This is a genomic window from Cellulosimicrobium sp. SL-1, assembly GCF_011033075.1.
GTDB classification, from domain to species: Bacteria; Actinomycetota; Actinomycetes; order Actinomycetales; family Cellulomonadaceae; genus Cellulosimicrobium; species Cellulosimicrobium funkei.
Map to the genome: position 1 here is coordinate 110616 of NZ_JAACJC010000012.1, position 52470 is coordinate 163085.

Genomic DNA, 52470 nt, shown 5'->3' on the forward strand with positions numbered 1-52470 from the left:
CCTCGCGCAACGCGGCGACCGTCTCGGGCCAGAAGCTCTGCGCCACGACCCGGTCGGCGATGCCCGCGAAGCGGATCGGCCCGGTGACGCGCCGCACCTGCTCGACCGTCCACGACCCCTTGAGCTCGAGCAGCAGGTCGGTGCCCGGCCGCCGCACGAGGAGGTCGACGACCTCGGCGAACGTCGGCACGCGCTGGCCGCCGAACGCCGGGGAGAACCACGACCCGGCGTCGAGCGCCCGGATCGCCGCGCGGTCGAGCCGCGCGACCGTGCCGCTGCCGGACGTCGTCGCGTCCACGGTGTCGTCGTGGATGACGACGGGCTCGCCGTCGGCCGTGAGCTGCACATCGATCTCGATGCTGTGCGCGCCGGCCCGCCACGCCGCCTCGAACGCGGCGAGCGTGTTCTGCGGCGCGACGGAGCTGTTGCCGCGGTGCGCGATCACGCGCGGGCGCGCGGCCCGGTCCGGCACCGAGCCCGTCGGCGCGAGGGCCGTCGCCGTCACAGGTACGGCTCCACGTTCTCGCTGTACGCCGTCTCGATGCGCGGCGCGACGGACTCGAACGCGGCCGCCGGGTCCGCGCCCTCGATGACGATCTGCTCGATCGCCTCGTTGAGCAGCGCGTCGGCGCCCGGGATGAAGACGCGCGCGTCGTCCTGCGGGCGCGCCTTGTCGGCGAGCTGGTCGACGGCCGTGCGGAACTGCGGCGTCGCCTCGTAGATGGCCTTCATGGTGTCGGACTCGACGGCCGACGTGCGCACCGGCATGTAGCCCGTGTTCTGCGAGAAGTACGCGGTGTTCTCGGTGTCCGTGAGGAACGCGAGGAACATCGCCGCGGCGAGCTGCTGCTCGGGCGACTTCGACGACGGGATGGCGAGACCGGTCCCCCCGGTCGGGGTGCCGCCGCCGTCGGGGCCGTCGGGCAGGTACGCCGTTCCGACCTCGAACGACGCCGCGTCGAGCGCGCCCTTGAGCGAGCCCGTCGAGCCGATGGTCGAGGCGATGAGACCCGACGAGAAGTCGACCATCGCGTCGTCCGCGGAGAGCGTCGCGACGCCCTTCTCGTGGAAGAGGTCGTGCAGGAACTGGCCGCCCGCGACCGACTCCTCCGAGTCGAGCGTGAGGTCGAACCCGTCGGAGTACGCGCCGCCCTGGCCCCAGATCATGTTCTCGAACCACCACGCGCCCCACGACGGCCCGGTGGAGAGGCCGAGCGTCGAGCCGCCCGACGGGACGAGCGGCTTGAGCGACGCGTCCCACTCCTCGAGCTCCGCCCACGTCTCCGGCCCGCGGTCGGGCAGGCCGGCCGCCGTCCACAGGTCCTTGTTGTAGTAGAAGAGCGGCGTCGAGCGCGCGTAGGGCACGGCCCAGTGCTGGTCGTCGTACTCGTAGTCCGCGTAGAGCGCGGGCTGGAAGTCGTCCGCGTCGGCGTCGACGAACTCGAGCACGTCGTCGAGCGGCAGGATCTGGTCGTTGAGGTGGTAGCGGAACCACCACACGTCGGACGCGATGACGACGTCCGGCAGCTCGTCGGTCTGCGAGGCGGCCTGGAAGCGCTGCGCGACCTCGTCGTAGTTGGCGCCCGCGGTCACGAGGTTGACCGTGATGCCGGACTCCTCCTCGAACCGGTCGATGAGCTCCTGCTCGATCTCCTGCGACGTGCCGGGGTGGTTGCTCCACCACGTGATCTCGGACGCGGGCTCGACGGCCGACCAGTCGACGGCCTCGGCCGCCGCGTCGTCGCCCGCGGTACCGGCGCCGTCGGCCCCGGCCACGCTCGGGCCGGCGCACGCGGTGAGCGCGAGGGCGGTGACCGCCGTGAGGGCGGTGGCGGCGGCGCGGGCCCGACGGCGGCGCGCGGGCCGGCCGGGTGCGGTGCGGTGGGACACAGGTGCTCCTTCAGGTCGTGCACCGGGTGTCGGTGCGCTTCGGGGAACCCGGACCGCTGCGGGCGGGCCGGGGAGTCCGGTGGTCGAACGGGTGCGCGTCAGCCGGTGACGGCGCCCGCGGTGAGGCCCGCGACGAGTCGACGCTGCAGGACGAGGAAGACGACGAGGATCGGCAGCGTCACGACCACGGTCGCGGCGAGCAGCACGCCCCAGTTCGTCATGCCGTCGGTGTTCTGCAGCAGCGTGAGGCCGACGGGGAGGGTCATCTTGTCCGGGCGGTCGATGACGAGGAACGGCCACAGGTAGTCGTTCCACTCCGTCACGACGGACACGAGCGCGACCGCCGCGAGCGTCGGCGTGCTCATCGGCACGACGAACCGCCAGAGCTTGCGCCAGTGCCCCGCGCCGTCGAGCTCGGCGGCCTCGAGGATCGAGCGCGGCAGCGTGAGGAAGTGCTGCCGGAACAGGAACGTCCCGAACGCGCTCGCCAGGCCCGGCACGAGGATGCCCTGGTAGGTGTTGAGCCACCCGAGGCTCGCGACGAGCGTGTAGTTGGGGATGATCGTGATCTGCGGCGGGATCATGAGCGTCGCGATGACGAGCCCGAACACGACCTTCTTGAACGGGAAGTCGAGGAACACCAGCGCGTACGCGCACGTGAGGCCCAGCGCGACCTTGAGGCCCGCGCCCACGACCGTGATCCCGACGCTGTTGAGCAGCAGGCGCCCCAGCGGGATCGAGTCCGCGGCCTGCGCGTAGTTGTCGAGGTTCACGCTGCCCGGGAGCCACTGCAGCGGGACCGTGTACAGCTCGGCGGGCGTCTTCATGCTCGCGAGCACCATCCACACCAGCGGCGCGCCGAGCACGACGGTCGCGAGGACCAGGGCGAGGTACCCGCCCGGCTGGAGGGCCCGGCGTCGGGCACGGGGTGCGCCCGACGGGCGGGGCGCGAGGACGGCCGGCGTGGCGGGCGCCGTCTCGGGACGGGCGGGCGCGACGGCGCTCATGCGTAGTGGACCTTCCGCTGGACGAACCGCATCTGCACCGCGGTCACCGCGAGCAGCACGAGGAACAGGACCGTGGCGACCGCCGACGCGTACCCGGCGCGCCCGTTGACGAAGCTCTCCTCGTAGATCGAGTACATGAGCGTCGTCGTCGAGCCGAGCGGGCCGCCCTGCGTCATCGCCTTGATGATGTCGAAGGACTGGAGCGACGCGAGGAGCATCGTCACCACGAGGAAGAACGTCGTCGGGGTGAGGATCGGCAGGACGATCGAGCGCAGCGTCCGGGCCGACGACGCGCCGTCGAGCGCGGCCGCGTCCTTCAGGTCCTGCGGCACCGACTGGAGGCCCGCCAGGTAGATGAGGGCCACGTACCCGAGGTTCTTCCACAGGTAGACGACGACGATCATCACGAGCGGCCACGGGCGCTGCGTGTACCACTGCGGCGACGCGACGCCGACCCAGCCGAGGAGCTCCTGGACCAGCCCGTAGCGCGGGTCGAACATGAACAGCCACAGGATCCCGACCGCGAAGCCCGACAGCACGTAGGGCGCGAACGCGACGGTCCGGGCGACGCCGCGGCCCCTGAGGCGGCGGTTGAGCAGCAGCGCCAGGCCGAGGCCGAGGACCATCGCGCCGCCGACGGTCGCGAGCGTGAAGACGAGCGTCGTCGTGACGATGCGGCCCGTCGTCGGGGCGGTGAACCACTCGACGTAGTTGCCCAGCCCGACCGGCCGCGCGACCGGCGACCCGAGGTTCCACTGGAGCGTCGAGAGGTAGAAGCTCTGGAGCAGCGGCCGGTAGACGAACACCAGCAGCAGCAGGACGTTCGGGCCCGCGAGCAGGAGCGCCCACAGCAGGTTCCGCCGACGGCGGCGCGCGCCCAGACGGCTGCGGTGCAGCGTCTGGGCCTCGCGGTCGGTGCCCGACGACGTCGGGCCGGCAGGCGATCCCGGCGCGCCGGGACGGGTCGCGCCCGGGCGGGTCGCGTCCGGGCCCGAGGCCGGGGTGGTGGCGCCCGGCGAGGCGCCGCGGGGCGCGCCCGGGGAGCCCGGGAACTCCGGGGTGAGAACGGTGGTCACAGCACAGGTCCGCTCGTCCGAGGGTGCAGGTCACGGCCGGCGCGGCACCCGTCCTGCGGGTGGGCGGCCACTCGGAGCATAGGAAGCGAAGGCGCCGGTTTTGTCCGGGAATGGGCAGGTACGGGGACGGGCGTCGGGCAACGTTCACCGAGCCGTGCCCGCCGCGCCACCCGCACCTGTGGAGCGGTCACGTGGTGGACACCTCGTGACGCGTCGTCCACAGGGCGGGACGGGCGGTTCCGCGTCGCACGGCGTTTCGCTAGGTTCGTGGCGTTCGCGCGGTGCCGCCCGGTCCGGGCCGCGCCGCCCGGTTCGCGGGCAGGGGGTCTGGTGAGTCGTACGCGTCATGCGCCGGTCGAGGAACGACCGGCAGGAACGGTGAGCGCCCGAGCGCTCCGGTCGAGAAGCAGTGCCCGACGGCGAGCGCTCGCCCTGGGCGTCGTCGTGACGGCCGGGTGCCTGGTCGCCGGGTGCACGGGCGGGGGTGAACCCGCACCGTCACCTCCGGTCGAGACGTCGGCCGAGCCGTCTGAGACGGAGACACCCGAACCCGAGCCGACCACGACCGGGCCGCCGAAGCCCGAACGACCCGCGGCCATGGATCGCGACGGCGCCGAAGGTGCTGCTGCGGCGGCGGAGTACTTCTTGTCGCTCTACGGTTACGTACTCGCCACGGGCGACACCGCCGAGTGGGATTCGCTATCCCACTCGGAGTGCGGATTCTGCGCAGACACCTCCGCTCAGGCCTCGTGGCTGCGCGAGAATGACGGGAAGCACTCGGGCGGCGAAATGTCTTTGCAGATCAAAGACGCAGGTAAATATGCACGCGACGCAGCAACCGGCATATGGCCGCTGGATGGAGCTGCAACCCAATCAGCGTTTTCTGTCACCGATGCGAGCGGTGAAGAGATCGCAAGTGGACCAGCGACGTCTCGGTCTGTCCGCGCCGAAGTTGGCCGCAACGAAAACGAATGGGTGATTGTCGAGATCGCTCCGTCACCGGAAGGATGAGGGCGATGCTCGGAGCAGCACTCAGCCTCACACTCGCACTGGGGACCGCTCCTCATTTCTTCCACCAGATCGCGTTGAGGCCCGAGACAGTCACTCACAAGAACTCCAGCCAAGCCCCACACGGTGACTGGAGCGGGTTCGGCAAGATTGACAACCAGGAGGTGCGCGTCGAAGCTGAGCTTGCGACGCGGGGTGGTCAATCACATGAGGTGAGCGGCGCGAAGGGCGGCCCGGCTACTGAGCGGTACTACCGGTCTTCGCAGACAACCTGCGCGGTGTTCAACGGCCTCGACGACCCCACGTCCGATCTGTCTGGCCGCTGCGCCGAGTGGGAGCGGCTCGTCACCGAAGGGCTCGAGTGTGACGCGAACTCCTACTACCTAGGCGCGTTGTACCGGCAGACCCGTGAGATCGCCGCAGACGGCACGCCTGGCGAGTGGTCGACAGCGGGCGCACCCGTGGCCGACCAGTCGTGCGTGACGCCAGCTGACCTCGCGGACGAGGCATCGCGAGCCCTCGCCACCCTGACGCTCGCGCCGTCGCCCGTCGTCGTGCAGCCGCCGGACGGCTGGACCGTGGTCAACGTGCCGACGATCACCTACACGGAGCCCGAGGAGCAGGTGCTCGACACGACGCTGCTCGGCATCCCGGTCCAGATCCGGGCGACCCCCCGGTCGTTCACCTGGGACTACGGCGACGGGAGCGGCCCGGTGACGACGACCGACCCGGGCGCCGCGTACCCGCACCACACCGTCGCGCACACGTACGGCCAGCCGGCGGACTGGGTGACGATCACGCTGACCACGACGTGGTCCGGGCAGTTCCGGATCACCGGCACGCCGAGCTGGACCGACGTCACGGGCACCGCGACCACGACGAGCGCAGCCGACCCGCTCCAGGTCTACGAGGCCAGGTCACGCCTGGTCACCGACGACCTCCCGGGCGGTTGACGCCCACCGCCGCGCACTCCTGCTCCCGGCGTCCGGGTAGGGTGCGCGGCGGTGCAGCGAGCGCGGGATCGTGTCCGTCCGTGACTCCGGCACGTCGCGACGGCCCGGGAGGCGCGCCTTGCGCTCAGCCGAGCGACACCTCGACCCCACCGGAGAAGAAGGAGTCGTGGAGCGTCACGCTCGCGGGGACAGCGTCGGCGGGGACGTCGAACACCACGGTGCCCTCGACGCTGTTGCCCGGGTTGATGTCGGTGAGGAACGAGTTCGCGTCGCCGAGGTAGATCGCCGCGCTGGTGTCGGCGGAGTGCTCGCGCCCGGCGGTGTCGACGAGCTTCTGGCTGCTGCCGTCGAACATCTGCGCCTGGTCACCGATGTTCGTCACCGTCACGTGCACGAGCACGAACTGGCCCTGCGCCTGCGCGTTGAGGAACTCGTCCCCGACGGTGGGGACCCCTGTCTCCACGGACGTCACGGTGAACTCGAACTTGCCGTCGCGCACCGGCGTGCCGACCACGGCCGCCGCGGGTTCCGGAGCGGGCTCCTCGGCAGGCTCGTCCGGCGCCTCGGGGGCGGGCTCGGCGGGATCCTGGGGAGCGCTCGACCCCGCGACCGGTGCCGGCGCCTCGGGCTCGTCCCCTCCCCCGCCGCCGAGCGCGGCCCCGATCACGGCGAGGATCACGACCACCCCGAGGCCCGTGAGGATCTTGTGCCGCGCGAACCAGCTCTTGCGCGGCGGGACACCCGGCGCCTGCCCCGCGAACGCGGCCGCACCCGGCTGACTCGGCTGTCCCGGAAAGCCCGGCTGGCCCGGGATGCCCGGCTGACCGGCCCAGCCCTCCTGACCCGGCTGACCTGGCTGACCGGCCCAGCCCGCCTGACCGGGGTGGGGGGCGTGCGGCGTCGGGCCGGCTGCTCCGGGGGCGCCCGGCCCGAGGGGCGACGAGTAGGGCTGGCCCGGGGGCGGCGTCGGGCCGGGCTGGGCCGGGTACGCGCCCGGCTGGTCGGGGCGCTGGCCCTCGTGGCGTGCGGACATCGTGGTCTCCTCGGTGCGTCGTGGTCGCTGCGTTCGAGGACGATCGTGGCCGCGCGGCACCGTCCGGCGGATCGCCCGACCGGCTCGTCCGGGCCGTCCGACCGGAGGAGATCCGGGCCGGTCGCGCGAGCCGGTCGGCGGAGGCCGGGCGTCGGCGCCCGTGCGTATGCTCGCCGCATGTACCCCCCGCCGCAGCAGCCGGGCGGCCCCGCGGTGCCGCCGGGCGCCGCGCCTCCACCGGGCTACCCGGCGCCCGGCCACCCGGGTGCCCCGCCACCCGGGTATCCCGGGCCCACCTGGCCGCCGGCGCCGACCGGCCCGGGCGCCGCCGGTGCCCCTATCGGCCACCTGCCGCCGCACCCCATCGGCGGCGCGCGCCCGACGGCGGCCCCCGCCCCCGGGCGGGCGCGGCGGTTCTGGTCCGGGGCAGGGACCGCGCTGGCGGTCGCCGCGACGTTCTTCGTCGGCGTCGTCGGCCTGTCGTTCGACTCGGCACGGCACGGTCAGGAGCTGAGCGGGGGCCAGCTCGGGCTCTCGATCCTGTGGCTCGTCCTCGCCGCGTGCGTCTCCGCCGCGGTGATCTGGCGCATCCGCCACCCCGTCGCCGTCTGTCTCGGGACCGCCGCGGCAGGCGTCCTCACACCTGTCGGCGCGCTCGCCCCGCTCCTCGCGCTGCCGTTCGTCCTCGCGCGGGAGGACCGGCGTCCGGTGCTCCTCGGGTCGATCGCAGCCACCGCGGCGGCCGTGGCCGCGTCGTTCTGGCGCGACGGCGCACGACCTGGCGACTCGGTGATCTTCTCCTTCACGCCCGCCACCGGCGGGGAGACCACCTACCTTCCCCCGGCCGGCTACGTCGTCATCGGGGTGTTGCTCGTCGCGCTCTCGGTGGGCGCGGGACTGGTCCGCCGCTACGCGGGCCGGGCGCACGTCGCCCAGCAGACCGCCGCCGTGGAGACCCGTCGCGCCGAGACGTTGCGCACGCACGCGGAGGACCTGCGCAGCCAGACCGACCACCTGCGCACCGAGCTGTCGCGGCAGGACGAGCGCGAGCTCATCGCGCGCGAGATGCACGACACCGTCGCGCACAACCTGTCGGTCATGTCGTTGCAGGCGTCGGCGCTCGAGGTGACGACCGAGGACCCGGAGGTGGCCGACGCCGCCCGGACCATGCGCTCGTCCGCCCACCGCGCGCTCGAGGAGATGCGGGCGCTCATCACGTCGCTGCGCGACGGCGCGGAGCAGTACACGGGCTCCGCCCCGGCGCTCGGCGACCTCGCCGCGCTGCTCGACGAGGCGCGCTCGTCGGGCGTCGACCTCGCCGCGACGGTGTTCGTCACGGACGCGGACTCCGCGCCGCCGGCGCTCACGCGCGCGGTGTACCGGGTGGTGCAAGAAGCGCTGACGAACGTGATGAAGCACGCCCCGGGCGCCCGCGCGGACGTCGACGTGCGCGCCCGGCCCGGCGACGGCGTCGACCTGACGGTCCGCAACGCGCTCACCGCGGACGCCCTGGGTGTCCCCGGCAGCGGCACCGGGATCGTCGGGATGCGCGAGCGCTGCGAGGCGCTCGCCGGGACGTTCTCGGCGGGCGTCGAGGACGGCCGGTTCGTCGTCCGGGCCCACCTGCCGTGGGACCGTCCCCGGGACTGACCGCCGCACGTCCCCGCCCCGACCTGTGGCGCAGCCCTGGGCGCACGAACCTGTCGCCCCGGCCCGGACGCACGACCGCGGTGCCGCCCATCGGCCGGGCGGCACCGCGGTCTGCTGGTCAGGAGGCGGCTACGCGCAGGTGAGCGCGTCGTACGCGGCCGTCACCTCCGTCGTCGTGCCGGCGACGTCGGTGACCGCGACGAGCGCCTCCCCCGCCTCGAGCGCCCCGCCGCGCACCTTGAACGACTGGTACGCGCTCTTGCCCGGGTCCACCTGGGCGAACGCGCGCTCGCCGTGCGGGGTGGTGACGGCGAGGGCGACGGTCTCGTCGCCGTCGTTCGTCGCGCGGACGGCGAGGTACGGGGTGCCACCGAGGCAGCGGGGCTGCGCGGTGACGGTGACCTGCGGGTCGACGGGCGGCGCCTCGGCCGGGAAGACGTCGAGCGCGTCGAGCTCGGTGTACCAGGTGAGCTTGGTCAGCGCGACAGTGTTCCAGCCCTGCTGGAGCTCGACCTGGTGCGTGACGGACTGCCAGTTGCCCCACGTGGTGTGCGGGAAGGTGACGACCCCGGCGTCGGCACCGTTCACCGTGACCGTGCTCGACGACGGCAGCGTGTACCCGCCGCGCTCCGAGCCGTTCGCGAACCGCACGCCGAGCGTGTACGACCCGGCCTCGTCGGCGTGGACCTGGAGGGCGACGGAGCTGTCGAGGAAGTCGAGGCCGCCGACCTTCTGCCCGCCCGACGCCCCGGCCGCGCTCCCGACGGATCCGCGCGTGATGACGCCGTCCTCGAACTCGTACCGCGTCGCGTCCGACGGGATGACCGGCGGGGCCGACGGGCGCGGGTCGCGCGTCGCCGGGTAGACGTCGAACGCGTCGAGCTCGGTGTAGAACGTCGCGCGCGTCAGCGTGATCGTGTTGGTCCCGGCGACGAGGTCGACGAGGTGCTCCGACGTCTGCCAGTTGCCCCACGTGGTGTGCGGGAAGACGACGGTCTCCGTCACCTCGCCGTTCACGGCCAGCGTCCCGGTGGACGGGACGCGCGTCGACCCGTCCTGCGAGCCGTTCGCGAACCGGATGCCGAGCAGCGCCGGCCCGGCCGCGTCGGCGTGCACCTCGACCGTCACGGACGAGTCCGCGAAGTCCAGGCCGCCGACCTTCGCCCCGCCCGACGCCCCGCCGTCGGCCACGACGCGCGCGTTCGCCACGACGCCGTCCTCGGCCTGGTAGCGGTCGGACGCCTGCGGGACGGACGGGACGCCGTCGGCCGACCACTCGAGGTCCGCGACGTACATCGCACGGTACGTGAACGCCGCGTTCCAGCCGTGGAAGACGATCGCGTCCGAGCCGTCCGGCGCGGTGACGATGTCCTGCCCGCCCGGGCCGCGCACGTCGCCCTGGAAGCGGTCGCTCGTCATGAGCTCCGTCGTCGCCTTGGTCCACGGGCCGGCCAGGCTCGGCGCCGTCGCGTACGCCGTGCGGTACGCGCCGCCGTAGAAGTCGTTCGCGGAGTAGAAGAGGTAGTAGGTGCCGTCGCGCTCGACGACGGTCGGCGCCTCGACGACGCGGCCCTCGTACGCCGTGTCGACGCGGATCAGCTCCGTGGCCGGCCCGGTGAGGGTGGTGCCGTCGGGCGACAGCGGCTGGGCGAAGATGATCGCCGTCTTGCCGGTGCAGCAGTTCCCGTCGGCCTTCCACAGCAGGTAGAGCTGGTCGCCGTCGACGAACGTCCCGGCGTCGATCGCGCCTCCGAGGTCCTCGGTGCCGTCCTCGCCGTTGGGGCAGACGAACGGGTCGTCGCCGACGGGCTCGAACGGACCCTCGGGCGAGTCGGAGAGCGAGAGGCCGATGCACTGGCGCGGCGACGTCGCGTCGCGGGCCGTGTAGTAGAGGGCGTACCCGCCCTCGACCGCGGCGACCTCGGGCGCCCACACGCAGCGGTCGGTGGCGCCGCCCGGCGAGAACGTGCACGCCTCGCTGACCCAGGCGCCCAGGTCGGGGGCGACGTCGTTCGGGGCGCTCCACGTGACCAGGTCCGTCGAGGTGCGGTGCTGCACGTTCCGGCCCTGGTCGTTCGTCGCGTAGGCGTGGTAGACGCCGTCGACGAGCAGGATGTCCGGGTCGGGGAAGTTGGCGTCGACGACCGGGGAGATCGTCGGGGCGACCGCGGCGGAGGCTGCAGTGGGTGCGGCGGTCGCCGCTGACGGGGCGGCGGCCGCGGCGGCAGCGCCCGAGACCACCAGCCCGAGCGCGACCAGCGCACCCGTGACAGCGGTGGCACGCGTGCGCGCCCGGGACAGGGAGAGCTTCATGGGGTGTCTCCTCGACGGTGAGGGGGCAAGAACCCGGGACGGCGTCGACCTCCGGGACCTCGAGTCTCCCGGGCCGATTCACACAAGTCAACAACTTCTCGCAAGAGTCAACAAGACGAGGTGTCGCGGCCAGGGCACGCGCAGGCGGCGACAGCCCGGCTCGCCCCGCGCGGCGCTCACGCCCGACGGCGGTCCGGCAGCCTCGCAGCGACGCGCAGCTCTGCGTACGCCGCGCCGAGCGTCGCGACCGTGTGGTGCGCATTGAGGCCGCTCGGGTTCGGGAGCAGCCACGCCCGCGCGGGGCCGACGCGCCGCTCCAGCGGGCCGGTCGCGGCGCGACGGTCCGCGAAGGCCGTGCGGTACGCGCCCAGACCGAGCACCGCGACCCACCGCGGCCGGTACGTCTCCGCCGTCTTGACGAGGCGGCGTCCGCCGTCGACGATCTCGTCCGGGGTGAGCTCGTCCGCCCGCGCGGTCGCCCGTCGCACGACGTTCGTCATCCCCAGCCCGGCGCCGAGGAACTCCTCACGCTCCCACGGCCCGAGCACCCGGTCGGTGAAGCCCGCCTCGTGCATCGCCTTCCAGAACCGCGTGCCCGGGTTCGCGAAGGGCAGCCCGACCGCCGCCGAGTACAGCCCGGGATTGATCCCGCAGAACAGCACGTCGAGGTCCGGCCGCAGCCAGTCCTCGATCTCACGGCCGCGCGCGGCGGCGAGGTCGTCGGCGGTCGGGCGCGCGTACGGCGGGTCGGTCGGCACCGGACCATCCTCGCCCGGACGTCAGCCCCAGGGCTGCCCGTACGCCTCGACGAGCTCGCGCACCTCGTCGTCGGTGAGGAGCCGCGCGTCGAGCCGGTCCCCGAGCAGCAGCCGGACGCGCGCCGCCTCCTCGATCTCGACCGCGCGGTCGACGGCCTCCGCGACCGTGCGCCCGGTCGCGATCGACCCGTGGTTCTGGAGCAGGGCGCCGTGGAAGCGCAGCGCGCTCCCCCGGACGCGCTCGGCCTGCGCCGGGTCGCCCGGCGCGGCGTACCGCACGAGCGGCACGTTGCCCACGCGCATGACGACGTACGGCGTGACCGGCGCGAACGCCGTGTGCTCGCGCCACGGAGCGAGGCACGACGCCGCGACGGCGCTCGGCGAGTGGAGGTGCACGACGCAGCGGTACTCCGGGTCGCGCGCGTACATCGCGAGGTGCAGCGGCCACTCCTTGGTGGGCCGCGGCGTCGGGCCGTCGCCCTCGGTGACGGGGGTGCCGTCGAGCGTCGTGCGGGCCATCTGCTCGGCGGTGAGGGTCGCGAGGGACGTGCCGCTCGCGCTCATGCGCACTTCGTCGCCGACGCGCACGGACACGTTGCCCGACGTCCCGGGCGACATCCCGCTCGCGGCGAGACCGCGCCCGGCGGCGAGCAGCTCCTCGACCAGGTCGCTCATGCGAGCTCCTCCCACGCGGTGACGAAGAGGTCCTCGGTGCCGAAGTTGCCGGACTTGAGGACGAGGTTGACGTCGTCGGCCCCGCGGCGGCGACCGCGCAGCCAGGACACGCCCGGGCTCAGGAGCTGCCCGACCTCGAGCACGTGCACCCCGAGCCCCTGGGCGACGCTGCCCGACGTCTCGCCGCCCGCCACGACGAGCTGCGTCGCTCCTGCCTGCGCGAGCCGCGGCGCGAGCGCGGAGAACAGCCGCTCGACCACGGCAGGAGCGTCGGCGGTCACCGCACGGCCGCGCGCGACGTCGTCCGGCTCGCCCACGGAGTACACGAGCACCGGCCGGTCGGGCTGCTCCGCCCAGCGCTCGCGCGCCCACGCGAGGAGCCGCTCGACCTCTGCGCCCGGGTCCGCGAGCGCCGCCGCGACGTCGACCTTCTGGTGCGGCAGGTGCGGCAGGGCCGCCCGGACCTGCGCCTGGGTGGCGCGCGACGCGCTGCCCGCGAGCACCGCGCGTCGGCCCGGGACGGCGGCGATGTCGCCGAGCGTCGCGCCCGTCGGGTCGAGGCCGAGCGCGAGGCCGGAGCCGCCCGTGACGAGCGGGGCGTCGGACGTCGCGCGGGCGACGACCGCGAGGTCGTCGTTGTCGATGCTGTCGACGACGACGTACCGCGCGCCCTGCGCCTCGGCCGCGACGATCGCGCCCCGCAGCGCCTGCTCGCCGGCCCGCACGACGCCGACCGGCACCTCGGCGACCGGGTGCGCGGTCTGCGCCGCGAGGAGGTTCGCGACGCGCGAGTCCCACATGGGGTTGAGCGGGTGGTCCTTCATGGGGCTGCGGTCGAGCGGGTCGTCGCCCACGAACAGGTGGCCGCGGAAGACGGTGCGGCCCGCGTCCGGGAAGCCGGGGACGACGACGGCGCTGCGCGCGCCGGTCTCCTCCAGCAGCGCGTCCGCGACGGGCCCGATGTTGCCCTCGGGCGTGGAGTCGAACGTCGAGCAGTACTTGTCGTAGACCTGCGTGACGCCGAGCGCGGCGAGCGCGCGGTAGGCCGCGCGCGCCTGCTCCACGGCCTGGGGGGCGGGCACGGAGCGGATCTTCAGCGCGACCACGACGGCGTCGTGGTCGGCGAGGTCCGCGAGGTCGTCCGGGCCCGGGACGCCCAGCACGACGGCGGTCCGCAGACCTCGCGCCCTCCAGTTGCCGGCGAGGTCGGTGGCCCCGGTGAAGTCGTCGGCGATCGCGCCGCGCATCGGTGTCTCCTCTGGTCGGTCGGGTCGTCGGTCGTCGCGGGCGGCGCGGTCGACGCGCCGGCGCGGCTCGGGGCCGCGGTACGGCGTCACGCGTCGCCCGAGCGGATGCGCTCGGCCCACTCCACGACCCGGGGGTCGACGTGGTCGAGCACCTCGGACGACGCCTCGGCCCACTCGGCGCGGTCGATCTCGTGCAGCTCGACGCCGCGCTCGACCAGGAAGTCGACGTTCTCCTGCCGCTCGGCGATCGACGTCTCGCGGTACCAGGAGGAGACGTCGTCGATCTCGGCGTCCACGATCGCGCGCAGGTCGTCGGGCCAGCCCTCGTAGGCGTCGGCCCAGACCTGGAAGTGGAAGTTGCCGAACACGTGCTCGGTGAGCGTGACGTGCGGCGCGACCTCGTAGAACGAGTTGAACCGCACGACGTCGATCGGGTTCTCCTGGCCCTCGACCGCGCCCTGCTCGATCGCGGGGAAGACCTCGCTGAGCGCGAGCGGCATGGGGCTCGCGCCGAGCGCGTGCCACGTGTCGAGGTAGGTCTGCTGGGTCGGGACGCGCAGCTTGAGGCCGCGCGCGTCGGCGAGCTCGGTGACGGGACGCTGCGTGTTGAGCACGCGCCCGCCGCGGTACATCTGGCCGAGCAGCAGGAACCCGGAGTCCTCCCGGATGGCGTCGATGATCTCGTCGCCGAGCGGGCCGTCCCAGACCTCGAGGAACTGGTCCTCGTCCTCGTAGAGGAACGGCACGCCCTCGATCGCGGCGAGGTCGGTGTAGCGCTCGAGCGAGCCGACGGACTCGACGACGATGTCCACCGCCCCGAACTCCAGGCCCTCCTGCATGTCCTCCCAGCTCCCGAGCTGGGAGGCGGGGTAGACCTCGATCGTCACGCGGCCGTCGGAGGCGTCGGCGACCTGCTCGGACAGCCGGTTCGCGGCGCGGTCCTGCAGGCTTCCGGCGCCGTACGAGTGGCCGAGGCGGAGCAGCAGGTCGGGCTCGGTGTCCGTCGTCGTGGCCGTGCAGCCGCCGAGGGCGAGCGCGCTCGCGACGACCAGGGCGGCGACGCGACGGTGCGGCGCGGTGGTTCTCTTCCCCACGGGAAGCTCCTTCGTGTGCGGGGCGGGCGAGGGCGCGGGACGCCCTCGCCCGCCGGGGTGCTGGTGCCGGTGGCGGGTGTCGACCGTCGCGCCGGCTAGTACATGCCGGTGAGGACGGGGACGTACGTGACGAGGAACAGCAGGGCGACCGAGACGCCGAGCCACGGGAGCATGTCGCGCAGCGCCCGTTCCGCCGAGATCCCGGCGATCCGGCTCGTGATGAGCAGGTTGATCCCGACGGGCGGCGTGATGAGCCCGATCGCGAGGTTGATGACCACGATCAGCCCGAAGTGGACCGGGTCGACGCCCGCGGCGGTGACGATCGGCAGGAGGATCGGCGTGAAGATGATGATCGCCGCGTTGCCCTCGACGACCGTGCCGATGAGCAGCAGGATCACGTTCGCGACGAAGAGGATGAGCAGCACGTTGTCCGTGAGCCCGAGCACGGCGTCGGCGACGATCTGCGGCGTGCCGCCGGTCACGAGCGCCCACGAGTAGGCCTGCGCCATCGCGATGATGAGCATGATCGCGGCGACGAGCATCGTGGTCTCGCGCATCGCCTTGACGACCCGCTGCCAGGACAGCTCGCGGTAGACGACGACCCCGAGGATCACGGCGATGAGGACCGCGACCGCGCCGCCCTCCGTCGCGGTGAAGACGCCGAGCCGGATGCCGCCCAGCACGACGACCGGGATGAGCAGGGCCGGGAGCGCCTTGGCGGCGGTGCGCACGAGCTCGCGCGCGCCCACGCCGCGCTCGGCCGGGTAGCCCTTCTTGCGGGCGACGAGCCAGCCCGTGACCAGGTACACGAGGCCGAACCCGAGGCCGATGTAGAGGCCGTGGAAGAACAGAGCGCTGATCGAGACCTCGGCGGCGACGCCGTAGATGATCATCGTGATGCTCGGCGGGAGCACGAGCGCGACGATCGACGCCGTCGCGGTGACCGACGCCGCGTCGCCGGGCGCGTAGCCGCGGCGCAGCATCTGCGGGATGAGGAGGCGGCCGACCGACGACGCGTCCGCGACCGCCGAGCCGGACATGCCGCCGAACGTGATGTTCGTGAGGACGTTGACGGCCGAGAGCCCGCCGCGGATGCGGCCGACGATCGCGTAGGCGAAGTCGATGAGGCGCTGGGTCACGCCGCCCGCGTTCATGAGCGACCCGGCGAGCACGAAGAGCGGGATCGCGAGGAGCGGGAAGGAGCGCATCCCGGCGACGAACCGCTGGGCGCCGACCTCGGGCGGCACGCCCTCGGCGGCGAGGCTCGCGAACGAGGCGAGGCCGACGGCGACGCCCACCGGGGCGCCGATGACGAGGATGAGGAGGAGGAGCCCTCCGAGGATGAGGGGCATGGGTCAGACGTCCTTGTCCTGGGAGGTGGGCGCGACGAGCTGCTCCGCCTCGGCGATGTTCGCCTCCACGGCGTCGTCGGGGGTGTCGAAGTCGCCGCGGAGCGCCTCGACGAGCTTCTCGACCGCGTAGACGCAGGAGAAGCCCATGCCGATCGGCACGACGACGTACATGGCGAGCAGCGTGATGTCCGTGCCCGTCGCGATGGTCAGGCCGGTCATGAGCTGGCGCGCGCCCGTCGGGAGCATCATCGCGGCGTAGACCGCGACGAGGCCGAAGAGGCCCGCGGAGAGCGCGTAGCCGAGCGCGACGAACGCGCGGCGAACCTTCCCGCGCAGGCGGTCGAGGAGCAGCGTCACCGCGATGTGCTCGCTGCGGCGCACCGCGACGGGGATCGCCGTCATGACGCACCAGACGAACGCGAGCGTCGCGAACTCCTCGGACCACACGGTCGGGCTGTTGAGCACGTACCGCATGAAGACCTGGAGCACGAGGACGGCGCTGACGAGCGTGATCGCGACGCCCGAGACCACGAACAGCGCGCGCTCGGCGCCGGACAGGACACCGCGGACGGCGCGGCCCGCGCTCACGGGACCATCACCAGCTTGACGATGTCGCCCGGCCCCTCGGCGGCCATGGTCGTGGTGATCGCGGCGCCCTCCTCGAGGGAGGTCGTGCGGGACACGAGCACGTCGGCGAGCCCGGGGTGCCGTGCGAGGACGTCGAGCGCGGTGCGGAAGTCGTCCTTCGTGTACATGGCCGTGCCGAGCAGAGCGATCTCGCGCACCTGGAGCTGTCCCACCGGGACCGGCACGGGCTGGTTGAACACCGCGACCTGGACGATCGCCCCACCGGGCGCGACGGCCTCGAACGCGCGCTCGACGAGCGCGGGCACGCCCGCGGCGACGAAGACGGCGTCGTACGAGCCGGGCTCGAGCGCGGCGTCGGGCAGGTGGACGCCCGTCGCGCCGACCGCGCGCAGCACCTCGTGGACGTGCTCCCGCGGCTCGACGACGTCGACCACGGTGCTGCCGCCGTCGGCGAGGACGCGCGCGACGAGCGCGCCGATCGTGCCGCCGCCGAGCACGAGCGCGCGCCCGCGGCGCCGCTCCCCCAGCTGCGCGACGGCGTGGGCCGCGACCGCCACCGGCTCGGCGAGCGCGAGGTGCTCGTCCGCGACGCCGTCGGGCGCGGGGACCAGCGTGTACGCGGGCACGACGACGTGCTCGGCGAACGAGCCGTCCCACTCGGCGACGCCGAGCATCTGCTTGCTCGCGCACAGGTGGTAGCCGCCCGTCGTGCACAGGTCGCACGTGCCGCACGGACGCTGCGGGTCGACGACGACGCGGTCGCCGACGGCCACGCCGGCGACGTCCGGGCCGACCTCGACGACGCGGCCACCGGCCTCGTGGCCGGAGATCAGCGGCGGGACGCGGAACGGGTGGGTGCCGCGGAGGGCGGCCAGGTCGGAGCCGCACACCCCCGTGGAGGTGACGGCGAGGAGGACCTCGCCGGGGCCGGGGACCGGGCGCGGGATGTCCACCACGTGGGCGGTCCCGGACGTCTCGAATCTGATGGCGCGCATCGTGGAACAGCTCTTTCCCCGCGACTGGGAAGCCGCGTTGCTCTGCGTGCGGGTGAGGGGAGACCTGCCGGCACGGGTGCCCGACGTCGGACGCTCGGCTCAGCAGGTTGAGTGACTGTATCCTGTCATACCAGTTGAGCCAACCCCGTCTCACGACCGTGAGCAGGGACCGCGTCCGGGCAGGTCGCGGCCCCCGTGAGGCAGAATGGCGCGGTCGTCACCCCGAGGAGGAACGGTGCCCGAGCCCGATGCGACGCTGCCGACGAGCGGCATCGTGCGACAGCGCCGACTGTCCGACCAGGTCGCCGACGCGATCCGCGACGACATCCTCGCGCGCGAGCTCCAGCCCGGCGACCGGCTGCCCTCCGAGCGCGAGCTCTGCGAGTCCTACGGCGTCTCCCGCACCGTCGTGCGCGAGGCCGTCCGCGCCCTCACCGCCAAGGGCATCGTCACCGCCACGCCCGGCTCCGGCCTGAGCGTCGGGCGCACCAGCATCGACGACGTCGGCCAGATGCTCCAGATGTTCCTCCACCACGGCCCCAACGTGCCCTACCTCCAGCTCCACGAGGTCCGCGCGACGCTCGAGGTCGCCGTCGCGGGAATCGCCGCCGAACGCATCGACGACGCCGCGCTCACCGGCCTCGCCGACCTCGTCGACCAGCTCCCCGGGCACGCCGACGACATCGTCGCCGCGTCCAAGAACGACTACGCCTTCCACCGCGGGCTCGCCGTCGCGACCGGCAACGACTTCTTCGTCATGCTCTACGACGTGCTCGGCGAAGGGCTCATGGAGACGCGCGTCGCCACGTTCTCCTATGACCCGCGCCGCATCGACGTCGTCACGCGCGCGCACCGCGCGATCGTCGACAACCTCGACGCGCACCGCGCCGACGGCGCCCGCGCCGCGATGCTCGACCACCTCACCGAGGTCCGCGAGACGTGGGTGCGCCACCAGGACGGCGCGCCGGCCTGACGGGGGCTCGCGGCGGGCGGCGGTCGCGATGGGCGGCGGTCGCGACGGGCGGCACGGCCGTTGCGCCAGCGCCGAGGACGGCGGCCACCGCGGACGCGCCGTGGGCGCGCGCCGCTAGGGTCGGGGCGTGATCAAGGTGCTCGTGGTCGACGACGACCCGATGGTGCGACGGCTGCTGCGGACCATCCTGCGGCCCGACGACATCGAGGTCGTCGCCGAGGCCGCCGACGGCGACGAGGTCGTGACGGCCGTGCAGGCGCACCACCCCGACGTCGTGCTCCTGGACCTGCGCATGCCCCGCGTCGACGGCGTGACGGCGACACGCGCCGTGCGGGCGCTCCCCGACCCGCCCGGCGTCATCGCCATGACGTCGTTCGACACCGAGTCCAGCATCCTCGACGCCGTCCACGCCGGGGCGTCCGGGTTCCTCGCCAAGGACGCGTCCCCCGACGAGATCGTCTCCGCCGTCCGCGCCGTCGCAGCCGGCGACGGTGCACTGTCGCCCCGCGCGGCGCGCGTCGTCATGGCGCAGGTCACCGCCGCGCCCGGCGCGGCAGGGCGCAGGGAGGCCGCCCAGCAGGTCTCGACCCTCACCGAGCGCGAGCTCGACGTCGCGCGACTCGTCACGCAGGGTCTGTCCAACCCCGAGATCGCGCAGCGGCTGTACGTCAGCGAAGCGACGGTCAAGACCCACCTCTCCGCGGCGAGCGCAAAGCTCGGCGTCACGAACCGGGTGCAGCTCGCGGTTCTGGTGTCGCAGTCGGCCGAGAACGGCGCCTGAGCACATCACCTATCCCCGGTGGCGGACGCAGACGCTCACCGGTTCGCCTCCGCGCGGTGCTCCTGCCAGTGGCGGGAGAGCCAGCCCACGTGCTCGTCGCGCAGGGAGACCGCGAGCTCCCCGCCGTGGAGGCTGGCGTACTGCGGGAAGCTGGCGAGCTCGTCGGACACGTCGACCCGCAGATCTCGCGGGCTGACAGCAAGAAGACCATCATCGAACAGGCGGTGGATGTCGCGACGGAGCATGAGGCCACCGTGCTCGTGATGTGTGCCGAGCTGGGCGTAGCTGTACAGGTGTCCGGCCTCGAGCACGCGCTCCGGCGCCGCCCCGGTGAAGGCACAGTGACTGCCCTGTCTCGCAAGGAGTCGATCGCGGAACCTCTGCTGGCCCCGCCGCACTCTCACCACGGAGTGCGCGAAACCGTCCGCCGAACCGAGCCGCACGCCGCCGGGGACGGCCCACGAATCGTCGAGCGCCCGGACGCCCACCCGGGCGACAGCGCGCTGCGCTCCTCGATCTGAGAGCGCTTGCTGGAAGGCCGGCCAGTCCAAGGGCCGGATCGAATTGATGTCGCCCTCGTGACTCGCGAGGGCTCGGAGCTCGTCCGCTCTGAGCACTCCAGGGAGCGGAGTCCAGGCGGCGTCGTGTCTCTCCGTGTAGAGCATCACGGGGACGACATCGATGTCCGGCTCGTCGAACTGTGCCCGGCACTCTGCACACCGGTACCGGGGTATCACCGTCTTGCGGGCCCTGAGTCTCGTGCTCCTGCACCTCACGCAGCGGAACTGTGCCTTGAACCCCTCGACGACCTCGATCGCCTCGACGACCGAGACTCCTAGAAGGCGTGCCCTGTCCCAGAGCGCAACGACGTCACCGACTCTGACGCTCTTGTGGTTAGGGACCTTGTCGTCCCAGGAGTAGTACGCGTCGACCTGGTCGTCATACCCCGCGTTGCCTCCATGCCCACGGTCGTCTCCCACCGCCAGGAGCAACCACGCGCGAGGGGCTCCACCATCACCCATGCCGACAAGCTTGACACGGCCACCGCGGTGCAGCTCGGACGCGGAGAAGAGGCGGAACGTCAGAAGGCACGTGTCATCAAGTGCTGGTGGGGCCCCGGAGACAGACGCTGACGGCAGTGGGGGCTCCATGCCCGAGCGGAAGGCCCCGTGGCCGCGATCTCCGGCGCCTCGTCGAGGCGAGCCCTGTGTCGCCGTGTGCCGACCCGCCGCCTATCCCGTCGGGCGTCCCGCCAGGAGATTCCGCGTGAAGCCGAGGATCTCGTCGCGCAAGCTTGGCTGCGCCCGCGAATCCGGCGTCTCGCTCGCGACGACCGAGGCGACGTCGTCGAGCGTCGAGCGGACGACGTCGGCCGATGCTCTCGATCCCCACGCCTCCCCCTCGCTGACGAGGTCCCCGGCCGTGACGGCGCTGTGGACGTAGACGCCGTTCACAGCAAGAGCCAGCCGACCGTCGGTCGGCTGGTGCCGCAGCGGCACGACGTCGTACATCGGCGCCACCCGCGCCGAGCCGTCCGGGAGGTGGAGCATCGAGACGTTCTTCGCGTGCATGTCGAGGTTGCCCACCGCGACGGTCAGGGTGATGTACCGCAGGAGCTGGTCGACCGCCGTCGGACCTGCGGCTCGCCGTAGGACCTGCGCGATCCGGACGAGGCTGACCTTTCCGCCGATCTCCTGGTACTTCTCGTCGCCGTGCGCTCCGAGCGCCTGGTTCATGTCCTCCTGGTGGAGGCGTCCGCGCGGGGCGTCGGGAGACCGGTCGAAGCGCTCGATGACGAGCGCCGTCCGGCCGTCGAACTCGTGCAGCCGGGGCGTCCCGTGCGTGAGGCCCAGGCGTGCGGCGATCCGTGTCGCGTACTCCTCGTCGTAGATGATCGTCGGGTTTGCCGTGGAGTGAGGCTTGAGGATGTGGGTCGACGGGTATCCGTCGTGCACCTGGTGCCACACGTCGTCGACGAGGGCGAGCACGATCTTGTCCTGCACCCCGGCGAGGGAGGACTTCCCGGAGTACGGGGAGTTGCCGAGCGGCATGCCACGGGTGTCACGGAGGAGCGCGCCGACCTGCTCGTCGGGGAGCGGCGTCGCGCGCGGCGTCCGTGGCTCGCCCGGCGCGTCCAGGTCGTAGAGCTCGACGGCGCCCGCGACGTCGCGCCCGTAGCGCGCCAGCAGTCCGACGACGTCGGTCTCCCCGAGCCGCGCCCGCGCGGCGAGGTCGCTCAGGACGCGGCCTTCCGGGAGGAGCTCGGCGAAGTAGTTGCGTCGCCGAGCCGCGCGGGCGCGGTTCTCCACGAGACTCAGCGGTACCGACTCCGACAGCACGGTGCTGCCCGGTGCCCAGTGCTCGAGCACGGACCGGTCCGTCCTGAAGTCGAACGTGCGCGAGCTCGTCCCCACCAGATGACCGACGAGCCGGCCGTACAGCTCGACGCGGAGGTCAGCCATCGAGCTTCTCCACGTCGTCCCGGCCTGCCCCGGAGAGGTCGTCGCCGACCGGTTCGTCGATCTCCGCCCACAGCCGGACGCCCGTCGCGTCGAGCATGGCGAAGAGGCGCTCCATGAGAAGACCGGGCTTGCCGTTCTCCATCTCCCAGACCCACTTCTGCCCGATGCCGAGCTGGTCGGCCAGCTGCCGCTGGCTCGTCCCGCGCAGCAGTCGGCCCTGCTGCAAGGCGAAGCCGAGCAGCTCGGGACTCGTGATCTCGATGCGGACCGCCATACCGCCTCCGATGACGTCGATAGTGAAGTCATCCTAGACGACGTCAGTATCGAAGTCATGGAGGGTGACGTCGATATCGACGTCGGCGGAGTGGGGCGCTGCTGACCTCCGGGCGCGAGCCGCACCGCGCCGCCGTCCACCCAGCGCGCGGCAAGCCCCACCGAGCGCACGCCGTGAGGCGATGCGGGCCGGCACGGTCAGCGAGCGTCGAGCAGTCCTATCGCGACGCCGACCACCAGCACCGCCACGATGACGACGACGCACCACAGCACGCCGACGAGCCCAGGCCGGGGCCCGTCGGGCCGTCCGCCGTCGTGGGGCGACCCGTGCTCGCGTCGCGGGTCGTCGGGCTGTCGGTCCATACCGCCAGGACACCACGCCGACCGCGGACGAGCGCGGGCACGGAGCGGCAAGCACCCGCCGACGCGCGAGCCCCGGCACCGCTCCGTAGTCTCGCGGGATCCCCGGTTCCGGCGAAAGGCGACCCCATGGCCGACGCCCCGACCCCTCCCCCGGCGACGGGCCGCATCGTGCTCCTCGGCGCGACCGGCTACACGGGCACGCTCGTCGCGCACGAGCTCGTGGCCCGCGGCGCGCGGCCCGTGCTCGCGAGTCGGTCCCCGGACCGGCTGGACGCGCTCGCCGCCGAGCTCGCCGAGCAGACGCCAGCCGCGACGGCAGGGTCTACGGCCCGTCACCGCGCCGAGCCCACGGGCTCGCCCGAGGCCGGGAGCGCGCCGTCGGGCACCTCGGCGCGCACGCCGCTCGAGACCGCGGTCGCCGACGTCGACGACGCGCGGACCGTGCGTGCGCTGGTCGAACCGGGCGACGTGCTGATCTCGACGGTCGGCCCGTTCGGGCGGCACGGCGACCCGGCGGTCGAGGCCGCGATCGACGCGGGCGCGGTGTACCTCGACTCGACGGGCGAGCCGGCGTTCATCCGGCGCGTGTTCGACGAGCTCGGTCCGCGCGCCCGGCGCACGGGTGCGGCGCTGCTCACGGCGTTCGGCCACGACTGGGTGCCAGGCAACCTCGCGGGGGCGCTCGCGCTCCAGGACGAGGGCGCCGACGCGGTGCGCCTGGAGATCGGCTACTTCCCCACCGGCGGCGGCGTGAGCGGCGGCACGCGCGTGAGCGCGCTGGAGACGGCGCTCGCGCCGTCGTACGCGTGGCGCGACGGCGGTCTCCGGAGTGAGCGCGTCGCGGCGCGTGTCGTCACGTTCGACGTCGGCCCCGGACGGCGCGTGCGCGGTGTCACCGCGGGCGGCACGGAGCCGTTCACGCTCCCCGGCCTCGCGCCGGGGCTGCGCGACGTCGAGGTGGCGCTGGGCGTGTCCGGTCCCGCGGTGCGGCTCGCGCCGGTGGCGACGGCGGTCGCGACGGCGGCGCTGCGCGTCCCCGGGCTGGGCGACGGCCTGCGGCGGCTCGCCCGCTCGCGCAGCGGGTCGAGCGGCGGGCCGGACGAGGCGGCCCGCGCGGCGTCGCGCACGCACGTGCTCGCGGTGGCGCGCGACGCCGAGGGCAAGGTGCTGCGTCGGGCCCGGCTCGACGGCCCCGACGCGTACGACCTCACGGCCCACTACCTCGCGTGGGGCGCGACCCGAGCAGCGGCGGGCGAGACAAGCGGCACGGGAGCCCTCGGTCCGGTCCAGGCGTTCCGCCTCCAGCCCTTGCTGGCCGCAACCCGCGCCGCCGGCACGACGGTGACGACCAACCGCTGACCAACACGGCTCCACCGCCCGTCGACCACGGGGTTGCCGACCAGAAACAGCCGCAAGAGGTCGCCATCCCCGTGCTCGCCTGGAGAGGGGTGGGCCCGGTGGCGCGGGGCGATCGTAGGATCGGGGTGATGTCTGACCACACGACCGGGGCGCCGTCCGCCCCGCACGACGAATCGCCCCTGCCGCCGTCCGCCGCGCTCGCGCGCAAAGCCGCCGACCCGAAGGCCATCCTGCGGCTGGTGGGCAACGACGAGTCCGTCGACGACCTGCCGCGTACCCCCGAGGGACTCATGGAGCCGCCGTCGGGCGTCGGGACGAAGATCCGCAACGGGGTGCTGCTCGCGCTGCTGTCGGGCGGGTTCGTCTGGCTCGTGACGGTCAACGCGTGGGACCACGACGGCTTCTTCCCGTGGTTCTGGAACGTCGTGTGGACGATCTTCCCGTGGGTCTTCCTCGGCCCGATGTGGGCGGGCTACGCGCGGTCGCTGCGCCGGTCGCGCGACGACGCCCCGCTCTACGCGCAGTACCACCGCGACCGTCTGGCCGCGACGCGCGAGGCCGGGGTCGTGACGGCGTCCGTCACGGACCGGACGGAGTCGGGCGGCGTCGCGCACTGCGCCGTGCGCGTGCGGCACGGGGCGCTGACGACGACGGTCACGCGCCTCGCCCCGGTCACGAACCTGCTCCCGTCGGAGGTCCCGCAGCCCGGCGACCCCGTGGTCGTCTGGCGCCTGCCCGGGGAGCGCGTCGTGGTGCAGGCCCGCCGCGACCGCACGCGCGCGCTGCACGACGCCGCCCGGGCCGCGGGCGCGACCGTCGTCGACGCACCGGTCGCCGACGACCCGACGACCGACGCGGACGCCCCCGCGTGGGGCTCGCCCACGCGCTCGTCGTCCTCGACGACGACCACGTACACGACGACCCGCATGACCCGCGGCGCGGGCACCCCCGAGGTGACCGTGCAGCACGGCGTCACCGCGGCGCTCGCCGAGCTCGCGAGCCTGCACGCCGCCGGCTCCCTCACCGACGACGAGTTCACCGCCGCCAAGCGGATGCTCCTCGGCGGCTCCTGAACCGACGAGCCCCCGAGCCGCCGAGCACGAGGTTGCCGGCGGGATCGCCGCGAGAACGACAGCAACGTCGTGCTCTGCGCCGACCCGGCAGACTGTCCTCCGTGAGCAGCAGCCGCCGACCCCGGCAGCCGTACCGGCCGACGATGGTGTGGACCGCCGTGCGCGGCGGGGTGCGCGGTCGCGAGCGCCTGACGCCCGTCGTCGACTACCTCGCGGTGCTGCTGATCCTGCTCGCGCTGTGCGGCGGCGCGGTGGCGTTCGCGGTGTGGCTCCTGCGGAACGACGAGGGGTTCGCGGCCGCCCTGATCGGCATCGTCGCCCTCGCCTTCGGCGGCGGGCTGCTGGCGTACGTGCGCGGGCCGTCGAAGCACGCGGTCGTGCTGCGGCCGCACGAAGTCGAGCTGCCGGTGGGCCGGGCGGAGGTGGTCCGGGTCGTCGTGCGGTGGGACGACGTCGCGCGCGTCCACGTCGTCCCGGGCGAGGGGCGCCCGTCGCTCCGCGTCGAGCTGCACGACGGCGCACGGTCACGCCACGCGGAGGGCGAGGACCTGCTCCAGGGCCGGCCCGCGCACGGACCGGACCCCGACCCCGTCGTCGTGACGGACCCCGAGGCGGTCGCGCGCGTCCTGCGGCACCTGCTCGACCACCCGGAGGACCGCACGCGCCTCGCCCAGCGCGGCGGGCCGGGGATCGTCCTGGCCTTCGCCCGCCCGGTCTACGGCGAGCCGCCCGCCTGACCGGTCCGCGGCGCGGCGTCGGGCAGCGTGGTCGCCCCACCCCTGCCCGACGGCGCGGCGCGCCCCTCCCGGGCGCCCCCTCCCCCCGGGGCAGGCCGAGCACGACCCTGCGCGCGGTCGAGAACGACCTTGTCGTCGGCATCCCGCCCCTGGCGACAGCAACATCGTGCTCGGCGGGCCGGGGGTGTCCGGCGTACCGGGGGTGTCCGGCGGACCGGGAGCGGCCCGGGGACGACGACGGCCCGGGCCCGCTCCTGGAGGGAGCGGGTCCGGGCCTTCGCCGGTCGGACGTGCTGGTGGGGCGGGTGCTGTCAGCGGCGACCGATGTCGGACAGCTGGGCCGCCGTGATGACGAGGTCCCGCTCGGCGTCGTCGAGGACGCCGTCGAGGACGAGGTCCTCGGTCACGAGGCTCACGTGGTCGACGAACTCACGGTGCGTCGCGTACTCGTCGTTCTCGGCGACGTGGTCGTTGACCGTGCAGCCGGTGCCGTCGTCGTAGTTCTGCACCGTGCTGTCGTGGCCGTCGATGATCACGGTCGGGCGGATGTCCGAGCCGACGCAGCGGTCCCGCACGAGCTTGAGGACCGTGAAGGTCACCTCGCCGCTCGTGACGTTCCCGACGCCGTCGACCGCGCGGTACCGGACCACGTGCTGGCCGTCGGCCGCGAACGCGACCGGGGCCGCGTAGCGCTGCCACGCGCCGTCGTTGGCCTGGAACTCGATGCGGTCCACGCCCGACTCCTCGTCGACCGCCGTGAGCGTGACGCGCGCGCTCGCGACGAAGTCGCCGTCGCGCGTGCGGCTGCCGCTGACGCCCGCCGTGACGACGGGGCCGTCGGTGTCGCCGCCGGGCTCCTCGCCGCCCGCGATGACGAACGTGACCGTCTTCGGGGCGGACACGTTGCCCGCGACGTCCGTCGCGCGGTAGGTCACCGTGTGCGACCCGGGGGTCCGCACGGAGATCTGCTTGGCGTACGGGGTCCACTCGCCGCCGTCGAGCTGGTACTCGACCGACGCGACGCCGGAGTCGGCGTCCTTCGCGAGGAGGCGCACGAACACGTTGTCGAGGTACTCGCCGGCCTCGTTCTTGTCGCCCCCCATGACGCGGTGGTCGACGGTCGGGGCGACGGTGTCGCCGCCCTGGCCCGCGACGACGTCGAACGTGACGGTCGCCGGCTCGCTGACGTTCCCCGCGACGTCGGTCGCGCGGTAGGCGAGCGTGTGGCGGCCGGGCTCGTCGACGACGACGGCCCCGGTGTACTCGGTCCAGCCCGCACCGTCGAGGTCGTACTCGACGGTCGCGACGCCCGAGCCGTCGTCCGTGGCGGTGAGCAGCACGGACGCGGAGCCGACGTAGGCGCCGTCCTCGTCCTGCTGGCCGCTGAGCTCGGTCGCCACGACGGGGGCCGTGGTGTCCTCCTCGGCCTCCGCGACGACGACGAACTCGGTGACGGTCTCCTCGGAGACGTTGCCCGCGACGTCGGTGGCCCGGTAGACGAGCGTGTGCTCGCCGGGCTCGTCGACGACGATCGGCTCGGTGTACGGCTGCCAGCCGGCGCCGTCGAGGTCGTACTCGACGCTCTGCACGCCGGACGCGTCGTCCGTCGCGGTGAGCGTCGCCGTGGCGGACCCGACGAACGCGCCGTTGCCGTCCTGCGTGCCGGTGACCTCGGCGGTGACGGTCGGGGCGGTCGTGTCGTCCTCGCCGCCGCCGGCGACGACGGTGAACGTCACGGAGCCGACCTCGGACACGTTGCCCGCGACGTCGGTCGCCCGGAACGACACGGTGTGCTCGCCGACCTCGGTGAACGGCACCGTGGTCGTGTACGGGAGCCACGCGCCGCCGTCGACCTGGTACTCGACGGACGCGACGCCCGAGCCCTCGTCCGTGGCGTGGAGCATGAACGCGGCGGTGCCGACGTAGGCGCCGGACTCGTCCTGCTGCCCCATGACCATGGGCTCGACGACCGGGGCGGTCGTGTCCTCCTCGACGTCGCCCTCGACGACGGTGAAGGTCGCGGTCTGCGCCTCGGACGTGTTGCCCGCGGCGTCGGTCGCGCGGAACTGGAGCGTGTGCGTTCCGACGGCGTCGACGACGAACGGCTCCGTGTAGGCCTGCCAGCCCGCGCCGTCGAGGTCGTACTCGACCCCGGCCACGCCGGAGTCGTCGTCGGTCGCGTCGAGCGTCACGGTCGCGCCGCCCACGTAGGCGCCGTCGCCGTCCTGCTCGCCCGTGACGAGCGCGGTCACGGACGGGGCCGTGGTGTCCTCGCCGCCGGTGCCGCCGTCGGTCACGACGAGCTCGCCCCACATCTCGCCGTGCCCGGGGATGGCGCAGAAGTAGCGGTACTTGCCCGGGGTGAAGGTGACCTGGGCCTCGTGCCGCCCGCCGTTCGCGTCGAACGGGCTCGCGAGGATGTTGAGGTTCACGTCGTGGTTGTAGTCGGGCGACGACGTGTCGAACGTGAGCGTGTGGCTCATGCCGAACGTGCTGCCGGTCGCCATGCTGTTCTCGAACACGATCGTGGCGGGACCCGCCTCGGCCGTGGCGGGGAAGGCCTTGTAGTCGGTCACGCTGTTGTCCGCGGTCCACGTGAGGACCTGCTCGGCCGCGACGGTGGCGTCGGCGACGGAGAAGACGGACGACGGCGCTGCCGTCCCTGCGGGGGACGCGGACGCCGGCGCGACGGTGAGGACCGTCGTCGCGGTGAGCCCGGCGACCGTGGCGGCGAGGAACCGCCGCGCGCCGCGGCGGCGGACGCCGCCGGGACTGGTACGTCGTTCCATGAGGGTGCACTCCTCGGGGGGTGTCTCGGGAAGGTTCTGGGGGTGGTTCTGGGGGCTCTGCCGGGTACGGGCGGGGACGGCCTGGCCGGCCGCCCCCGCCCGGCGGTGCTACAGGTCCGCGACCCGGATGTCGCGGAACTCGATGAGGTCCGCGTTCCCGTGGTTCTGGAGCCCGATGAACCCGCTGTCGAACTGGCGCAGGTCGGTCGGCGGGTCACCGGCACGGGACGACTGCTGTCCCGGGGTGTTCTCCCACTCGTTGATGACGACGCCGTTGCGGATGATCGTGTACTGCTGGCCGACCACCCGGATCTCGTACTCGTTCCACTCGCCCTTCGGCTTCTCGCCGCCGGTGTTCAGGCCGAGCGGGTCGAAGTTGTAGACCGAGCCGGTCTTCTGCGGCTCGCCCGTCGGACCGTCGTAGATCTGGATCTCGTGACCGCACGAGATCGCGACCCACGCGGGCGACTGGTTGGCCGCGCACGGCACGTCGCCCGGGTCGTTCGGGTTCGGGAACCGGGTGAACACGCCCGTGTTGGCGTAGTGGTCGCCCTCGGAGACGTCGCGGTACAGGAGCTTCACGGAGAAGTCCCCGAGCTCCTCGCCCGCGTACCAGAGCATCCCGAGGCCGCCGCTCGACTTCAGCGAACCGCCCGGCTCGAGCGTGAACTTGCCGCTCGGTGCCTGGAACCAGTCGTACAGCGACTCCTGCGTGCCGTCGAAGATCGTGCGGTACCCGCCCGGGTCCACGCCGATCTGGGACCGCGCCGCGGCGTCGACGAGGCGAGCACGCTCGCGCTCGTCGATCCGGCTGTCGTCGTACAGGCTCTTCGCGACCGACTCGACGTGCGCCAGGAACCGGGCGTGGGTGCGCCACTCCTTCTCGTCCTGGAACAGGTCGTTCATCGTGCAGGCGCCCAGGTCGAGGTTCTCGACCGTGGAGTCGACGTCGCCGAAGAACACGGTCTCGCGCTCGTCGGGCAGGGTGCACGACGGCGAGCCGTCGGTCGTGACGGTGGCCGTCGAGCCGTCCGCGTACGTGACGGTGAGCTTGGCCTCGTAGGTCCCGATGCGGGGGTACTTGTGCTTCGGGTTGGCCTGGCGCGAGGTCTTGCCGTCGCCGAACTCCCACAGGTAGGAGACGCCGCCGGACCGCGCACCCGTGAACTGCACCGTGAGCGGGTCGCCCTGGATGCTCGTCGCGGACGCGGCCGGGGCCGGGGTCGGGGCCCCGCCCTGGTACGTGATCCGCATGAGCTTCTGGTTCGGGTCGAGGCTGAAGAAGCCGCCCGCGTAGTCGACCAGGTACAGCGCGCCGTCCGGACCGAACTTCGCGTCCATCCAGCTCTGGAGCAGCCCGTCACCGCGGCCGCCCGGGATGATCTGGCGGAGGTCCTCCATGAACACGGGGGCGTCCAGGTCCTCCGGGTCGACCGTCACCGCGACGCGGTTGTTCGAGTTCGACTGGTCGCCGATGAACCACTTGCCCTCCCAGTACGACGGCCACGCGACGTCGGACTCGGGGTCGACCTGCGACTGGCGGTACGTCGGACCGGACATGACGGCCTGGCCGCCGCCCCGCAGCCACGGGATGGTGTAGGTCGCCTCGTCGTCCTCGTACGTCGGGATGCCGTTGCCGCGGTCCGGGAAGACCGGCCCGCCGCCCGAGGGCGAGTACCAGATCATGTTGTTCCGTACCGGCGGGAGGTCCACGAGGCCCGTGTTGCGGGGCGACGTGTTCTTCGGGTTGTCGCAGTCGTACCAGCCGGTGAGGACGCTCGCGTCCTCGTTGCTCCGGTCGCGGTACGGCTGCTTGTTGCCCATGCAGTACGGCCAGCCCTGGTTGCCCGCGGACGTGATGATCGTCGCCGTCTCGTACTTCGCCGGGCCGAGCTCGGGGCTCGGGCTGCCGGCGTCCGGGCCCACCCAGGCCGCCGTCAGCCAGTCGGTGTCGGGGTCGATCTGGAGGCGCGAGATGTTGCGCACGCCCATGACGTAGATCTCCGGGCGCGTCTTGTCCGCGGGGTACTCGCCCACCGGGAACAGGTTGTCGTCCGGGATCGTGTACGTGCCGTCGTCCTCGGGGTGGATCCGCAGGATCTTGCCGTTGAGGTCGTTCGTGTTGCCCGACGTGCGGCGCGCGTCCTGGAAGCTGATGCCCGCGAACTCCTGCGTCCAGTTGTTGCCGGAGTACCCGTTCGACCCGCCGGACGAGTTGTTGTCGCCCGAGCCGATGTAGAGGTTGCCCTCGCTGTCGAACGCCATGCCGCCGCCCGCGTGGCAGCAGCTGTGGATCTGCGTCTCCCACTCGAGCAGGTCGACGCGCGTGCTCTGGTCGATCGTCGGCGTCTCGGGGTCGTAGGTGAACCGCGAGACGGTCCGGTAGCCGACGCGACGCTCGCGGTCGATGTTCTCGTGCGGCATCCAGTACACGTAGAGCCAGTGGTTGGTCGCGAAGTCGGGGTCGGGCACGATGCCGAGCAGCCCCTCCTCGTTCTTCACCAGCTCGTCGCCGCTGCCGCGGTTGCCCATGACGTCGAGCGTCGTGAGCAGCTTCGCCTCACCCGTCTCCGGGTCCCACTGGTGGATCGTGCCGCAGCCGAGGCCCACGTTCGGGTCGCTCCACGGGACGATCGGGCCGGTCGGGCAGGCGCCGCGGCCGATGTAGAAGACCGTGCCGTCGGGCGCGATCGTCAGACCGTGCTGCTCGCCGTTCTGGTCGAGCGTGCCGGCCGTGTTCACCTGGGACAGCCGCTCGGCCTTGTAGTTCGACGCGATGGTCGCCTGGCAGTCGCCGCGCACCACGCCCGTCGTCCACTGGAGCGCACCGAGCAGGTGCTCGCGGAACGTCGCGTCCGCCCAGCTCTCGGGCGTGCCGCCCATGCCGGTGAAGAACGACCGGCCGCCGTCGTAGTCGCGGCACCACGAGACGGGCTGGAACGGGTTGGTCGTCGGGCCGGCGTCGGGGCCGGGCTCGAGCGTCGCGACCGTGTGCACGTCACCGGTCGGGTCGTCGGCCCATTCGAGCCACCGGTCCTCGCGGTCCCACGTGAGCGGGAGGTCCGCCGTCGCGGGGTGCTGGCGGTCGACCAGGTCGACCGTGCGCTCCTCGAGCGGGATCTCCGGGTCGGGCTGCTCGACGGAGTCGGGGCCGTAGATCGAGAGCTCCGCGAGCTGGACCTCGGCGTCGCCGGAGTTCGCGGTGACGTCCAGCCGGTACCAGCCGTACGCGGTCTCGTTCGCGACGTCGAACGTGCGCGGCTGGAAGCGCTGCGGGAAGTCCTCGTCGGCGCGCGTGTCGAGGTCGACCCACGTCTGCCCGTCGGTCGAGCCCTGGAGCTTCCAGTTCTTCGGGTCGCGGCCCGCGGAGTCGTTCGCCGACGTGATGCCGTACTTCACCACCGCGACGGGCTGCTCCATGCGCAGCGTGAGCTGGCCCGTGCGGGCGAACGTCAGCCACTTGGTGTTGGGGTCGCCGTCGACGGCCTTGGCCGGCGTCTCGGCGGCCGGGCTGCGGCCGGTGCCGGTCGCCTCGGCGACCTTCTCCGCCGTCATCGTGGCGCCCTTGATCCGGGCGCCGACGAGGCCCTCGAACCACTTCGAGGCCTCCTGCGAGCGCGCGGCGTCGCGCACGCCGAGGAAGCCGCCGCCGCCGTTGATGTACGCCTGGAGGGCGGCCTCCTGCTCGCCGCTCAGCTCGATGCCCTCCGCGGAGAGCATGACGACGCCGCGGTACTCGCCGAGCGTCGCCGCGCTGATCATCTCCGGGTCGGACGTCGCCTCGACCTCGAAGCCGTTGGCGGCCCCGATCTCGGTGAGCGCCGCCGTCGCGTCGACGACGGGGTCGGTCTGCTCGTCGGGCGCGCCGTGGAACACGAGCACGCGCACGGGCGCGGCTGCGGCGGCCGGCGCGGCGGCGACGGACCCCGCCGCGAGGGACCCGCCCGCGCTGACCGCGGTGGTCGGTGCGGTGGCGCCGGTCTGGGCCGCCGCCGGGAGGACGGCGGCGCTCGCGACGAGCGCGATGCCCGTCAGGCCGACGGTCAGGGCCCGTAGTGCCCCCGGTCGGGAGCGCCCCCTCGTGGGGGGTGTCGATCGTCTGGAAAGCACTCTCCAACTCCTTCGTCATCGGTGCGACGCCCCCGGACGGGCCGGGAGCGGGTCCTGCCGGGTGCGGGACGGGCCGACGGCCCGCCCCACCTCACCGGCGGACGGTCAGTGGCCGGCGTGGCCCGTGAGGTCGACGACGGCCGGCCCGGAGCCACCGCCGGCCGGACCGCCGGGGGCGGTGGCCGGGGCGCTCGTCGTCGCGGCGGCGCCGGACGGCGCGGCCCCGGACGGGGCCGACATGGTGTGGCTGCCGTGACCCTGGAAGCGGTCGATCGACTCCTGGGCGCCCGGCGGCATCGAGCCGTCGGCGTTGCGCACGAGGAAGATGCCCGCCATGCCGCCGTCGGAGTGGAACTGGACGTGGCAGTGGTACATCCACGCACCCGGCCCTACGCCGAGCCCGGCGACGACCTGGAACCCGAACGCGTCGCCCGGGTTGAGGTCCCGGTTGTCGACGACCTGGCTCGGGTCGTACTGGTCCGCGAGCAGGCCGGTGCGGTTGTTCGCCCAGCGGTGCGCGTGGAGGTGGAAGGTGTGGAGCTGGTTGCCGTGGCCGATGCAGATGAACTCGACGCGCTCGCCGAGCTTCGCCTCGAACATCGGCGTGTCCGGCGCGACCTTGTTGTTGATGGTCATGTCGTTGAAGACCATCGTGAACTGCTTCTGCGGCAGCACGTCGCCGACCCGGCGCACGACGAGCGCGCCGTAGAGGCCCGCCGCGAGGCCCTGCGTGCCGTGCTCGCCCCACGCGTGGTCGTGGTAGTGCCAGTACCCCGCGCTGCCGGGCATCCAGATGCCGCGGTCGCGCGCCATCTTGACCGTCGACCACGTGTACGTCCGCGTCTCGCCCGGCTCGTTGAACGAGTTGTTGAACGTGCTGCCGTCGCTGTTGACGTCGTAGTTCACGCCGTGCGGGTGGATCGACAGACGCTTGTCCGTCGTGTTGACGAGCGTGATCTCGAGGGTCTCGCCCTCCCACATCTCGAGGATGGGCCCGGGGACGGTCGCCTTGCCGCGCTCGAGCCCGTAGCCGACGAGCGTGTCGGAGATCCGCTCGGCGTACATGGTGATCTTGCGGACGCCGGTGGCTGCGGTGACGGTCGTCGCGGCGGCGGCGGGGGGCGCCGCGGCGACGCTGCCGCCGGCTCCGAGCAGGAGCGCGGCGGCGGGGCTGGCAGCGACGACGCCGGCCCCGGCGAGCAGGGCCCGCCTCGAGAGCGGCCTCGGCGCCGTCTCGGTCGTCGGGTCGGGCATGGGGGACTCCTTCCGGGCGTACGGGGTCGTCCGGGCGGTCCGTGGCGCGCCGGACCGGCGGGACGGCGGTCGCCGCCCCGCGTGCCGGCGCGCTCGGGCGCGCGGAGGCTCCCCGAGGTGGTGCGGGGGACTCTGAGCAGCAGGACTGGGTGGTGCGGGGGTGTCCCGCGGTCGCAGAGGGTCGAGAGGTTGCTCGGTCGTGCGGGGCTCGACCCGGGCCGGTGGGAGACCGGCCGTGGGGCGAGGTCCAGGGCCGTCGGGCCCCGCCGGGGTACGCGTCGGTGCGTACCGTCCGGCTGTCGGTCCGGACGACGGGCTCCCCTGCGCCGACGTCCGGCCCCCTGGTCGGTTCCAGGGGCAACGAGGTTCATGACACCGCAGTCAGTGCATGGATGTCAACAGGTAGGCGAAAGTTGTGTCGACAACAAGCAAAAGTCCACGGCCGATCGACACTTGTCTCCGGAGCGGCCCTGGACGGCGCTCGGACACGCCCCGGACGGGTGTGCGACACGGCGTCGTGGTGGAGTGACCGCGTGACTCGCGACCTCCCCGCGTGGTCCGTCCGGGAGTCGGCCCTCGACGTCGACGACCCGGCCACGGCCGCGTCCCTCCTGTCCCTCGCCAACGGGTACGTCGGCGTCCGCGGAACGCTCGACGAGGCGGACCCCGACGACGACCCCGCGACCCTCGTCGCCTCCGTCCACGAGGAGTTCGAGCAGACCTACGCGGAGCGCGCGTACGCCTACCCCGAGGTCGAGGAGCGCCTCGTGCCGGTCGTCGACGCGTGGCGGGTCGGCTGGTCCGTGGACGGGGAGCCGGTCGACGTCCGGACCGCCGACCCCGCCGGACCCGACGGCACGGTCGAGGCGCACGAGCGCGTGCTCGACCTGCGCCGGGGCGTGCTGCGGCGCGAGCTGCGCTGGACCGCGCCGTCGGGCGGGACCGTCACGCTGCACAACGAGCGGCTCGTGCCGCTCTCGCGCCGCGAGGTCGTCGCGTCGCGCTGGCGCGTGCTCGCGCACGACGACGTCACCGTCACCCTGCGCCCGGTCCCCGGCTGCGCGCACGGCGGGCAGGACCCGGGCCGCGAGGCGCCCGGGCTGGTCACCGTCTCGTGCCGGCACGACGCCGAGGGGTCGTCGGTGCGACAGCGGACCGTGCGCTCGGAGCGCGGCGTCGCGGCCGAGACCGCGCACCTCGTCGACGCCGCGGACGGCGTCCGCCCGCGCTGGCACCACCGCGGCGGCGCCGCGGTCCTCACCGTCGACCTGCGCGCCGACGAGTGGCTGGAGGTCGTCGTCCTCGCCGCGTACGCGGGCGGCGCGGATGCCGACGCGCTCCCCGCGCACGCGCACACCGTGCTCGCCGCGGCCGTCGACGCGGGCTGGGACGCGCTCGAGCGTGAGCAGGCCGACGCCCTCGCCGCGGTCTGGGACCGGGGCGACGTCGAGCTCGACGGTGACTTCGAGATGCAGCAGGCCCTGCGGCACAGCCTGTTCCAGGTGGTCCAGGCGTCGGCGCGGGTCGAGGCCGTGGGCGTGCGGGCCAAGGGCCTCACGGGCACCGGCTACGCGGGCCACGCCTTCTGGGACTCGGACACGTTCGTGCTCCCCGTGCTGGACCACGTGCTGCCCGACGCCGCGGCGGCGCACCTGCGCTGGCGGCACGCCACCCTCCCCCACGCGTGCGAGCGGGCCGCCGAGCTGGGCCTGCCCGGCGCGGCGTTCCCGTGGCGCACGATCAGCGGTCGGGAGTCGTCGGGCTACTGGCCCGCGAGCACCGCCGCGCTCCACGTCTCGTCGGCCGTCGCGCTCGCAGCCGTGCGGCACGTCGCCGCCACGCACGACGACGAGCTCGCCCGGGACGTCGTCGTCGATCTGGTGGTGCAGACCGCGCGGCTGTGGGCCGGGCGCGGCCACCACACGGCCGCCGGCTTCCGCATCGACGGCGTGACCGGGCCCGACGAGTACACCGCCGTCGTGGACAACAACACGTACACGAACCTCATGGCGCGCAAGAACCTGCGCGCGGCCGACGAGCTGTGCGAGCGGTTCCCGGAGCAGGCGGCGCGGCTGGACGTGACCCCGGACGAGCGCGCGGGGTGGCGGCGTGCGGCGGACCGGATGGTCGTCCCGTACGACGCGGAGCTCGGCGTCACGGAGCAGTCGCAGGACTTCACGCGGCACGCCCCCTGGGACTTCGAGTCGCGGGGCACCGCGCGGTTCCCGCTCGACGACCACGTGCACTACGTCGAGCTGTACCGGCGGCAGGTCGTCAAGCAGGCCGACCTCGTGCTCGCCCTGCACGCCGCGCCCGAGGAGTTCACGCCCGAGCAGCGCCGCCGCGACTTCGACTACTACGAGCCGCTGACCGTCCGCGACTCGTCGCTCTCGGCGCCCGTGCAGGCGGTCGTCGCCGCGGAGATCGGCTACGTCGACCTCGCGTACGACTACGCGCGCGAGTGCGCGCTCCTCGACCTGTGCGACCTGCGCGGCTCGACCGACGGCGGGCTGCACGTCGCGTCGCTCGCGGGCGCCTGGACCGCCGTCGTCACGGGCATCGTGGGGCTGCGGCACGACGACGACGGGCTCCGCCTCGCCCCCCGGCTCCCGTCCCGGCTCACGCGGCTCGCGCTCGCCGTCCACCACGGCGACGCCCGGGCGCGCGTCGAGGTCCGGCCCGACGGCGTCACGTACCGCCTCGAGTCCGGCGAGCGGCTGCGGGTCGTGCACGGCGACGAGCCGTTCGAGCTCACGCCCGAGCACGCGGTCTTCGAGCGGCCCCTGCTCGCCGGGATCCAGGACCCGCCGCCCGCGCAGCCGCCCGGCCGCGCGCCGCTCTTCGCCACCTCGTAGGTGGACGTACCCGCGACGGGCCCGGTGGGCCGTGCGCGGGTTCCCTACGTCGGCAGCCGCTCCTGCTCGCCGCGCGCGCCGCGGAGCCCGGCGGCTCCCGGACCGGTCCCGCCAGGCGGGGCGAGGCGCCCGGCACGCCGGTGCGCGGCCCGGTACTGCGAGGGCGCGAGGCCGTACTCCGCGGCGAACGCCTGCCGCAGCGCCTCCGCGGACCTCAGCCCGCACTCGCGGGCGACGGTGGTGACCGGGCGGTCGGTCGACGCGAGCAGGTGGGCCGCCGCCTCGGTCCGGGCTCGCCGGACGTACCGCGCCGGCGTGCGGCCGAGGTGCCGGACGAACAGGCGCGTGAGCTGGCGCTGGCTCACGCCCGCGTGGGCGGCGAGGGCGGGGAGCGAGAGGTCTCCGTCGAGCCGCGCGGCGACGAGGTCGACCACGGCCCGGACGCATGCGTCCCGTACCTGAGGGGCCGCCGTGAAGACGCTCATCTGGGCCTGGTTCCCCGGACGCTGGAGGTACGTCACGAGCGCGCGGGCCACCCTGCGGGCGAGCTCCGGACCGTTGTCCTCCTCGACCAGCGCGAGCGTGAGGTCGAGCGCGCTCGTCACGCCCGCCGACGTGTAGACGTTGTCGTCGCGCACGTAGATGGGCGCCGGGTCGACGCGGACGGCGGGGTACTCCTGCGCGAGCCGGTCGGCGTAGCGCCAGTGCGTGGTGGCACGACGCCCGTCGAGGAGACCCGTCGCCGCGAGGACGGTCGCGCCCGTGCAGACCGACGCGACCCTGCGACTCAGGGCGGCCACCCGGCGCACGTGCGCGACGACGAGCGGGTCGGCACCGGCCTCCTCGTGGCCGAGCCCTCCGGTCACGACGACCGTGTCGACCGGCTCGACCCACCGCTGGAGGGAGCCGTGGCTCGCGAGCGTGAGGCCCGAGTCGCACGCGACGGGTCGCCCGCCCGGGGTCAGCAGCACCACCCGGTAGGGGGGCGCGGCGCCCACACGGTTCGCGAGGACGAGGGTCGAGGTCACGCACGCGATGTCCAGGAGCTCCGCGCCGGCGTAGCCGACGACCGCCACCAACCGCTCCGCCATGAGCCGTCACCCCCGGGTTCCCGACGTCCGGTCCACGGATCCGGACACCGTCCACGATACCCCCGGGGAGTACCGCGGCCCAGGGTGAGGCTGTTCCTCCCAGGAGAGCGCGGTCGCCCGACCGCGACCGCCACGAGAGACGAGGACGTCATGAGCACTCCACGCACCGCCCGGCAGACCACCGGACCGCGCTCCGGAACCGCGCGGGGGACGAGCACCCAGACGAGCACGGGGACGAGCACCGGGACGAGCACCGCCCGGGCCGTCGTGGCCCGCTGGCCCGCCGCGCTCGGCCTCGGCGTCGCCGTCCTGCTGCTCGCGATCGGCGTGGCCGACCGCACCACCCTGGCGATCGGCGTGAGCGCGGCCGCGCTCTGCTACGTGGCCGCAGCAGCGCTCGGACGCCCCTGGATCGCCTGGGTGAGCATCCTCGGCGCCTCGCTCGTCGTGGTCGCGAGCGAGGTGGCGGGCATCCCCTGGTGGGCCGGCATCGGGCTCACCGCGCTCGTGCTGCTCGGGATCGGCGTCGCGCGCGGCGCAGCACGACCGACGCTCCCCCAGGCGGCCGCACTTCTCGGCTACGGTTCCCTCGCTGTGGTGGCGCTCGCCGTCGACCCGGGCATCGGTCTCGTCGTGGCAGGGCTGACCCTGGCCGGCCACGCCGCGTGGGACGTCGTCCACCACCGGCGCGGCGAGGTCGTCCCCCGGCCGATGGCGGAGGCGTGCCTGTACTTCGACGTCGTTCTCGGCCTGGGCTGCCTCGCCCTCGCCGCCCTCCGCTGAGACGCGGGGCGCGTCCGGGACGCGCCGTCAGCCCGCGAGCGCCTCGCGCAGGGTCGTCGCGAACGCCGCCGGGTCGTTCGCGGGCGACCACTCGTTGACCATGAAGCCGCCGTGGTCGCCCGGGAACGTCACCGGCTCGACGCCCAGGAGGGCGGCGAGGGCGGCACCGCCGCGCCACGCGAGCGTGCCCTCGCCCTGGGCGCTCACCGCGGGGACGATGCGGGTCGCCGCCGCACGCAGGGCGTCGCCGTCGGGCGCCCACGACGGCATGGTGGCCAGGTTCCGGCCGAGGAGCAGGTCGTCGCGCGACCCGTCGTCGTCCGTCGGGAAGCCGAACATCGCCGGGTCGGGCGCCGGGCGGTCGAGGTAGTCCGCGGGCAGCGGGCCCACGTGGCTGACGAGCGCGACGAACTTCGCCATCGCGCGCCCGAAGCCCTCGCGGCGGTACGTCTCCACGATGTCCGCCTGCACCGCCGTCGCGGTCGCGGCGTCCTCCAGCAGCGGCGTGATGGGCGGCTCGTGCGCGACGAACGTCCGCACGTCCTCCGGGTGCCGCTCGATCCACGAGAGCCCGACGACGCCGCCCCCGCTCGACCCGAACACGTCCACCGGCCCCAGCCCGAGGGCGGCCACGACCTCGTGCAGGTCGTCCGCGTGCCGCTCGACCGACACCTCGCCGTCGGCGGCGAGCGTGCTGCGCTCCGTGCCGCGCGGGTCGTACGTGACGACCACCCGGTCGTCGATCAGGTCCACGAGCTGCCCGAACCCCGACGCCGCCATGGGCGAGCCCATGACGACGAGCGGCGGCAGGTCGCCCGGCGCCGCGGGGGTCCGGACGTCGTAGGCCAGGACGGCTCCCGGCACGTCCAGGGTGCGGCTCGTGGTGCGGGTCGTGGTCTCGCTCATGACGTCCTCCGTGTCGTCGTCCCGCCGCGCGTCGCGGCAGGTCCCCGTGCGTAGAGACGGCGACCGCCGCCGGAACTGAGCGGTCCGCGCGGCCGCGCGTTGCCACTACCCTCGCAGGATGCCGTCATCGAGGACCGTGCCCGCCGTCGTCGCCGCGGGGACGCTCACCGCGGTGCTCTGGGTCGTCACCGGGCGGGTCGCGGACTGGCTCGCCGGGGCGGCGCACGCCCTGCCCGCCGGGCTCGTCCGGACGCTCCTGCCCCACCCGACCGGCGTCGTCACGGGCGGTCAGCAGGTGTCGGGCAGCACCGTGCTCACGGCCGCCCTCGCGGGCGGGGTCGTCGCCCTCGGCACGCACCTCGTGCTGCGGCGCCTGCCCGCGGGCGAGGGCCGCTGGGCCGCGTTCCTCGCCGTCTGGGGCGCGGCCGTGCTCGCGTCCGCGCTCGCCGCGACGGCGGCCTGGTTCGCGGGCGTCACGCTCGCCTGGCGCGCGGACACGATCAGCCGGTTCGTCGCGACCGCGCTCGGCGGCTGGTGGGGGTTCGTCAACGGCCCGCTCGTGGCGGTGACGGTCGCCGTCGCGCGCGCCCTCACCGACCGCCACGACGACCCCGCCGGCACGCGGCACACCCGGACGCCGCCGCGCGTGCGCGCGTGGCCCGCCGCGCTCGCCGCGGGCACGGCGACGGGCGTGCTGTGGGCGGCCGCGGGCGTCGGGCGCACGACGCTCCCCGGGGCGGCGGACCCGCAGTCGCCGTGGGGCGTGGCGCGCGACGTCGTGCTGCTGCCCTCCGCCCGGATCGCCGTCGACCGCGCGGCGCTCCTCGCCGACCCCGTGCACCTGCTGCTGCCCGTCGGCGTCGGTCTCGCGGTCGGGCTGCTCACGGCGCTCGCCGCGCGACGCCTGCCGCCGGTCGAGGGCCGCGCGGCGCTGCTGCTCGGGGTGTGGCTCGCGTGCGCCGGGGGTGCGGCCCTCGCCGCGGCGGTGCCCGTCGTCTCCTCCACGCTCGCCGCGGGCGGCGTGCTGCCCGACGCCGGCCGCACCCTCCCCGTGCTCGAGGCGGGCCTCTCGTGGGGGATGGTGTGCGGGGTGCTCGTGGCGCCGCTCGCGGTGGTCGCGCACCGGCACGCGGGCGCGCGACCGCACGCCGGGTCGGCCGTCGCCGACGAGCCGTGGCCCGCGCCCGTCGCTCCCGAGCAGCCCGAGGAGCGCGTGCCCGTGCAGGCGGAGGCACCCGACGCCGAGCAGGCGGGTCCGCGCGGCGCCGACGACGCTCCCGGGCCCGACGACGCCCGGCACCGCGACGAGGTCACCGCGCGCTCCTGAGGGACGGCGTTCCGGCACCCGCCACCCCGGCGTCACCCGGCGGTCGTCGTCCCGACACCCCCGTCCCCTAGCGTCGGCCGTGACCAGCAGACCGGGACGCACCGGAGAGGGCACAGCGACGATGACCCTGACGATCACGCTCGTACGCCACGGGCAGACCTACCTCAACGCACGACGCCACCTGCAGGGTGCGTGCGACTCCCCCCTCACCCGCACCGGACGCGCGGGCGTGCGCGTCACGGCGCAGCACCTCGCGCGGCACGACTTCGCGGCCGCGTACTCCTCGCCGCAGGGCCGCGCGGTCCTCACGGCGATGGAGATCCTGCGGCACCATTCCGACCTCCCGCTCACGGTCGACCCCGACCTGCGCGAGCTGTCGTTCGGCTCCTACGAGCGGCGCCCGGAGTCGCAGCTCGACGCCGTCGAGCCGTGGGCCGAGCTCGTGCCCCGCATGCTCGCGGGCACCCACCCGGGCGTCGGCGGCGGCGAGCCGGGCCGGGACTTCATGGCTCGCGTGCGCGCGGTGTTCACGCGCGTCGTCGCCGCGCACGACGACGCGTCCCGCCCGGGCGCGACGCGCGACCGGCACGTGCTCGTCGTCGGGCACGGCCTCACGCTCGGCGCGTGGCTCGCGACGCTCGCCCCCACCGGCCTCGTCGCGCTGCCCAACGCGTCCGTCTCGACCGTCGAGGTGACCGACGGCGTCCCCCGCCTCCTCGCGGTCGGGGTCGACGTCGCCGGCCACGGCCACGTCGCCGCCCGCCCCGCCCCCGCTCGCCCGAGCACCCCGCTCCCCGCCTGACCGCCTCCCCGCCCCCCCCCCCCCCCCCCCCCCCCCCCCCCCCCCCCCCCCCCCCCCGCCCGGCAGAGACCTCCGCCGAACACGGGGTTGGGGTCGCTCTCCCGGCGAAACACGTCGCCAACCCCGTGCTCGGCAGGGATCAACCCCGTGGTCGACGGGGCGGCAGGGGCCGACGTCGCCTGCTCCTGACGGGCGCGACCGGGCCGCCCGGGTGAGGCTCGGGGGGATGCCGAGGGGGCGGCGGCGTCCCGACACCTGACCGTCCCCGGGGCGTCGCCCGGCGTCCACCGGAGCGCAACGCCGCGTTCCTAGGGTCGCCGGGGCAACCGACCCGACGCTCGGAGGACCCGATGACGACCACCCGACGCCGCGCCGTGCGCGGCACCGCCGCCGCACTGGCGGGGACCCTGCTCGCGACGACCCTCGTCGCCGCCACGGCCACGACCGCGACCGTGCCGTTCGCGGCCCCGGCGGCCGCCGCACCCGGCGACGTGCTGCTCGCCGAGTCGTTCGACGGCGACGACCTCCCCGAGGGCTGGACGCCCGTGCTCGGCGACTGGCAGGTGCGCGACGGCCGGCTCGTCGGCGACGCACCCGACGGGTCGTCGCCCGCGCGGATCGTGTTCGGCCGCTCCGCGGAGAACTACCGGCTCGACGCGACGCTCCGGTTCGAGAGCGTGGACAACGCGTCGCGCTGGGCGGGCGCGATCCTCGACGTCGCGCCCGACGGCACGACCCCGTGGTGGCAGGCGGTCCTGCGCACCACGACGACGGCGCCCAACGGCGTCGAGATCGCCCAGCGCACCGCCGCGGACGCGTGGAACGTCCCGTACACCGGCTCGGCGCCGACCGACGCCGCGACCGGGCGCGACGTGCACCTGTCCGTCGAGGTGCAGGGCGCGGCCGTCACGTACGCGCTCGACGGGCGGACCGTGCTGGAGGGGCGGATCGACCGGTCGCGGGACGGCGCGCTCGGCTTCGTCACCGCCGGGGCGACCGTGAGCGTCGACGACGTGACCGTCACGGAGATCGAGCCCGCGTCGTACGTCGGCGGCGACGGCGAGCTGCCCGTCACCGTCGCGCACCGCGGCTACTCCTCGGTGGCTCCCGAGAACACGCTCGCCGCCGTCGCGGCCGGGATGCGCACGGGGGCGGAGTACGTCGAGGTCGACGTGCACACCACGGCCGACGGCGTCCCCGTCGTGCTGCACGACCAGACGGTCGACCGCACGACCGACGGCACGGGCGACGTCGCCGTCCTGGCGGGCGAGCAGGTCACCGCGCTCGACGCCGGGTCCTGGTTCTCGCCCGCGTTCGCCGGGCAGCGGCTGCCGTCGTTCGCGCAGCTGCTCGACCTGCTGGAGACCGGCTCGTCGACCCTGCTCCTGGAGATCAAGGGGCCCGAGACGTCCGCGGAGGTCGAGCGCGTCGTCGACATGGTCGTCGAGGCCGGGCTCGAGGACCGCGTGGTGCTCCAGTCGTTCGACGTCGACGCGCTGCGCGCCGCGCGCGAGCACGCCCCGCAGATCCCGCGCGGGCTGCTCCGCGGCGCGCTCGACGCCGACCCCGTCGCCGCGGCGCAGGACCTCGACGCGGTCATGTACAACCCGTCGGCGAGCGCGCTGCTCGCGCGTCCGGGCGTCGTCGCCGACCTCAACGCGGCGGGCGTCGCCGTCATGCCGTACACCGTGAACTCCGCCGCCGACTGGGCGCGCCTCACCGAGATCGGGGTCGACGGCATCATCACCGACCGCGCGGGGGCGTTCGTCGGGTGGAAGCAGGCGCGCGAGCAGGAGGCGCCCGCGCCCGGCGCGCCGACGGTCACGATCGTCAGCCCCGCGGAGGGCACCGAGGTCGAGCGGGGCGGCACGCTCGTCGTCGCGGCGAGCACGACGGACGCGGACGAGGTGGTCGTGACGCTCGACGGCGAGCCCGTGGACAACGGGGCGGTCGTCCCGGCCGCGGACCTCGCGCTCGGCGAGCACACGGTGACCGCGACCGCGCGGGGCGCGGGCGGCGAGGCGACCGCGGAGACGACCGTCGTCGTGACCGTCACGCCGGAGGGCCTGCGCTCGCGCCTCGCGGCGCTCGACCTCCCGCCCGGCCAGCTGACGAAGGCGCTCGACGCGGCCGAGGCCGGGCGGTGGGCGTCGGTGCGCAAGGTCGTGGAGAAGTTCGTGCGCGACACGGCCACGCGCGAGCGTCTGCTCGAGGAGGTCGACCACCTCGACGGCCGCTTACCGGGCAGCCTGACCGGGCAGCCTGACCGGGCAGCCTGACCGGGCAGCCTGACGGGGCGCCTGACATCGACCGGGCCGCTGCGCGCAGCGGCCCGGTACGTCGCCCGTCCCCGGTCGGAGCCGACCGGGGACGGGCGCTCACGCGTCGGCGAGGAAGCGTCGCCGCTCCCCGCGGGCGGACCCGGCCCGCACCCAGCCGGTGAGGACGAGGGCGCCGCCCGCGACCCACGGGACGACGTCCCACCCGGGCGGTCCGTCCGACCCGACGACGGCGCCGTCCGTCGCGAGGATCGCCGCCCCGAGGCCGAGCAGCGCGAGGCCCAGCACCAGCAGGACGACGTCCCACGCCGCGCTCCCCGCGCCCCGCCGGGGCGCGCGGGCGACGAGGGCCGCCTTCTCGGTCGCGGTGAGCGGCGCCGTCGGGCCGAGGGGCTGGACGCGCTCGGCGCCGTGCCGGAACCGCGCCGGGTCCTCGACGGCCTCGACGAGCGCGGCGGGCAGCCCGAGGAGGTAGGCGAGCTCGGCGACGGGGTCGCCGGGCCAGGTCGACGAGGCGAGCAGCGCGCGCAGCCGGCCCGGGTCGCGCGGCGCGCCGAACGCCTCGGCCAAGGCCTCGTACGCGCCCTCGGGGCCGGACGTCGAGAGGTCCGTCCAGGTGTCGTTCCAGCTTCCGAAGACCCACGGGCGCCCCGGCGTGCTGAGCGTCCAGGCGACGCGGCCGCCGGTCCGTTCCAGGCTGACGACGACCTCCCCGGCCCGCAGGCCGCGCTCGATCGTGGACCGGGCGCGGAACTCGCCCGAGAGGGCCGACCGGAACGCCTCCTGCTCCGCCTCGTCCGCCGCGCCGAACCTCGGCACCTCGGGGCGTGCGGCGCTCCAGACGACGGTGCGCTCGTCGGTGGCGCGCACCCACGCCGTGCCCGCCCGGCGCACGGCGGCGCGGACGAACGCAGCGTCGGCGCGGACGAGCTGCACGACGGCGTCGGGCGCCGCCGAGTCCGTCGCGGGCAGGTCCGCGACCGCCGCGAACGCCTCGAGGAGGTCGTCGGGGTGCTCGAGCGCGCGCAGCCGGTCCGCGGCCGTCGTCGCGTCGCGCAGCCCGACGAGCGCGCCGACGGCCGCGAGCACGGCGCCCGGGTCGCCGTCGAGGCGCATCGTGTGGTCGGTGGTCGAGCCGGGCTGCGCGGGGGCCCAGGTGACGACGACCGGCGGCGCGACGGCGTCCGTGCGGGCGGCGAGGATCGCGCTCACGCCCTCGGGCAGCAGGTCCGAGCCCGCGTCGAGCTGCACGACCCACGGGACCGGCACGAGCGCGTCGACCTGCGCGAGGGCCTCCGCGGCCGACGTCGGGGCGTCCGCCGCGTCGGTCGCCGTGCCGTTCTCGGTGTCGACCTCGGCGAAGGTCCAGCCGCGCTCGTCCGTCGGGCCGACGCGCCCGTACTCGAGGTCCGCGGCGCGGAGACGGTCGACGACCTGGGCGTGCGGGCTGCGCGTGACGACGTTCACGGCGTCATGATGCCGCACCCGCCTCCACCCGGCGGTCAGCGTCCGGTCAGAAGCCCTCGGGCGGCGTGAACTGCGAGAGCGTGAGCACCGCACCCTGCGGGTCGCGGACCTCCGCCTCGCGCGTCCACCCCGTGTCGGCCGAGGACAGCACCACCGCACCGGCGCGCTCGGCCGCCGAAGCCGCGGCGTCCCGGTCCGCGACGGCGAACGTCACGGTGTGGCGTGCGCGTCCGGGCTCCTCCAGGACGCCCGCCACGACATCCCGGAAGCCGGGCGGCGCGCCCGCCTGGTTCGCGTCGATCTCCGGGTTGACGGTCCGCGCGAGGTGGTCGCCGTAGCCCTCGACGCGCGCCATCCCGGCTCCGAGGTCCGGGCTCACCTCCCAGCCGAGCAGCGGGCCGTAGAAGTGCAGGGCCCGCGCGACGTCGGGCGTGCGCAGCACGCTGAAGTTCCACGTGCCCGGCTCGTTGGCGCGCTGGGCACCGAGCCGCGTGCCCGGCTGCCACAGCCGGAACGTCGCGCCCTGGGGGTCGCGCACGGTCGCCATGCGCCCCGGCGGGCCGACCGTCGTCGGGCCGTCGAGGACCTCGCCCCCGAGGTCCGGGACGCCGCGCGCGGACGCGTCCACGTCGTCGACCGCGACGTACGTGATCCAGCCGGGCTCGCCGCGGCCCGTCGCGACGGCCGCGACGTCCTGCCCGCCGAGCGAGGCGACGACGTACCGCTCCCCCGCGCCGGGCGGGAGCCGGTCCTCGAACTCCCACCCGAAGAGGGCGCCGTAGAACGCGAGGGCGGCGTCGACGTCGGGCTGCTCGGTGTCCACCCAGCAGGGCACGCCGTGCGGGTAGGTGCGGACGGGTCGGGACGGCGAGGTGTCCATGTCTCACGGTCCCACCGGGCACCCACATCGTCACCCCGGCCCGGCGCCGGGTGTTCGCCCGCGCGACACCTTCCCGACCTTCCGGGCGTGGGCACCCGTGCGTACGGTGGCGGGGAACCTCTCGACGACCACCGTCCCCGACGACGAGGAGCCACCGTGTCCACGAGACCGTCCACCCCGACCGCGCCCCGCAGCCGACCGCGCGCAGCACGCACCGCGCTCGTCCCCGCCCTCGCGGCCGCCGCGGCCCTCGCCGTCGTGGGCGCGGGCGCCGCGCCCGCCGCCGCGCACGGCGACCGCCACGGCCACGACCGCGGGACGCTGCGCGTCGCGACGTACAACGCGAGCCTCAACCGCGCCGCCGCGGGCGAGCTCGAGGCCGACCTCTCGACCCCCGACGACCCGCAGGCCGCGACGATCGCCGAGGTGCTCCAGCGCACGCGGCCCGACGTCGTGCTGCTCAACGAGTTCGACTTCGTGCCCGGCGGGCGCGCCGTCGACCTGTTCCGCGACCACTACCTCGAGGTCCCGCAGGGCGGCGCCGAGCCGATCGAGTACCGCTACGCGTACGTCGCGCCGTCGAACACCGGCGTGCCCAGCGGGTTCGACCTGAACGACGACGGCGTGGTCGGCGGCGGGGACGACGCGTTCGGCTTCGGCGCGTTCGAGGGGCAGTACGGCATGGTCGTGCTGTCGCGGTACCCGATCGACACGCGCGGCGTCCGCACGTTCCAGCACTTCCTGTGGAAGGACATGCCGGGAGCGCTCCTCCCGGACGACCCCGCGACGCCCGCGCCCGCCGACTGGTTCACGCCCGAGGAGCTCGACGTGGTGCGGCTGTCGAGCAAGTCGCACTGGGACGTCCCGGTGCGCGTGGGGCGGCAGACCGTCCACGTGCTCGCGTCGCACCCGACCCCGCCCACGTTCGACGGCCCCGAGGACCGCAACGGCCGCCGCAACCACGACGAGATCCGGTTCTGGGCGGACTACGTGACGCCCGGCACGGCGTCGCGCTACGTGTACGACGACGCGGGCCGGCGCGGCGGGCTGCGCCCGGGCGCGAGCTTCGTCGTCCTGGGCGACCAGAACGCCGACCCGCTGGACGGCGACTCCGTGGACGCCGCGATCGACCAGCTCCTCGACCACCGGCGCGTCCAGGACCCGGCGCCCCGGTCCACCGGAGCGGTCGAGGCCGCCGCGCTCCAGGGCGGGGCGAACGCGACCCACCGGGGCGACCAGGCGCTCGACACCGCCGACTTCGCCGACACCGCGCCCGGGAACCTGCGCGCGGACTACGTGCTCCCGTCGCGCGACGTGCGGGTCCGGGACGCGGGCGTGTTCTGGCCCGTCCAGGCCGACCCGCTCTCGCGGCTCACCGGCGTCTTCCCGTTCCCGAGCAGCGACCACCGGCTCGTCTGGGTGGACCTGGCCGTCCGCGGCTGACCCACCGGTCTCGCCGTCGCCCCGGGCGCTCGTCGCCCGGGGCGACGATGGTGGACCCGTGCCGCCCGCAGGTGCACACTCGGAGGTCTGTGCTCACCGCCGACGCACAGCAGACTCCCGGCCGGCGCCTCGCCGGTCGCACGGCACGCCCCCGGCGCGCCACGTCGTCCGGCCCGACGACCACCTCACCCTCGTCCCCGGGGCGACGCCCGCGCCGACAGCAGCGCGCGCCGGCTCCCCTCGCCCCCGCGGGACCGCCGGACCAGGAGCACCCATGAGAAGACTCCGCACCGCCCTGCCCGCCGCCGTCGCCGCCGCGACGGCCGCCCTCGTGCTCGTCGCGGGGCCCGCCGTCGCGCACGGCGGCAAGCCCTCGCCGCGCCCGCCGACCGTGACCGACGTCGCGACCGGCCTCGTCACGCCGCTCAGCCTCGCGGTCGGGCCGCGCGGCACCACCTACGTCACCCAGAACTTCGCCGGGCTGCTCACGGCCGTCGGCCGCGACGGCACCCCGACCGTCCTCTACGCGTCGCCCGACGGCGGAGAGGTCGGGGGCGTCTCCTTCGACGGCCGCCGGATCACGTTCACCGAGACGCAGCTCGGCGAGGAGGGACCGGTCGCGTCGGAGGTCTCGACGCTGCAGACCGACCGGCAGGGCAACCCGACGGGCGCGCCCGTCGTGCTCGCGGACACGTTCGCGTACGAGCAGGCGAACAACCCCGACGGCGGCGTGACCTACGGCCTGCGCGACACCGACCCGGCGTGCGTCGCCCAGGTCCCCGCGTCGCCCGTCCCGCCCCGGTACACGGGGATCGCGGACTCCCACCCGTACGCCACGACGTCGTCCCGCGGCACCACGTACGTCGCCGACGCGGGCGCCAACGCGATCCTGTCGGTGAGCGACCGCGGCCGGGTCCGGACGGTGGCCGTGCTGCCCGCGCAGCCCGCGGTCGTCACCGCCGAGGCGGCGGCGGGCCTCGGGTGGCCCGCGTGCGTCGTCGGGCAGACGTACTGGTTCGAGCCCGTCCCGACGGACGTCGAGGTGGGCCCGCGCGGCGTGCTCTACGTGACGACGCTCCCCGGCGGGCCCGAGGACGCGAGCCTCGGCGCGCGCGGCGCGGTGTACACGGTCGATCCCTGGCGCGGCGCGGTGCGCCAGCTCGCCTCCGGGTTCCTCGGAGCGACCAACCTCGCCGTGTCCGGCGACGGCACGGTCTACGTCGCCGAGCTGTTCGGCGGGAAGATCTCGCAGGTCGGCAAGCGCGGGCCGAGCACCCTCGTCGAGGTCCCGCTCCCCGCGGGCCTCGAGTGGGACGGCAAGGGTCTGCTCGCGACGACGAACGCCCTCCCGGCGGACGAGACGACGCCGCCCGACGGGCACCTCGTGCGCATCGACCTCGGCCGGCACGGCGGGCGCTGACGCACCACCGGCCCTGGGGGTCGCACCGACGCCCGGGGCCGGTCGTCAGACGCGGGTCGCAGCGACCGCCCGGCCGAGCGCGCCGACGCTCACCGCGACGTCGGCGTCCGTCGTCGCCCAGGAGCTCACGGAGACGCGGAGCACGGCGCGGTCGTGCCAGCGCGAGCCGGACATCCACGCGGTCCCGTCGTCGAGCACGCGCCGCACGACGTCCTGCGTCCGCGCGTCGTCCCCGAACGCCGCGCACACCTGGGTGAACACGACGTCGTGCAGCACCTCGCCGTCGAGCGCGCGCACCGCGTCGGCGAACGTCGCCGCGTGGCGGCAGAACCCGTCCACGAGGTCGGCGACGCCCGAGCGACCGAGCGCCCGCAGCACCGCCCAGACGGGGAACGCGCGACCGCGCCGCGAGAGCTCGGGCACCTTGTCGAGCGGGTCGCCCGCCTCGCTCTGGATGAGGTAGTCGCCGTGCATGCCCATCGCGGCCCGCAGCGGCGCCAAGTCCGCGACGATCGCGAGCCCGCAGTCGTACGGGACGTTGAGCGTCTTGTGCGCGTCGGTCGCCCACGAGTCCGCGCCCTCGTACCCCGCGACGAGGTGGCGGTACGTCGGCGACGCGGCGGCGAAGAGCCCGAACGCGCCGTCGACGTGCACCCACGCGCCGTGCCGGTGCGCGACCTCGACCGCCGGGCCGAACGGGTCGAACGCCCCGGAGTGCACGTTGCCCGCCTGCAGCACCACGATCGTGGGCGCCGGGGCAGAGCCCCGGTCCCGCGAGGTAGAGGCCAGGTCCCGCGAGGTAGAGCTCTGGTCCCGCGAGGTAGAGGTCTGGTCCCGCGAGGGAGAGGCCCGGTCGGCCAGCGCCTCCTCGAGCGCGGCGACCGAGACCCGGCCCTGGTCGTCCGCGGCGACGACCTCGGGCGCCCCGAGCCCGAGGTACGACAGCGCGAGGTCGACGGACTCGTGCCGCTCGGCACCGACGAGCACGCGCACGCGCGGCGCACCCGTGAGGCCGTCGCGCCGCACGTCCCACCCCGCGCGGCGCAGCACCTCGCCGCGCGCGGCGGCGAGCGCCGTGAAGTTCGCGGTCGTGGCGCCGGTGACGAACCCGACCGCGCCCGACGCGGGCAGGCCCAGCAGCTCGAGCAGCCACGCGCTCGTCACGTCCTCGACGGCCGTGTGGGCGGGGGTGACGGTGCGGAGCGCGGAGTTCTGGTCCCACGCGCTCGTGAGCCAGTCGGCCGCGAGCGCCGCCGGGTGGCTGCCGCCGATGACCATGCCGTAGAAGCGGCCCGACGGCATCGCGGTGAGGCCCGGCCCGCACGCCGTGGCGAGCAGGTCGACGACGTCGGCGGCCGGGCTGGGACCGTCCGGCAGGTCCGTGCCGAGCGCGGCGACGACGTCGGCGACGCCCGCCCGGGGCGGGACCGGGCGCGTCGCGAGGGAGTCGAGCCACGCGGCGGCGTGCTCGTGCGCCCGCAGGAGGGCGGCGTCGCGATCGTCCATGACCGCTCCTGACCGGGCCGGACCGACGCCGGCCCTCCCGCCAGGCTGGACCCGCGGGGAGCGCGGGTCAACCGCTCCGCCGGTAACCGGCACGTCCGTACTTCTTACGCCCAGGCAATCCCCAGGCAACACACGGTCCCTAGCGTCGGGCGGGCCAGATGTTCCCCCCGACGGAAGGCCCCCTGTTGAGAACGTTCACCCTGACCCTGTCCGGCCGCGCCGTCGCGGCCGTCGTCGCGCTCGTGCTCGCGTGCGCCGCCCTCGCTGCGACGGTCGCGTACACCGTCGCCGACTCCCGGGCGTCGGCCGCCGCCGCGCGCGCCGAGGGTGCCGCGGCACCGGTGCTCGCGGCCGGGACCGCACCGGCCAACCCGCTCGGCATCACGTCCGCGCGGTACGCGACCGCGACGGCGACCGCCGCGGCGGAGAAGCCGAAGGTCGTCGTCGTCGCGACCGGCGGCACGATGGCCGGCAAGGCGACCGGCCGCGACACGTTCACGAGCTACCGCGCCGGCACGTACCGCATGGAGGACATGCTGAACACGCTGCGGCCCGAGCTCGACGCCGTCGCCGACGTCACCGCCGTCCAGTTCGGCAACGCCGGCTCGTCCGGCTACTCGATGGAGCAGTTCCACGCGCTCACGCTCGAGGTGGAGAAGCAGCTCGAGACGGCGGACGCCGTCGTCGTCACGACCGGCACGGACACGCAGGAGGAGTTCGCGTACTGGCTCGACCTCACCGTGCGGTCGCGCAAGCCCGTCGTCACGTCCGGCTCGATGCGCCCGTGGGGGTCGGGCGCCGGGCCGGACTCGAGCCTCGTGTTCGGCACGGACGCGCCCGCGAACCTCTACAACGCGATCAAGGTCGCGGCGTCCCAGCAGACCTTCTGCTTCGGCACGGTGCTCATGCTCAACGACGAGATCCAGGCGGCCCGCGAGGTCACGAAGTCGAACTCGTACCGCACCGACACGTTCCAGACGCGCGAGTACGGCGTGCTCGGCTGGATCGACGGCGACAACGTCACGCTCGGCCGGGCCCCGGCGCGCGTGCTCGCGTGCGACACCGAGGAGTGGTTCACGCCGTTCGACCTCGCGAAGGTCGACGCGAAGACGCTCCCGCGCGTCGAGATCCTCATGTCCTACCAGCAGGCCGGCGGCGAGGCCGTGACGGCGTTCGCGAACGCGGGCGTCCGCGGCATCGTCACCGCGGGGACGGGTGCGGGGGGCATCTCGTCCGCCATGAGCCAGGCCCGCACCGCCGCTGTCCGCGACAAGGGTGTCTGGTTCGTCTCGACGACGCGCACCGGGTCGGGGTCGTCGTACGGGGGCGGCAACGGCATCATCGCCGGCGGCGACCTCACGGCCGTCAAGGCACGGCTCCTGCTGCTCCTGTCGCGCGCTTTCACCGACGACTTCGCGACCGCCCAGGGCTGGTTCACGACCTTCGGCAACGCGTCGTTCGACCAGTCCGCGACGGCGGCCACGGTCGGCGCCGAGCCGGGCTCGACGACGGTCCGCTTCTCCGGCACCGCGACGCCGTCGTGCAAGGCCGCGGGCCAGCAGCTCTGGCTGACGGCGTCCGTGACGAACGAGGACTCGGTGCCGATCGACGTGCACGTGCAGACCCCCGCGGGCGAGCACACGTTCTCGGCGGTCCCCGCCGGCGAGTCGGCCGAGAAGACGCTCGCCGTGAAGGGCAAGACGCTCGCCGCGGGCGAGATCACGCTCGTCGCGACGAAGGACGTCGACGGACGGGCCGTGCAGACGCAGACGACCGCCGCCTACCCGGAGACGGCATGCCGCTGACCCTCTGCTGACCCCCTGACCCGCTGGCCTCGCCCACCACCCCGTCGAGCACGGGGACGGCGACCGGATCCGCACCGATCCGGTCGAGATCGG

General features: G+C 74.4%; 41 protein-coding genes (1 of these 41 cut by a window edge). 16 read left to right on the forward strand and 25 right to left on the reverse strand.

From position 1 onward, the window contains the following. The 4 genes from GWJ10_RS17940 to GWJ10_RS17955 all read right to left on the reverse strand — a co-directional run. A protein-coding gene (locus GWJ10_RS17940; protein ID WP_241005894.1) for a glycerophosphodiester phosphodiesterase family protein crosses the window boundary here: on the reverse strand, positions 1-505 show its 5' portion. Its footprint begins 281 nt before the window's first position; 505 of the gene's 786 nt are visible here — the first part of the coding sequence; its start codon is at positions 503-505; its stop codon lies beyond the left edge, outside the window. Further along, positions 502-1890: an ABC transporter substrate-binding protein gene (locus tag GWJ10_RS17945; protein WP_086149887.1), complete on the reverse strand. Its 1389-nt coding sequence runs from the start codon at positions 1888-1890 to the stop codon at positions 502-504. The genes GWJ10_RS17940 and GWJ10_RS17945 overlap by 4 nt, the downstream gene beginning before the upstream one ends. A gap of 98 nt (positions 1891-1988) precedes the next feature. Beyond that, a complete protein-coding gene (locus GWJ10_RS17950; protein ID WP_076404392.1) occupies positions 1989-2897 on the reverse strand; it encodes a carbohydrate ABC transporter permease in 909 nt (302 codons plus the stop codon). After that, a complete protein-coding gene (locus GWJ10_RS17955; RefSeq protein ID WP_241005899.1) occupies positions 2894-3778 on the reverse strand; it encodes a sugar ABC transporter permease in 885 nt (294 codons plus the stop codon). Before GWJ10_RS17955 ends, GWJ10_RS17950 begins: the two co-directional genes overlap by 4 nt. A gap of 639 nt (positions 3779-4417) precedes the next feature. Here GWJ10_RS17955 and GWJ10_RS17960 point away from each other — a divergent pair. Together GWJ10_RS17960 and GWJ10_RS17965 are read left to right on the forward strand one after the other, a co-directional pair. Continuing rightward, positions 4418-4984: a DUF6318 family protein gene (locus GWJ10_RS17960; RefSeq protein WP_277394959.1), complete on the forward strand. Its 567-nt coding sequence runs from the start codon at positions 4418-4420 to the stop codon at positions 4982-4984. 476 nt (positions 4985-5460) lie between these two features. Next, positions 5461-5934, forward strand: coding sequence for a zinc transporter (locus GWJ10_RS17965; RefSeq protein WP_163188788.1), 474 nt, complete (start codon positions 5461-5463; stop codon positions 5932-5934). A gap of 124 nt (positions 5935-6058) precedes the next feature. On the opposite strand, the gene GWJ10_RS17970 is transcribed toward GWJ10_RS17965, so the two are convergent. Further along, positions 6059-6967, reverse strand: a complete 909-nt coding sequence (locus GWJ10_RS17970) for a DUF4352 domain-containing protein (RefSeq protein WP_163188789.1) — start codon at positions 6965-6967, stop codon at positions 6059-6061. A gap of 177 nt (positions 6968-7144) precedes the next feature. On the opposite strand from GWJ10_RS17970, the gene GWJ10_RS20050 reads away from it, so the two are divergent. Then, positions 7145-8617 (forward strand): histidine kinase, encoded by a 1473-nt coding sequence (locus GWJ10_RS20050; protein WP_163188790.1) that lies wholly within the window; start codon positions 7145-7147, stop codon positions 8615-8617. Positions 8618-8746: 129 nt separating this feature from the next. On the opposite strand, the gene GWJ10_RS17980 is transcribed toward GWJ10_RS20050, so the two are convergent. From GWJ10_RS17980 to GWJ10_RS18015, 8 genes are all read right to left on the reverse strand, one after another. Continuing rightward, positions 8747-10930, reverse strand: coding sequence for a family 43 glycosylhydrolase (locus GWJ10_RS17980; RefSeq protein WP_163188791.1), 2184 nt, complete (start codon positions 10928-10930; stop codon positions 8747-8749). Between the two features lie 176 nt (positions 10931-11106). Next, positions 11107-11688, reverse strand: coding sequence for a G/U mismatch-specific DNA glycosylase (mug, locus tag GWJ10_RS17985; RefSeq protein WP_163188792.1), 582 nt, complete (start codon positions 11686-11688; stop codon positions 11107-11109). Between the two features lie 21 nt (positions 11689-11709). Beyond that, positions 11710-12363 carry a class II aldolase/adducin family protein gene (locus GWJ10_RS17990; RefSeq protein WP_163188793.1) on the reverse strand — a complete coding sequence of 218 codons (654 nt, stop codon included), beginning with the start codon at positions 12361-12363 and terminating at the stop codon, positions 11710-11712. Beyond that, positions 12360-13610: a 3-oxo-tetronate kinase gene (otnK, locus tag GWJ10_RS17995; RefSeq protein WP_163188794.1), complete on the reverse strand. Its 1251-nt coding sequence runs from the start codon at positions 13608-13610 to the stop codon at positions 12360-12362. The genes GWJ10_RS17990 and otnK overlap by 4 nt, the downstream gene beginning before the upstream one ends. 86 nt (positions 13611-13696) lie before the next feature. Next, the gene (locus tag GWJ10_RS18000) at positions 13697-14704 is read right to left on the reverse strand and encodes a TRAP transporter substrate-binding protein (protein ID WP_163188795.1); all 1008 of its coding nucleotides are present in this window, start codon (positions 14702-14704) and stop codon (positions 13697-13699) included. Between the two features lie 95 nt (positions 14705-14799). Further along, entirely contained in the window at positions 14800-16056 is a 1257-nt protein-coding gene (locus GWJ10_RS18005) for a TRAP transporter large permease (protein WP_021482371.1), read from the reverse strand. Between the two features lie 3 nt (positions 16057-16059). After that, on the reverse strand, positions 16060-16644 hold the full coding sequence (locus tag GWJ10_RS18010) for a TRAP transporter small permease (protein ID WP_021482370.1): 585 nt from the start codon (positions 16642-16644) through the stop codon (positions 16060-16062). Further along, on the reverse strand, positions 16641-17639 hold the full coding sequence (locus tag GWJ10_RS18015; RefSeq protein ID WP_163188796.1) for an alcohol dehydrogenase catalytic domain-containing protein: 999 nt from the start codon (positions 17637-17639) through the stop codon (positions 16641-16643). The genes GWJ10_RS18010 and GWJ10_RS18015 overlap by 4 nt, the downstream gene beginning before the upstream one ends. A gap of 235 nt (positions 17640-17874) precedes the next feature. On the opposite strand from GWJ10_RS18015, the gene GWJ10_RS18020 reads away from it, so the two are divergent. Then, the gene (locus tag GWJ10_RS18020; RefSeq protein WP_051027509.1) at positions 17875-18612 is read left to right on the forward strand and encodes a FadR/GntR family transcriptional regulator; all 738 of its coding nucleotides are present in this window, start codon (positions 17875-17877) and stop codon (positions 18610-18612) included. Positions 18613-18739: 127 nt separating this feature from the next. Then, positions 18740-19393 (forward strand): response regulator transcription factor, encoded by a 654-nt coding sequence (locus GWJ10_RS18025; RefSeq protein ID WP_206158437.1) that lies wholly within the window; start codon positions 18740-18742, stop codon positions 19391-19393. Positions 19394-19428: 35 nt separating this feature from the next. Here the strand turns inward: GWJ10_RS18025 and GWJ10_RS18030 are convergent, their stop codons facing one another. The 4 genes from GWJ10_RS18030 to GWJ10_RS18045 form a co-directional block, all read right to left on the reverse strand. Further along, complete coding sequence (locus tag GWJ10_RS18030) at positions 19429-20373, reverse strand: HNH endonuclease signature motif containing protein (protein WP_163188797.1); 945 nt, start codon at positions 20371-20373, stop codon at positions 19429-19431. Between the two features lie 252 nt (positions 20374-20625). Further along, positions 20626-21855: a HipA domain-containing protein gene (locus GWJ10_RS18035; RefSeq protein ID WP_163188798.1), complete on the reverse strand. Its 1230-nt coding sequence runs from the start codon at positions 21853-21855 to the stop codon at positions 20626-20628. Next, the gene (locus tag GWJ10_RS18040; RefSeq protein WP_163188799.1) at positions 21848-22129 is read right to left on the reverse strand and encodes a helix-turn-helix domain-containing protein; all 282 of its coding nucleotides are present in this window, start codon (positions 22127-22129) and stop codon (positions 21848-21850) included. Before GWJ10_RS18040 ends, GWJ10_RS18035 begins: the two co-directional genes overlap by 8 nt. Before the next feature lie 197 nt (positions 22130-22326). Next, a complete protein-coding gene (locus GWJ10_RS18045; protein ID WP_163188800.1) occupies positions 22327-22491 on the reverse strand; it encodes a hypothetical protein in 165 nt (54 codons plus the stop codon). Between the two features lie 126 nt (positions 22492-22617). Here GWJ10_RS18045 and GWJ10_RS18050 point away from each other — a divergent pair, with 126 nt between their 5' ends. The 3 genes from GWJ10_RS18050 to GWJ10_RS18060 all read left to right on the forward strand — a co-directional run bounded on the left by GWJ10_RS18050 (position 22618) and on the right by GWJ10_RS18060 (position 25660). After that, a complete protein-coding gene (locus GWJ10_RS18050; protein WP_163188801.1) occupies positions 22618-23850 on the forward strand; it encodes a saccharopine dehydrogenase NADP-binding domain-containing protein in 1233 nt (410 codons plus the stop codon). Between the two features lie 128 nt (positions 23851-23978). After that, on the forward strand, positions 23979-24923 hold the full coding sequence (locus GWJ10_RS18055; RefSeq protein ID WP_163188802.1) for an SHOCT domain-containing protein: 945 nt from the start codon (positions 23979-23981) through the stop codon (positions 24921-24923). Between the two features lie 101 nt (positions 24924-25024). Then, the gene (locus GWJ10_RS18060) at positions 25025-25660 is read left to right on the forward strand and encodes a glycosyltransferase (RefSeq protein ID WP_163188803.1); all 636 of its coding nucleotides are present in this window, start codon (positions 25025-25027) and stop codon (positions 25658-25660) included. Between the two features lie 311 nt (positions 25661-25971). Here GWJ10_RS18060 and GWJ10_RS18065 read toward each other — a convergent pair whose 3' ends face one another. The 3 genes from GWJ10_RS18065 to GWJ10_RS18075 all read right to left on the reverse strand — a co-directional run bounded on the left by GWJ10_RS18065 (position 25972) and on the right by GWJ10_RS18075 (position 33813). Beyond that, positions 25972-28449, reverse strand: coding sequence for an Ig-like domain repeat protein (locus GWJ10_RS18065; protein ID WP_163188804.1), 2478 nt, complete (start codon positions 28447-28449; stop codon positions 25972-25974). A gap of 108 nt (positions 28450-28557) precedes the next feature. Beyond that, positions 28558-32559 (reverse strand): ThuA domain-containing protein, encoded by a 4002-nt coding sequence (locus GWJ10_RS18070; RefSeq protein WP_241005895.1) that lies wholly within the window; start codon positions 32557-32559, stop codon positions 28558-28560. A 105-nt stretch (positions 32560-32664) separates the two neighbouring features. Further along, a complete protein-coding gene (locus GWJ10_RS18075; RefSeq protein ID WP_082774719.1) occupies positions 32665-33813 on the reverse strand; it encodes a multicopper oxidase domain-containing protein in 1149 nt (382 codons plus the stop codon). A gap of 533 nt (positions 33814-34346) precedes the next feature. On the opposite strand from GWJ10_RS18075, the gene GWJ10_RS18080 reads away from it, so the two are divergent. Beyond that, complete coding sequence (locus tag GWJ10_RS18080; protein ID WP_163188805.1) at positions 34347-36668, forward strand: glycoside hydrolase family 65 protein; 2322 nt, start codon at positions 34347-34349, stop codon at positions 36666-36668. Between the two features lie 44 nt (positions 36669-36712). Here the strand turns inward: GWJ10_RS18080 and GWJ10_RS18085 are convergent, their stop codons facing one another. Then, positions 36713-37759, reverse strand: a complete 1047-nt coding sequence (locus GWJ10_RS18085) for a GlxA family transcriptional regulator (RefSeq protein ID WP_163188806.1) — start codon at positions 37757-37759, stop codon at positions 36713-36715. A gap of 150 nt (positions 37760-37909) precedes the next feature. On the opposite strand from GWJ10_RS18085, the gene GWJ10_RS18090 reads away from it, so the two are divergent. Then, a complete protein-coding gene (locus GWJ10_RS18090) occupies positions 37910-38542 on the forward strand; it encodes a hypothetical protein (protein WP_206158438.1) in 633 nt (210 codons plus the stop codon). A 27-nt stretch (positions 38543-38569) separates the two neighbouring features. Here GWJ10_RS18090 and GWJ10_RS18095 read toward each other — a convergent pair whose 3' ends face one another. Then, the gene (locus GWJ10_RS18095; protein ID WP_163188807.1) at positions 38570-39448 is read right to left on the reverse strand and encodes an alpha/beta hydrolase; all 879 of its coding nucleotides are present in this window, start codon (positions 39446-39448) and stop codon (positions 38570-38572) included. Between the two features lie 118 nt (positions 39449-39566). Between GWJ10_RS18095 and GWJ10_RS18100 the strand changes: the two genes are divergently transcribed. The 3 genes from GWJ10_RS18100 (at position 39567) to GWJ10_RS18115 (ending at position 43856) form a co-directional block, all read left to right on the forward strand. Beyond that, positions 39567-40775 carry a hypothetical protein gene (locus GWJ10_RS18100; protein ID WP_163188808.1) on the forward strand — a complete coding sequence of 403 codons (1209 nt, stop codon included), beginning with the start codon at positions 39567-39569 and terminating at the stop codon, positions 40773-40775. 121 nt (positions 40776-40896) lie between these two features. Further along, complete coding sequence (locus GWJ10_RS18105) at positions 40897-41577, forward strand: histidine phosphatase family protein (RefSeq protein WP_061268819.1); 681 nt, start codon at positions 40897-40899, stop codon at positions 41575-41577. A 350-nt stretch (positions 41578-41927) separates the two neighbouring features. Then, positions 41928-43856 carry a glycerophosphodiester phosphodiesterase family protein gene (locus tag GWJ10_RS18115; RefSeq protein WP_163188809.1) on the forward strand — a complete coding sequence of 643 codons (1929 nt, stop codon included), beginning with the start codon at positions 41928-41930 and terminating at the stop codon, positions 43854-43856. Between the two features lie 99 nt (positions 43857-43955). Here the strand turns inward: GWJ10_RS18115 and GWJ10_RS18120 are convergent, their stop codons facing one another. Both GWJ10_RS18120 and GWJ10_RS18125 read right to left on the reverse strand, forming a co-directional pair. Further along, entirely contained in the window at positions 43956-45323 is a 1368-nt protein-coding gene (locus GWJ10_RS18120) for a hypothetical protein (protein ID WP_163188810.1), read from the reverse strand. A 46-nt stretch (positions 45324-45369) separates the two neighbouring features. Continuing rightward, entirely contained in the window at positions 45370-46203 is an 834-nt protein-coding gene (locus GWJ10_RS18125) for a VOC family protein (protein WP_076404353.1), read from the reverse strand. 156 nt (positions 46204-46359) lie between these two features. Between GWJ10_RS18125 and GWJ10_RS18130 the strand changes: the two genes are divergently transcribed. Further along, on the forward strand, positions 46360-47646 hold the full coding sequence (locus GWJ10_RS18130) for an endonuclease/exonuclease/phosphatase family protein (RefSeq protein WP_206158439.1): 1287 nt from the start codon (positions 46360-46362) through the stop codon (positions 47644-47646). A 274-nt stretch (positions 47647-47920) separates the two neighbouring features. Further along, entirely contained in the window at positions 47921-49066 is a 1146-nt protein-coding gene (locus GWJ10_RS18135; protein WP_163188811.1) for a ScyD/ScyE family protein, read from the forward strand. A 45-nt stretch (positions 49067-49111) separates the two neighbouring features. Here the strand turns inward: GWJ10_RS18135 and GWJ10_RS18140 are convergent, their stop codons facing one another. After that, positions 49112-50572 carry a pyridoxal-dependent decarboxylase gene (locus GWJ10_RS18140; protein WP_163188812.1) on the reverse strand — a complete coding sequence of 487 codons (1461 nt, stop codon included), beginning with the start codon at positions 50570-50572 and terminating at the stop codon, positions 49112-49114. A 185-nt stretch (positions 50573-50757) separates the two neighbouring features. Here GWJ10_RS18140 and GWJ10_RS18145 point away from each other — a divergent pair, with 185 nt between their 5' ends. Next, positions 50758-52377 carry an asparaginase gene (locus tag GWJ10_RS18145; protein WP_241005896.1) on the forward strand — a complete coding sequence of 540 codons (1620 nt, stop codon included), beginning with the start codon at positions 50758-50760 and terminating at the stop codon, positions 52375-52377. Positions 52378-52470 lie beyond the last annotated feature (93 nt).

What these genes read in the sequence shown, in the direction of transcription:
- GWJ10_RS18090 (WP_206158438.1), top strand. Translation starts at nt 37,910, where the DNA reads ATGAGCACTCCACGCACCGCCCGGCAGACCACCGGACCGCGCTCCGGA.
- GWJ10_RS18085 (WP_163188806.1), bottom strand. Translation starts at nt 37,759, where the DNA reads ATGGCGGAGCGGTTGGTGGCGGTCGTCGGCTACGCCGGCGCGGAGCTC.
- GWJ10_RS18115 (WP_163188809.1), top strand. Translation starts at nt 41,928, where the DNA reads ATGACGACCACCCGACGCCGCGCCGTGCGCGGCACCGCCGCCGCACTG.
- GWJ10_RS18040 (WP_163188799.1), bottom strand. Translation starts at nt 22,129, where the DNA reads ATGGCGGTCCGCATCGAGATCACGAGTCCCGAGCTGCTCGGCTTCGCC.
- otnK (WP_163188794.1), bottom strand. Translation starts at nt 13,610, where the DNA reads ATGCGCGGCGCGATCGCCGACGACTTCACCGGGGCCACCGACCTCGCC.
- GWJ10_RS18135 (WP_163188811.1), top strand. Translation starts at nt 47,921, where the DNA reads ATGAGAAGACTCCGCACCGCCCTGCCCGCCGCCGTCGCCGCCGCGACG.
- GWJ10_RS17980 (WP_163188791.1), bottom strand. Translation starts at nt 10,930, where the DNA reads ATGAAGCTCTCCCTGTCCCGGGCGCGCACGCGTGCCACCGCTGTCACG.
- GWJ10_RS18075 (WP_082774719.1), bottom strand. Translation starts at nt 33,813, where the DNA reads ATGCCCGACCCGACGACCGAGACGGCGCCGAGGCCGCTCTCGAGGCGG.
- GWJ10_RS18100 (WP_163188808.1), top strand. Translation starts at nt 39,567, where the DNA reads ATGCCGTCATCGAGGACCGTGCCCGCCGTCGTCGCCGCGGGGACGCTC.
- GWJ10_RS18045 (WP_163188800.1), bottom strand. Translation starts at nt 22,491, where the DNA reads ATGGACCGACAGCCCGACGACCCGCGACGCGAGCACGGGTCGCCCCAC.
- GWJ10_RS18015 (WP_163188796.1), bottom strand. Translation starts at nt 17,639, where the DNA reads ATGCGCGCCATCAGATTCGAGACGTCCGGGACCGCCCACGTGGTGGAC.
- GWJ10_RS18065 (WP_163188804.1), bottom strand. Translation starts at nt 28,449, where the DNA reads ATGGAACGACGTACCAGTCCCGGCGGCGTCCGCCGCCGCGGCGCGCGG.
- GWJ10_RS18035 (WP_163188798.1), bottom strand. Translation starts at nt 21,855, where the DNA reads ATGGCTGACCTCCGCGTCGAGCTGTACGGCCGGCTCGTCGGTCATCTG.
- GWJ10_RS18095 (WP_163188807.1), bottom strand. Translation starts at nt 39,448, where the DNA reads ATGAGCGAGACCACGACCCGCACCACGAGCCGCACCCTGGACGTGCCG.
- GWJ10_RS20050 (WP_163188790.1), top strand. Translation starts at nt 7,145, where the DNA reads ATGTACCCCCCGCCGCAGCAGCCGGGCGGCCCCGCGGTGCCGCCGGGC.
- GWJ10_RS18140 (WP_163188812.1), bottom strand. Translation starts at nt 50,572, where the DNA reads ATGGACGATCGCGACGCCGCCCTCCTGCGGGCGCACGAGCACGCCGCC.
- GWJ10_RS18105 (WP_061268819.1), top strand. Translation starts at nt 40,897, where the DNA reads ATGACCCTGACGATCACGCTCGTACGCCACGGGCAGACCTACCTCAAC.
- GWJ10_RS17990 (WP_163188793.1), bottom strand. Translation starts at nt 12,363, where the DNA reads ATGAGCGACCTGGTCGAGGAGCTGCTCGCCGCCGGGCGCGGTCTCGCC.
- GWJ10_RS17950 (WP_076404392.1), bottom strand. Translation starts at nt 2,897, where the DNA reads ATGAGCGCCGTCGCGCCCGCCCGTCCCGAGACGGCGCCCGCCACGCCG.
- GWJ10_RS18055 (WP_163188802.1), top strand. Translation starts at nt 23,979, where the DNA reads ATGTCTGACCACACGACCGGGGCGCCGTCCGCCCCGCACGACGAATCG.
- GWJ10_RS18050 (WP_163188801.1), top strand. Translation starts at nt 22,618, where the DNA reads ATGGCCGACGCCCCGACCCCTCCCCCGGCGACGGGCCGCATCGTGCTC.
- GWJ10_RS18125 (WP_076404353.1), bottom strand. Translation starts at nt 46,203, where the DNA reads ATGGACACCTCGCCGTCCCGACCCGTCCGCACCTACCCGCACGGCGTG.
- GWJ10_RS17970 (WP_163188789.1), bottom strand. Translation starts at nt 6,967, where the DNA reads ATGTCCGCACGCCACGAGGGCCAGCGCCCCGACCAGCCGGGCGCGTAC.
- GWJ10_RS18005 (WP_021482371.1), bottom strand. Translation starts at nt 16,056, where the DNA reads ATGCCCCTCATCCTCGGAGGGCTCCTCCTCCTCATCCTCGTCATCGGC.